A 55,946-nucleotide genomic window follows, 5' to 3' on the forward strand; every position below is an offset into this window, starting at 1 on the left:
TTCTGGAAGATCATCGAAGAATACGCCGTCACCGTCTTCTACACCGCGCCGACTGCCATCCGCGCCTTCATGAAGTGGGGCGACGAATGGCTCAAGAAGCTGATTGAGCAGCCTCCGCCTGCTTGGCACCGTCGGCGAGCCGATCAGTCCAGAAGCCTGGATGTGGTATCCCTGTGAGTCGGCGGCGGCAAATTGCTAATCGTCGATACCTGGTGGCAGACTGAAACCGGCGGCCACATGATCACGCCATCCTGGAGCCATCCCCACGAAGCCCGGCACCGCCACGCTGCCCTTCTTCGGAGTCGATGTCGGCACCCTCGATGACCTCGGCAACGAAGTCGGCGCACGAATGAACGAACAAGCTCATCATCAGAAGCCCTGGCCGTCCATGCTGCGTGTCTGGGGCGACAAGAAGCGCTACCAAGAAACCTACTGGAGCGACTTCAAAGGCTAATACTTCGCTGGCGACGGAGCCCGCCGCGACAAAGACGGCTACATTTTGGATCATCGACCGCATCGACGACGTGCTCAACGTCGCCGGACATCGCCTCGGCACCGCCGAAGTCAGAAAGCGCCCTCGTTTCGCATCCTTCAGTAAACGAAGCCGCCGTTGTCATGCGTCCCGATGAACTGAAAGGCCAGGGTGTCGTCTGCTTCGTCACCGTCCGGGAAGGCATGCTCAGACCAGCCGCGACTTTGCGTTGAAGAGGCTCAAGAAGCGTCCGCAAAGTCATCGGTCCCGTTGCCACGCCCAGACGAAGTCCCTTCGCCGCCGCGCTGCCGAAAACTCGCTCCTAAGCAAAGATCATGCGCCGCCTCCTCCAGCAAATCGCTGCAGGCGAGATCATCAAAGCGACACCACGACTCTCGAAGATATCAACGTCATCGCCGCGCTCTGCCAGCAGCGAGCTTTAAGCGCCTCTCAAACCGGTCTGATCTTCGTGGTCCAGACCGGTTTTTTCTTCCAGCAACCACCAACCGCTGACCGCCCACTCGCCGAGCTGATCCCGGCACCGCGCTGCTCATCCCGCGCAGGGTGATGGCGTGGTCGCCAATGTCGTCCTGAAACAGACCAAAGGCCACGCTGCGGGCTGGATCGTCATCACGGCAGGTTGGGCCTTCGCAATGACGATCGCGGTATATGCCACGAATACCATCAGCGGGGCGCACTTAGATCCTGCCGTAACGATCGGGCTCCGCCAGCATCGGCAAATTCGATTGGGCACTCGTTCCCGCCTATGTCGGCGCTCAAATCGCCGGGGCCTTTGTCGGCGCGGTGCTCGTGTAGCTGAGCTTATCTGCCGCATTGGCGGGTCACCGATGCTCCGGGCGACAAGCTGGCCGTTTTCAGCACTGGCCCGGCGATTCGCCACAGCATCTCGAATCATCTGCGAGATCATCGGCACTGCGGTACTCGTGCTGGTGTGCTGAAGGCGTCGCATCGCCTGCGAATCTGCTTCCAGGCACCGGTTTACGACAAAGGCTTCGCGCCCGCGCTCGTCAGTGTGATCGTGGCTGGGCCATCGGCCTGAGCCTCAGCGGCCCCACCGGCTACGCTATCAATCCCGCTCGCGACTTCGGCCCGCGCCTCGCGCTGCGCGGTTTTGCCCATTCACGGCAAAGGGGCGGCGGCGATTGGGGCTACGTAGTTCCGGTGCTCGGTCCCCATCATCGGCGGTGTGATCGGAGCACAGGTTTATACGGCCTCTGGCCTGCTGCGAAGCTGAAAGTGCTCTAGCAAGACTGCTGCTCCTCACGCGTAAGAGTTTCGACCCGTGAAGGCTCCTCTGCCAAATGCGCGTTTCGCGGCGAAACATCCTGCAAGCAGGCGGCATGGGCATGCTGGGCTTTGGGCTCAATCGACTTCGTGCGCTCAGTTTCTCCGCAAATCGGCCTCGGAAAGGCCAAATCAGTCATTTGATCTTCATTGGTGGTACCGACCCATCGACCTTCAGGACCCGAAACCCGATGCGCCTTCGGAATTCGCGGCGAGTTAGCGATCAAAACCAGCGTCCCCGGCGCACATCCGGAGTGCTGCCGCAGATGGCGAAAGCGCATGCACAGAAGCTCGCGCTCATCCGCAGCGTGCATCACGGTCCGGTAGTCATAATGGCGGCATGCGCACTGGGCCGCCGTCGGCAGGCCGTATCGCGTGGATAGCACGCTCATCACACCGAACCCCACCGACCTTCCCGGCGTCGGCACGCTGTGCGGCTGGTTGGCGCAGCGGGATAGCTTTTTCAAGGCGTGCCGCCCTTGCTCATCACGCCCTTCCCCACTGCGACGGCAAGGGTGTATCTCCACGCCCGGCCAGTTCGGCGGCTGTTTGGGCAATCGCTTTGATCCCTTCGTGCTACGATGACGATCCGAACGCAAAACCTTCCGCGTGCAACATGGCGCTCGACTCCAGCCTCACGCCCGCGTTTTCGGGGAGCGCCTCGCGCTGCTGAATCACGCGAACGCCGCCGCGCGTCCATCACCTCGCCGCAGACGGCTCAAATCGACGCCTTCCAACGAGCAGGCGACCAGCATGCTGCAAACCAGAAAAACCGCCGGGGCCGCTGACCTCTCGAAAGGCCCGAAAAAGTCCGCGAACGCTTACGGTCGCAATAGCTGGGGCCAGTCGCACCTGCTCGCACCTCGATCTAGATCACGAATCCGGCACGCTTTGTCACTGCCACCGTGGGCTTTAATTGATCACTTGGGACTCCCTGCAAGAAGACAACCACAACGGCCTCAAGAGACCGTCTCTTGCCGCTCGGTGGAGCAGACTTACGCCGCTTTGCTCCGATGACCTCGAAGAACGCGGCCTGCTCGAAAGCACGCTCGTCGTCTGGATGGGCGAGTTTGGCCGCACACCAAAGATCAACAACGATGCCGGCCGCGATCACAGGCCCGGCTGCCACAGCGTCCTCCTCGCCGGCGGCGGCGGCGCCCGGCAGCGGGTCATCGGCAGCAACATGCCACTGGGTACTATCCCGATGAACGCCCCATCTCCCCTCCGACATCCACGCCAGCATCTACGCAGCCCTCGGCTACGACTACCGCGAGATCGAATACCGATCACCGATGGCCGCCCCGTGCCACTCACGGACGGCGTGATGATTCCTGAGTTGTTTTGAGGTTTAGTGACGTTTGAGTCATACGCCATCTCCTTCTCGCGTTCTTTTTCATCACCACGCTTCATGCTGAACCGCTCAAAGTCGTCCTCGCGGGCGATTCGACGGTGGCAAGTGTGCCGAATCCGCCGAAGGATCGGCCTGACCTTCCCGAATTAAAGTGGGGGGCAGATGCTGGGAGTTTTGCCTAAAGGCGACGGTGGTGAATCATGCGCGGTCGAGGACGAAATACGAAGAGTTTTCGCGAGATCGGGCTGTGGGATCAGGTGCTGAAGGAGAAGGCGGATTGGGTGCTGGTCCAGTTCGGGCACAATGACCAAAGAGTGACCCGAAACGCGGCACGGATGCGGCGACGAGTTACCGCGGAGAATTTGAAGGCCTTCATCCGCAGTGCGCGAGGGCGAAGGGAAAGCCGGTGCTCGTGACTTCGATGGCGCGGCGGGTGTTTGTGGATGGAAACTGACGACGTCGCTCACGCCGTATGTGGAGGCGGCGAAGGAGGGTGGGCGCGGAAAATGAAGGCGCCGGTCATCGGACCTGCATCCGGGCGGGCTTTGCGCTGTTTCAGCAGGCTCGGGGAGAAGTTCTGTCTGCTCTATGGGCCGGGAGAGAAGGACAAATCGCATTTTCACGCGAGGGCCCGCATGATGGCACGACTCGTGGCCGAGGGCTGGAACGCGGTACTGGAGCTGCGCGAGCATCTTCAACTGATCCCGCCACTGCCTGCGGGGCTGCCTTTTGAGGTGAAGCGTGTCGTCGTATCGAAGGGCTATGATGGAAAGACCTGCTGGGTGCATCCACGCGCCGGCGCGATCCCCGGCAAGACACCAGGTGTGGTGCTGACGATGCAAAAACTCCTCACGGGCAGCGATGTTTTTTCGCACTCCAATGAGACGCGCAGTGATGATCTCGGTGCAGCGTGGAGCCCGATCATGGAGCCCGCGGAGACGACTTGGGACGGCACAATGGGGCGGATGGTGTGGTGGTGGCTGCTTGACTTCACGCCAGTTTCACGCAAAAAGCGGCAAATTGCTCAGTATCGACCGCACAGTGCGCTACAGGGGGGATCACGTCAGCTTTTTGGTGCGGCCACGGAGACGGCGTGGTCTGTCTATGATGCCGAGAAAGCCACCTGGACGCCCTGGACGACGCTGGACATGCCGAAGAGGCAAAATTCATCAATGCAGGCGCTGGTAGCGTGCAGCGCTTTGATTTGGAGAGTGGCGACATCTTGCCGCCGATCTATTTCAGGCGGAGAAGGACAAATACTACCGCACCACCGTCCTGCGTTGCTCCTTTGACGGTGAGACGCTGAAATACTGCGAACACGGCACGGAGCTGGCGCTGGAGAGTGGCCGTGGCGTGTATGAGCCGTCGATCACACGCTGTGCGGGCAAGTTTTACCTCACGCTGCGCAATGATACGGCGGGCTATGTCGCGGTGGTGATGATGGGCTGCATTTTGGCCCCATTCAGCCGTGGAAGTTCGATGACGGTAGTGGTGGGGAACTACAACACGCAGCAGCACTGGGTGACGCATCGCGACCGACTGTACCTCGTCTATAACCGCAAAGGTGCGCACAACGACCACGTCATCCGCCACCGCGCACCGCTTTTCATGGCAGAGGTGGATCAAAAGACGCTCGCGGTGAAACGAGCCACGGAATGCGTCCTCGTCCCGGAGCGCGGTGCGAGGCTGGGGAATTTCGCCATCACTGAGGTGAGTGAAAACGAGACCTGGGTCACGGTGGCAGAGTGGATGCAGACTTACTCGCCCAACATCATTATTCCGACCGATAATGCCTTCGGTGCCGATAACACGGTCTGGGCGGCGCGGATTCTGTGGAAGGAGTGAAGAATCATGATCCCTGTGACTCCTTACTAGCATGAGGGCCGTGAATGTGCCAGATTCGGGGCTCAACAGCCACCCATGATACCAGACGCCGCCTCATCGGCCCGGTCCCGAATCGCTCCGCGCCTCCACAGTAGAGGACATCACCCGCATGATGCCGCTGGGTCGCTACTCCGTGCAGGCACGCGTGGGTATGGGTGGGATGGGCACCGTGTTCCGTGGCACGCAGTTGAGCCTGGGGCGGCCAGTGGCCATCAAGGTGCTGCGAGTGACCGATGGCTATGATTATGCCTTTGAGGACCGCTTTCGCCGTGAGGCGCGGGCGATGGCGCAGGCTCACGCATCCACACATCGTCGCCATTGCTGACTATGGGCACCTGGGGAGCGAGTTTTTATACTTCGTGATGGAGTTCATCGACAGGACGGACTTGGCCGAGATCATGCGGCTTGGTCGGATGACGCCACAACTGGCGCTACAGCTCCTACCGCAGATCGCGCTGGCGCTGGAAGACGCGCACTCCAAGGGCATCGTCCACCGCGACATCAAGCCGGCCAATATCATGCTCACACGGCAGGGTGAGGCGAAGGTGACGGACTTCGGACTCGCGAAAAGCACGCTGGTAGCGCAGTCGATGGTGACAGAGACGCACATGGTGATGGGCACTCCGGAGTATGCTGCGCCGGAGCAATACGAGGCGCATCGTGAGGTGGATCATCGAGCGGACATCTATGCTTTTGGCGTCATGGCGTATCAGATGCTCACAGGCATGCTGCCGCGTGGCTCCTGGATGCCGCCTTCGCAGATCAATGCCCTTTTGGACCCGCGTCTGGATGCCATCGTGGTGCGGGCGATGATGCCGGACCGTGCGCTGCGCTACCAGAGCATCACGGATCTGCGCCGTGATCTGGAAATCACGCTGTCGCAGCCTGCTGCGGCCCCCTGTGCCAGATAACCTCTGCGCCGTCCATGTCTGCCAGCCCCACGACGCGTCCTCGCACGGGTGCGGTCACGCAGATGAGTGGCTCCCGCTGGTGCACGGATTCTGCTTTTGGAGGATGATCTGCTCGTCCGTGATCTGCTGCGCCGCACGCTGGAGTCTGCACGGTTTGAGGTGCATGAGACGGGCGATGGGAAGGACACGCTGCGTCTTTACCAAGACGCGGTGGCCAGAGGTAGGCCCTATGACTTGGTGATCCTCGATTTGACGATCCCTGGTGGCATGTGTGGCCAGGAGACGATGAAGTACCTGCGCCAGATCGACCCACAGCTCCTCGCCATCGTCTCTAGCGGCTACCGCGATGATCCGGTGATGCAGGACTGTGCGGCCTATGGCTTCTCCGCAGCGCTGCCAAAGCCCTATCAGCGTGAAGCACTCATCCAACTGGTGAATAGCGTCCTCGCGGTCGGCAGGCAAAAAGTAGCTGCCTAGCGTGAACTAAGCGGCTCCGGCTGCTTGGGCGTTTTTTTCCGCGTGGAGTCGCTGGGCCTGGCCGACCCAGTCCTCGCGTGTGATACGGTCTTTGAAGGCCAGGCGGGTGGAGAATTCTTTAATGAGTGGCTCGTCCCACGCGGCGATTTGAGCGTAGGTGTAGATGCCGAACTCGTGCAGCCGAGCCTCCAGCACTTTGGCGATGCCTTTCATGGCCGTGAGGTCATCACGCTCAGTGACGGGTGGTGGTGTTTTGAAGACGAGGCCGAGTTTTTCATCGAGTTCTGGCTTTACGGTAGGTGGCGGTGCTGGTGGCACCTCGGGGAAGATGCCTTCGATACCGAGATCTACGGCTCCGAGGCCGCTGCCGCCGACATCTGAGGGCGCAGATGGAGCGGTGGGCTCGCTAGTCGGCTGCTTTTTCGAAGCGGGTGGCGTGGGGGAGATGATCGCGGCGAGTGCTGAGGGTGCGTGTGCGGGCTGTGGCGGCTCTGGAGTGGAGAGGACCTCGGGGATGAGGATGTTTTTCGCCCGCGAAGAAACACGACGCGTAGGGCCCGCATTCTCGGGGCTGGTGGCTGGCAGCACGGGTGGTGGCGCTACCTCTGCTGCTTCGGCTGGCACGGATAGGCTGGGTGGTGTCGGCAAAGTCGGCAGCACCTCTGTGACCATGTGCCCACCGCCCGGACGCACGGACTGCTCACCGAGCTTGCGCTTCAGCGTAGCGATCTCTTCGAGCTGGGCATCTATCTCTGCCGCTTGGAGACGGGACTGCTGCTTGTACCGGCCCCACGTCACATGGCCAAAGGCGAGCCCGATCAAAAAGAACACCGTGCCCATGATCAGCACAAAGGCTGCGCTGTGCATGAGCATGTAGAGCAGCGTGTCTGTGGAGAGAGTCTGGAGATCGAGATTCATGAAGTTGGGGGCGGATTCTCAGTGTCTCTGCTTATTTGATGAGGATCTCGACGCTGCGTGGCGGAGCCGCTGCAGAGTCTGGTGGTACAGGGTCGCAGGCGATGGCCGTGATGTCGCTGGAGGGCACGCCCTCCTCCTCCAGAAAGGAGAGTACGGCCTCTGCACGTGATTTGGCTAATCGCGCCTCTTTTTCTGCATCCGCAGCAGCAGGATCAGGATGCCCAGCGATGACGAGAGCGAGTGCGGGGCCAGCATTGAGCAAAGCGGGAGCCAGCGCCGAGAGGCGAGATTGCTCCGCACGCGGGATGCGAGTGCCAGATTCAAAACCACGGTGCCCTCACGCAGTAGGCCGCGCAGTTGTGCCAGGGTCGCAGCGGGGAGCTGGGTCTGCGTCTTGTAACCGGGGAAATGATACTCGGAAGGTAGCAGCGTGAGGCGCGAGTCCACTACCGCACCACCCGTCACGGGCCGCAAAAGAGCCAGCCACTCACTCTCAAGCCGCCGTGTGGCCACGCCCGTGATGCGCGGGCTCTGCTGATCATGCATCTCAAAGAGACGCGGCGCTGGAGCGGCGAAAAAACTCGCCGCGAAGGCCGCTAGCGGCTCTTTTTTCGCAAAGAGGCCGGACGCACATGTGGGCTGGCTTTGAGCCCACCTGGATCGACGACATGGGCCGCGCCCGCTCCAGAGATGGCCGCGACGAGCGCCTCCTTGATCCCGCCCGCTGGCAGCATGCCACTGAGCACGATCATGTCCTCTGTGGCTTCGATTTTCAGCTCCGCTGGCACATGCAGGGAATCGAGGATCGGCGCGAGAAAGGCATCCGTGGCATCGAGTGGTGGCTGATAATCCTCTGGCCAGCGCACCTCCGGTGCATGGCGTAGCTCCGAGGTGTCGATCTGCAAATCTGGGCGCAAATCTGCCAGCAGCGCAGACAGCGCAGCCACATCCTTCTGCTCCGGTAGCCATCCACTCACGCGCAAAGTCTTCTCACCCAGCTCGTGCCGCACACTGGCAAAAACGTGGATGCGGTCCGCCTGGGGCTTTAGCCGCAGCACGCCGATCTGGCGGATCGCCTCCAGCGCCCGCTCATGAGCGGGAGGATCAGCCGCCTCACCCGCGAGGTCGATGTCTAGGCAATGCAGTGTCACGACTGGATCACGCACACCCGCAGCGAGCAGCCGCGCCTTTGCCTCTGCCACCAGCCCTGGGAGCTCGTGCTTCGCAAAGAGCCATGTATGAACCCCTGCCGCGACAGGCAGAAGGATCAGCATGAGAAAAAAAAGACTCAGACGCATGGCACGGGAACAGGGTCGGAGGTGGTGCTTGACACACCGGGGGCGGAACCGATGATCGGCGGCCCTTTCCGGCGCGGCTTTGATTTAAAAGTACGCGGCGCATTGGGCAACAACTAACTACTTCACCTTCCTTTACCACCCATGTCCGTCGTCATCGCAGGCTCCGTCGCACTCGACAATGTCAAAACTCCGCAGGATGAGCAGAAAAACCTGCTCGGCGGCTCCGCCAGCTACGCAGCACTCGCCGCGAGCATCTTTAGCCGCCCCGTGCACCTCGTCGGCATCATCGGTCATGATTTCCCACAGGCGCACCTCGACATGCTCGCCAGCCATGGCGTGGAGCTCGGCGGGCTGGAGCGCAGCAGTGGAGCCTCCTTCACCTGGACCGGTGAATACCACGAGGACATGAACAACCGCACCACGCACAACGTCGCCGTGAACGTGCTGGAAAACTGGAGCGTGAAACTCCCTGCCGCCGCCCAGCAGGCAAAAATCGCCATCGCTGCGAACATGCATCCAGAAAACCAGATGCAGATGATCGACCAATGCGGAGCGGTCGATTTCATCGCCGCAGACACCATGGACCTCTGGATCAGCATCGCCAATGAGCGCCTGCATGACGTGCTGAAGCGCATCGACCTACTCGTCATCAATGACGGCGAGGCCAAAGAATTTGCAGGCACCACCAATCTCGTCGAAGCCGGTCGTAAGCTCCGCGCCAAAGGCCCGAAATTCGTCATCGTGAAGCGCGGTGAGCATGGCAGCTACCTTTTCGGCGAAAATGCCGAGCACTTCTTCTCCTGCAGCGCCTATCCGCTGCCCAGCGTCTTTGACCCCACGGGCGCCGGCGACAGCTTCCTCGGTGGTCTCTGCGGTTGGCTCTCCGCCCACGGCAAGACGAAGCCCACCTTCGACGACCTACGCCAAGCCGTCGTCCACGGCAGCGTGGTGGCCAGCTACACCTGCGAAGCCTTCAGCACCCACAAACTGCAAACCGTCACCGCACTCGATGTCGCCCAGCGCATCGCGGAGCTGAAGGCCTACACGCAGTTTGCGTGAGATGCATGACTCGTCACGGCACTTCAGAAAAGCAGAACGCCGCCCTGACCGTGAAAAAAAGCAGGGCGGCGTCTGAAATGCCCGGTTAGCGTTCGAGGAGAGCGCCTCCGGGCAAAGTGAAGATCTTTGTCAGGGCTGAAGGTCGCTGACTTCGAGGCGGACGAATTTCTTTGCGGTCACTCCTGGGACAGCGAGTACGCGGAAAGTTACCGATTCCGTGATGCCATCGCCTGTGGGCACAGGGCTGCCGACTAGTTCGATTTGGGTGCCGGTGCGATCCCAGGTGCTGAGGTTATCTGAGACCGCAACTACGTAGCTGATGATGCCTGAGCTGACGATTCTGCGATTGAAGGTGATATGCAGGTATTGCTGGCCATCCAGAGCGTGGGTTTGCAGAGAGCTGACCATGTATTCGCCAGGGGCAGAGTTTTGGACAGGATTGAGATTGAAGGCGAACTCAGCAAAGTTACTCAAAAAGTCGCCATCGGCATCCGCACTGGGCGTTTGGTTGGCTGGGGGCTGATTCTTGAGGTAGTAAGTGGCCCAGTTGCCAAAAGTCGTGACTTCATGCAGCAGTCCGTACTTCCGCAGCCGATCTGCTGCTTCTGCCTGGGTTCCATTGGGAAGGACTCCGTCAAAAGTGGGGTCTGGAAAGGTGCCAGCGACCGCTCGGTCCCCACTGAGGCCTGGTGCCTGCTGGCGGAGCGATTTGTTCGAGCTGACAAATTTAGAAAAGTCCACCGCTTTGCCCGCTACCGTGGTCACGCCGTTAAATGAGGCTGAGACGCTTTGCGCATGCGTCCGGGCCTCTTGCTCTTGGGCGGTGTAGTTGGTTGGCAGGCTGAAAAGGAAGCTTTCGTCTGCCGGGTTCACACGGTTGAGTCGGATGAAGGCGGAGCCGGCTTGATATGCTGTGTTGGCAGCCTGGATGGCGTTTTTGAAAGCGGTGCGTCCATTGGTGCCGGTGCCTTCTAGCAGGTGGATCGTGTCATCGAATAGCTTTTCTGCGTTGAGCGTTTGTGTGTTGTAGGCATCCACGGCATCCGCCACCGAGACTGCGGCGTCAAAGGTCTGCATCAAGCAGATCAGGGCATCGATCATGTGTGTGGTAGCACGCAGCAGGTGGACGTCGCCCGCGTCGATGGTGGCATACTTGACCACACTTTCAGAGTCGGAGAGGCTCGTTACAAAAGAAGATGAGGCTGCTTTGTCGAGGTGTGCACGGATGGTGCTCAGTGCGGGCTTCACCGTGTTGATGAGGTAGTTGATGCCATGCACCGAATTGGTCCCCTGGGCGACGACGCGGTTGCCAAAGGCATCCTTCGGCATGGTGTAGCCCCCGCTGTAGAGATCCGAGTCCACGATGCCGATGCCGCTGAGTGCCGTCGCAAAGGCTGTTCCCTGCTCCAGCATGGCGAAGCCGCTCATCGCTTTGAAGAAATTTGCCTCTGGGTGATTGGCATCTAGTGCCAAGGCGGCCTGGAAGGAGGCATCTGCATCTGCAAGGCTCGCGCTGTCTTGCATTTCCAGACTGGCACGCCCGCGCTGCATGTGATCGGATAGAGTGATGGGCACAGTCGGCAGGGTGCTGAAGCTGAGGGTGACTGCGCCATAGTCGTTCAGCGTTTCACCCCGCACTCTGAAGTAGTACGTCGTTCCACCGACTGCCTGCAAAGTTAATCGAGACCGACCGAGCGCATCCGCATCATGACTTTCACGGAGAAGCGTCAGCATGGTGACATCTGTGCCGGTATAGACTTGCAGCACGGTGTTGGCCGCGCCGGTGAGGGTATCCACGTTCACCAGCGATGTGGCGGGGGCCGTCCACTTCCACCAGATGGTCCGAGGTGCGTTCCACGGGTTGGGGGCTTCCGGCTCCCCGGGTTCCCCCGTGGTGAAGGCATTCAAAATGCTGGCGGAATTGCCACTTGTCGCGTTGCCTAGATCGGTGGCGTTGGCGAAGTTGTCATTGGCCGGCGGGTTGCCTAAATGGATTTGAAAATCCGCCGAAGAGGGTGGGTAGAAGCCGAAGAACATGCCTCCATCGACCGCGATTTGGTAAGTAGTGCCCGCCGTGGCCTCCAGCGTGAGTAGCGTGGGATTGTCAAAGCCCCCGCTTACCACTGGCGTGAGGGTGGCCAGATCGCTGCCGGTGTACATGGCAAAGATCGGCACATAAACCAGATCCCACGGATAAATGGGGGCATGATTCGTCAGGGCAAACTGATACGTCGCAGTCGCTGGTGCTGTCCAAGTCCACCATGCGGACTTCCCTCCAGTCATCCCGGCATGGACAGGTTCATTCGTCTCACGACTCGCATCGATCGTGCTACCATTGACGACAAACTGCGTGCCCGTGAGCGCGGTGCGATTGGCGAAATGGTCATTGGCAGGAGGCGCAGCGAAGCCGTGAATACCTACCCCCAGAGCCGCTAGGAGGGAGAGATGGTGAAGCCAGCAGGTAGTGGTTGTTTGCATACGGGGTTTTGAAAGGGACAATGCTCTACTAGGAGTATATGCAATCCAGGTTCGTTCGTTACAGTTGGGCTGCGCTTTTATTCAGGGTGCTGGCGTTTCTCCTCCCACCTTGCCAGGGCGGCTTGACCCGCCTCGGTATCCCAGTGGCGGGCCATCTCGTAGTTGTCAGGGCCGGTCTTTGTCTGGCAGCCCAGGCTTTCGCGGCATTGCTTGGGCTTGAATCCACTGTCGTGGAGGGTGCAGCGGTCGTTTTCCAGGAATGTACACCGGCCTTTTTTGACCCAGCCTAGGAGCATGGCAAAGTAGTTTAGCTCGGGCGCATTGCCTCCCTCGCAGTGGATGGAGGCGGGGGCGAGCACATACAGGCGTTCGGTGTTGGCGAGCCGGTGGCTCGGCTCCAGCCAGTCCCGCATGAGTCGGGGGGCCTAATCCGGCATCCATGGCCCGCATGGCCTCCGCCGGGGTCATCCAGCCGGGGTTCCGCTGGCACAGGCTCACGCATTCCTGACAGTGGCACACTCGCAGAGGGCGGACCGGCTCCCTTGGTGCCAGCTCCTCCTGTTCCTCCATCTCGCCACGCAGGTTGTTGCGCAGGTCGCGGTAGCGCCTGCGCGCCCCGCTGGGGCGGTGGCGGGTGCCGTGGTCGGTGTAGGTCTTTTTCATAGCTTCAGCTTCTTACCAATTCTCATCCCAGCCGTCTTCACCGTGATAGTTCCGCCAGGCTTTTGGCTGCTCGACTATCGGATCTGCGTTGCCCGGCTTCTCCAATTCCTCTCGCCGTTGACGGCCAATCTCTTGTTCAAGTTCGGAGATCTCCTCGCGGGCGGCGATCCAGGATTCTTTGGAGGGAATGACCCGTGGCCGGAATTCACGCTGGATGGGCGCAGGCGGTTCAGCTTGTGGCGGTGCCTTCTCGGCCAGCACTTGTTTGGCTCGCTGAACGTCCGCTTCCGGAACCTCGACCACGAGCGAGGTCACACTGCCAAACTCCAAGGACCATCCGCCAGAACTGGTAGGATCGGCCACCATCCGCTCACAGTCGCGGGAGGTGTAGCTCTCCTTCCAGACGATCCCTGCCGCCGTCAGCCGTTGCTGAACTCGCCTGGCTTTAGCAAGGTCGAGAGTTTCGTTATCTTCCACATCCTCATCAAAGACCGTCACCCATCGCTGAACCGGTGCCTGAGCATCCAGACGCCTGCGCTACTCTTTCTCCAGGGCGGTGATTTCATGCTGAGCCGTTGCCCAGTTTTCTTTGGAGGGGTGGAGCGTCGGCTGATATTCATCTGAGCAGGGCTTGGGACATCCGTATCCGCGCCGGTCAGATCGGGGGACGGTGCAGGTTTACACCATCACTTATCGCTGCGAGGTTTGCCGGAGCGTGCTTCATGCGGTGCTGGTGAGGCGGGAGGGGATGAGGCTGCATCTGTGCGGGTTTGCGTCGCGTCGGGAGCAGAGGGCGGCACGGTCAGTGTCGAAGGCGTTGGAGCCGATTCTGGTGGATGCGGACAATGCGGTGGCGGAGGGGGATTTGTTCGCGGGTTACTATCACCTGCGGACGATGCTGGAGCACTACATGAAGTGCTGTTTGGGCATCGGGGTCGAGGTGCAGATGCGCGGGGAGGAATTGGTGGCTCAATACAACGCCACGCTGCCCAACAGCTTGAAGGAAACGCTGCCGTCGCTGAAAACCGCGTATGAAAAGCTCAGTCAATCTCTGCACAGCCGAAGTGGAAGCTGTGAAGAATACGCAGCCCATCAGTCGGCGGTCTGCGATCACTTGGCGGGAGTTGAACTATTGATGAAATACCAATGCCCGTAAACTCTTCGAATCATTTAATAAGGCCCAGTGTTTTCAGCCTTTGAATCGCTGTCTTACTGCCCTCTCCGAATCCAAATGCGAAACCCTCAGAGAGTGTGCAAGGAACCTCAATGCCTACATGTCCGAGTGCGTCACTAACCTTACCACATGCTTTTCCTTGCCAGTTTGCCCGATCTTCTAGAACATCAAGGGCCTCATCTATTTCGTCCCCGATCCTCTTGGCAAAATCATCAAGCCCTCCTTGGATGTCAGGGATATCACTGCTACCACCCAGGAATAGTCCGAGATAAATCAAATTGGTTGCGCTATAGCCATGCAGGTAACCGATAAATCGGCCGATAGCAGCGCCAGCCGGGCCGTTCGCAACAGTGTCAACTAGTATGCCGTATTCGAGAGCTGAAGCGCCTGTCGGATCACTGTAATTGATCGGGGCATTGAACACATAGCGATACAGACCGAAATCACCGCTTTTGCCCCGGATGTGGTCTTCTGAATTGAAAACTCCCGTCAAACTATTCAGTAGCCTGCTCCGATAGAAGTAGTTTCCCGAAGGCATGACTTCGCGCGCCGTAAACCCATACCGCTCTGTCGCAAAGATACCTCCACCAACAAGATTGTTTCCGAACGAATCATAGGCAACAGAGTTTGTAAGGCCGCCGCTTGAGGCGGCGAGGCCGCGAATAGAACCCAGTTTGTCGGAAAGATACCACTGCGTTCCAGTTCCGGGTGTCCATTTGGCTAAGTTGCCATCAATGCGGTTAGTGAATAGATACCGGGCAGTGGCTCCGCCCGCAGCGGAGTAGTCCGCCCATGCGTTGTCCTGTTGGTAGGCGATATGGGTGATGGTGCCGTTGACGTTGAGTGTGATGCGGCGGTCCAAAACATCGAAGACGTAGCTCTGTTGATTGAGAACAGCGCCTCCTGCCGAGGCTCTCTTGACGATGGAAGTCACGCGGCCACGGTGGTCATAGGCAAGGTTCGTCACCTTGCCGGTCGCGATCTCAGTCTTGGTGATGAGATTGCCCTCGGCATCATAAGAGAAGTTGAACAAGCCATCGCTTTGCAGGCGATTGGCGGTGCCGGTGGTGTAGGCGGTGTGGAGGTGCGAAGTGGTGCGGTTGCCTGCCTTGTCATACGAGTAGGTTTCGTCGGGGTAGGCGGCATCGGTGTGATTGGCTGAGGTGAGCTGACCGGTGAGGTCATACCCATAGGTGGTGGAGTTTCCCTGGCTGGACTGGCTGGTGACCTGGCCCTCAACATCGTAACCGTAAGTGAAGTTGGTTCCGGCGTTGTAGAGAGCGCCAGCGGCGTTCTTGTGCTGAATCTGCTTCACCCAGCCCTGCGGGGCGATCTGGTCGTAGGTGGTGCGGCTGACCTGATTCGTGAGGGTGCTGTCAGCGAAGCGCTTCAGGCTGGTGATCTGACCGCGGCCATTGCGGTCGATGTCCACACTGGCGGGGCTGATGCCGCCACCGGTCCAGATGAAGTGGTCGCTGCGGCCCCGGACATCGTGGGTGGTCTGCACCTGCATGCCGGCGTTGTCGATCACGGAGGTGAGACGGCCGTCTTTGTCATAGCTGTGGAAGAGGGTGACGGCGGGCAGGCCGGGCGTGCCGGCATTGGAGACCTGGGTGATGCGGCTGCTGCTGTCATACTGCCAGGCGTAGGCGCTGTCTGGATCGGCGATGGTGGCGCGGCGGCCGAGGTCGTCGTAGGTGATGGCGATGGTGCGGAGGATGCTGTCATCCGGGGCGTGCCAGCGCTCGGCGGTGGGCTGGTTGCGCTCGTTGTAGAGGAAGGAGCGCTTGCGGCTGTTGCGATCCACGATGGCGCTGGTGTTGCCTGCCAGATCGTAGCTGACGGTGGTGGAAGCTCCGGCGGCATCGCGGCGGGTGGTCATGCGGCCATCGCGATCAAAGCTGAACTCGGTGCGGTTGCCCACGGGGTCGATGAGGGCGGTGAGGTGGCCGTCGGCGTCGTACTCGTAGTTCAGGATGACGTCGTTGGTGTCGTTGCTGTCGTTGGTGAGCAGCTTGATCTCGCGGGTGAGGCGGTTTTTGTCGTCGTAGATAAATTTGGCGATGCGGCCCAGACGGTCGGTGCGCTTGAGGAGGTTGTTGTTGGCGTCGTACTCGAAGGTGGTGACTTTGCCATCGTGGTCGGTCTCGCTGATCTTGCGGCCATTGGCATCGTAGGCGGAGCGGGTGATGGCCCCGGTCTCATCCGTGACTTTGGTGACCTGGCCGAGGGAGTTGTACTCCAGCAGCTTCGTGCTGCCATCGGCATAGGTGATCGTGGAGGGACTGCCGCAGGGGCAGCCGGCGGTGTAGTCGTAGGTGGTAACGTTTCCCTCGAAGTCGGTGGAGGAAACGAGGCGGCTCTGAAGGTCATAGACGAAGTCGCGGTGGTGCCCGGCGGCGTTGGTGATGCGGGTGAGATTGCCCGCGGCATCGTAGGTGGCGGCTTCGCTGCTCTGGAGCGTGCCTGTGGCATTGCGCCGCTGGAGGGAGGTGATCTTGTTCAGCGCATTGTAGGCGTAGGTGGTCACGGTGCCGAGGGGGTCGGGCTCGGGGAGTTTGTGGCCACGGGCGTCGTAGGTGAAGGTGGTGCGGTTGCCACGCGGGTCGATGATGGCGGTTTCTTTGTCTGGATTGGCGGTGTCCGCATATTCGTAGCGGGTGATGCCGCCCTCGGGCTTGCGTTCTTCCAGGAGATTCCCCCGAGCGTTATAAACAAGGGTGGTGACATTCCCCCGAGCATCGGTGCGGGTGCCGGTGAAGTTCGCGGGGTCGAAGCTCTGCGCGATGCGGTTGCCCTGGGCATCAATGACGGCGACGACGCGGCCATCGGGGCCGTATTCCGTGTGCTGGGCTCGGCGACCGAGGGGATCAATGACATCCTCCAAGTAATGCGCGGGATTGGTGCGGTAGGTGAACTGGGTGACGTTGGTCAGGCGGTCGGTGACACTGATGAGATCGCCTGCGGCATTGTAAGCATAGCGGATGGAGCGCCCGTCTGGATCACGAATCTCGGTGATGCGGCCCTGGGCATCGCGGATGAACTGGATGGAGACGCCGCTGGTGTGGGTGATGCCATCGCGGGTAAAGGTGAGCTGGTTGCTGGCGGGATCGACGGCATTTTTGAGCCCGTCTGTCTGCGTGTAGGTGAAGCGGTACCATCGGGCCGGGTGACGATGAATTCATCCGGGTTCCAGCCGAAGCCGAACATGAAGAGCCGCGCGGTGCCATCGCTGCCGACGGAGAGGAAGCCCTGGTCGCCCTCCGGCACGGAGAGCTTTTCATACACGCCGGGATCAGGCACGAACTTGGCGCGATAGACGGAGCCGAAGAGTGAACCCGCCGCAAACTCCGGCTGGAAGGTGAAGCCGATGCGCCGCCCCTCCGGCGTGGTGACATAAACGCGGGTGCCCTGGCGGTAAGGATTGGCCGTGAAGAGACCGCCCACACCGAGCGTGGTCTCGCGGATGTCGCCATCCTGCACGCCGAGCTTCCAGCCGTATCCGAAATCGCCCACGCGCTTGGCTTCCAGGGTGTCGTAACTGCGGGTGATGGTGATGGGGATGCCTGCGAGGGGGATTTGCAGGTCGGTGAAGTCGAGGCGGAAGTTGCCGAGCTTGGCATCGCCAGAGACATGGTAGATGGCCGGGATGACGTAACCGCGCCCGCTGGTGTTGTAGGCGAGGAGACGGACCACATAGGAGTCATTGCGCAGCATCGTGGTATCCAGCGTGCCGAGCACGGCATCTGTCTGCGCCGTGGTGCCGCTGGCGATGCGAGTCCAAAAGGTGCCGGTGCCGAGGTTCTGCATGTCCACCAGTTCCGCCGGGGCATATTCCAGCGCCCAATCCCGCAAGGTGCCGCCATTCGAGTCCACCGTGCCGCGAATCTGGGTGAGGTAGGTGAGTGTGCTGTCCGTGGCGGGAGAGGTGATGATGACGTTCGGGTAAGGTCCGGTGCCCGTGCCGGTGCCGCCACCGGGGGGATCGGGGTCGGCTGGATCACGCACGACGAGCCTGGAGATTGGTCTGTGTGGTTTGCCCGGCGGTGTCGGTGGCTGTCGCCAGGAGTTCACGGACACCTTTTGTGGTGTAGGTGGTCGTGTAATAGCCCTGGGCGTTCAGGGTGACAGGCGTGCCATCAATAGCGAGGGTGTGCTGGGTGATGCCGATGTCGTCGATGGCGGAGACTTGCAGGGAAACCTGCTGGCCGATGTTGGGCTGATCTGTTGAAGCATTGATCTGAACCGCAGGCGGCAGATCAGCCTCCAGCACGTTGACAATGAAATTCTGGCGGCCTGCATTGCCAGCAGGGTCACGGGCCTCAATGGTGAATTCGTAGCTGCCAGCGGTGTCTGGAATCCAACGGAGCAGGCCCGTTGTGCTGTTGATAAAAGCTCCACTTGGAGTTGGACTGGCTGTTAAGTTGGGAACAATGAAATAGCTTACCGCCAACTTCTCCGGGTCCTCGGCAAGAGCTTGGTAAACGAAGACTGTTTGCCCTAGCAAAATGGAAGTTTGCATCCGAAAATTTGATTCGGATGTCTGACGTTCGGCATAGAACAGATCAAAACGGTATGGGTTGCCCGCAGTAAGTCCAAGCGTGTCTAATGACACTGAGCGCGACAGGCTTTGATGAATACCCCCAAGATCGATCACCAATTTGCCATCAATAAATACCCAAAGATCATCGTCACCAGTGAAGCTGAATACTTCGCCGCCGCGATATTTGAAAAGTCCGCTGTATTGCAGTGTGAAGTGATAATTGTTGCTCCGGCCTTCATTGCCGAATCCAAGGCCGTTGATCGGAAAAAAAGCATTGCTGCTATGTTGGTAAATGCCAGACCCGACAGCCGTTTCGACGAGATTCAGATTCTGATCAAACCGTAAGTTTTTCCCGGCCACATCTCGATACCATTCATTGAATGTTGAGGCGCTGGTGATACCACCGCTGCCAGGGCTTGCCACAAAAGTTGGCATGCTTGACGAATCGAGAGTGCTGGCAACCAATCCTGTCACAAAGCTGCCGCCATTCTCGAAATCAGAATGTGCATCAGAGAAATCTCGAATGGTAACAGGAATTTCCACAGAACCATCCGAAAGCCTGGTGCCGCCTTCTAGTGAATGCCCGGCGGGTGGAATCGATGTAAAATAAGGCGCATAGTTTGAAGCCCCTAAATACTCGAAATCCAACGACTCTGTCGCGACCACTGCTCCCGATGCATTCAACGCCCTCAGTTCAAGCCGATGGGGGCCAACGCTTACTGTGCCGTCGGCCAGGGAATCCATGACTGTCTTGCTGAGGATGGCTTTTTCAGCGGAGACGGTCTGCGCGGTCACGTTGACAAAGGCACGGTCAGCCAGCCTGGCTTCCAAGGTGGCGAACTTGCTGTAGCCGACGATGCCGACGGCGACATCGTAGAGGCTGCTGCGATTGTCAGTCTGGGAGGTGCCTGTGTCGGTGCGGAGGTAGGCGTGCAGGCCAGGGGCCTCAGCGAGGGTGGTGAAGTAGGTGGTGAGGACCTTGTTGCGGTCTGGATCGGTCACCGAATCGTTGAGGTCGAAGTCGAGCTGGTTGCGGAAAGGCGGCTGGCCGGAGGATTTTTGCCAGGTGTCACGCAGGACAGAGGCGTCTTTAAAATCCACGTCACGATCTCCATCTGAGTCACCCGCCAACTGGTGGAAGCCGAAGGTGAAGTCGTCGATGGAAACCCGTTCGGCAGAGTACTTGCCGAACAGGTCTGGGCCGACGAGGCGGTCCGTCTCGAGCCAGGCGATGTAGTTGCCATCCGGCAGGAGCACCTGCGGGTCTTTGTTCAGCATCCAGGTGGCGGAGAAATTGCGCGGATCATGGATGAGCGTGGCCCCGGAGAGGTCATGGAGCTGGCCTGTGGCGAGGTTCCTGGCTTTGAGATGGGAGCTTTGGATCGCTGAACTGACATCTCGATCAAAGGTCATGCCGATGCCCTGGATCATGGAGCGCTGGGACTGGCCTTGATTGATGTAGGCGGCAACAGGATTCGGGGATTCGAGGTAGGCATCATTCAAGCCAAACGAAAAGCCGTGCCAGTTTTCTGGCCCAGTTGATGTCCAGCTAATTTCGGAAAATGTTCCTTCGAATCTGATCAGCCCATGCCCTTCGTGTCCACGAAGCTCAGTGAAGCCTACTTTTTGAAAGCTGCCGTTGCCCCAGTAACCACGTCCAGTGCTCACGAGCACATAGGGCACGGAGAAATTGTAAATTACAGGTATTGCACCGCCCAAGCTGACGATCGCCATGACAGGATCCTTTACTGGACGAGCAAACCGAACTCTCTGTGTTTTGTTAATCCCGCCCTTGAGCGCCATGATGTCAGACGCTGGTGGCGCGTTGCTTACCAATGTGGAAAGATAGGGAGTCGCAGGCACCCAATAATTAGGTTCTCCAAGCGCTCCCGTTTGAGCGAAGAAAATTTCGCCACTGTATTCAACCTCTGTCACGTTGGGAGTGGCTTCAGCAATCACCCCTGACGCTGTACCGAGTGACACATTGGCTGATTTCCAGTCTATCCAACTATAGTCTGCGCCAAGACAGGCTACAGCGAACATGTGAAAGAGTCCGAATAGTGAAACTGTGATTTTTTCTCTCATGGCAACTACTTGGTAATAATGATTCGTGATAATAGGCTTATTCAGCAGGGGCTTAATCCTTCACTCCGCGACCATCCGGTAAAAGCGTGCTCCAGCGGAGACAGGGCGGATGGGGGTTTTCGGCGGGCCGTTGTCGATCCATTGGACGCGGCTGCCGGTGCCTTGGATTTTGGGCAGGACACTGTTCCAGTTCACCAGATCGCTGGAGTACTGGATGGTGTAGTTTTTGCCGGACTCGGTGGCGAATTCGAGCAGCACATCTCCACCGTTCAGCGTGGCACGCGGAGCGAGGGAGGAGGTGGTTCCTTCGACAATGGGCGGTGCGGCAGTAATGCCGACGGCATCCAGCGTGGGATCAGGTGTGCCGACGCGTGGGCTGGCGTAGAACTCCAGGGTGAAAGTCACGCTCTGGCCCGCAGGCACGAGCTGGGTGATGTCCACATAGGGCACGGCATCGACGATGCCGTGGCGGTTCCAGACCTGCCAGTTGCTGGCGAGGTTCCGAATCCAGACCCGGAAGGCCGAGGCGCGGGTGCCGGTGTTGGTAAGGACGTAGTCCCGCAGCAACATGCCTGTCTGGCGATCCGTGCGCAGGTCACCACTGGCAACCACGGTGGCGGTGACGACGCCCGGCTGCACGGTGAGCGTGGCATTCCCGAAAGTGATGAAGGGATCAAGCGTCTGGCCCGCGCCATCGACAAAGAGGTCCTCGGTGTTGCCAAGCGTATTATATGGGGCGAGCTGGAGGGTGTAGCTCCCCTCTGGCAAACCTGTGATGTTGAGCTGCGCAAAGATGCCTGCGATGTGGTTCGGTTTCGCGGTATTAAAGATGTCCACCGTGCCTTTTCCACGGCCTACGCCTGGATCATCATCCCGCTGGATGCCGGTGCCGCGCGGGCCATCGAAGTCGAGCGCGTTCGCCGGCTGCACAAAGACCACGCCTGTGAGCCCAGATGAGCCGACGACCTCGACCACGACACCGTAGCTGAAAAGACCGCTCGCTGGCACGGGAGCGATTGTGATCGGTGCATTGAACGGCGTGCCCGCGATGCTAATGTAGCTCGCCTCCGGGAAATCGACGAGGTAGCTCTGGGCTGAGGCCAGCATGGGCAAAAGCAGGCAGGTGGCGGCGAAGACGGTTCTCATAAGATAGAAGACAGAGGGTGCTTAGAAGCGGTATTGCACGGCGGTGCCGTAGGTAAAGCCATCCAAAATGGCCTTGTAGGAAGAGGGGCCGACGCCGGCAGAGAGAGAGCTCATCCAGTCATGGCGGCCAAAAGCGCTAAGGCTGATCCGCGGGGTGATCGCGTAGGAGGCCTGCCATTGGAGGTAAAAGCCACCCAGCACATCCAGGTCAGAGCTTTCTGCTTCCCATCTGCCAGCAGGTGTCGTCACACCTCCCGGAGAAGCCTGTCAGCTCCTCTTTGAAAGTGGCCCGCCAGTCCACCAGGTTCATCGCAAAGCCAAACGATCCACCAACGGACCAAGGCCCGCGTTGAAACTCCAGGACCGGTCCCAGCGACAAGACGTAGAAGTGAAGTTCGAGCGACTCCTCGATGGAGTTGGTGAAGACACCGGTTTGAGTGCCGATGAGTGTGGAAGTCAGCACACGGCTTGTTGGCACATTGTCAATGACGGGTGCCGGCCCAGGCGGATTGAAAACGCCTGAATACGGTGCTCCCGGCGGCACCACGCCTTGCAGCGCGTAGGTGTCGGTGGCCGTGTCGTTGAACGATTGTGACTGCTGTGCGGCACGGAAGGTGGAGGAAGCGTTGTGTGTCTCCATACTCGGTGCGATGAAGCCTAGGCTAGCCCCCAGGTGCCAGCCTTTACCCACATCGACCATGCCCGTGATGCTCAGTGCCGGAGTCGCCGCGCCCTCCCGATCAGTTTTCCAGGCGGGATCAACAGCGCTGGCGAGTGTCTGGCTGAAGACTGTGCTGGCTCCCGTTCCGTTGAAGACGAGGTTTGTGCCCTGCACCTGACTGTTGTCGTTGTAGCCCCAAAAGGCGGTGGTGCCGGGCAGAAAAGCTCCAGGATTAGTGGTGTTGATGTCCTGGAAGACGAAACCGTTGTCGTAAGTTCGGTCCGCGAAGCCTTTCTCGGGACCAAACAGATTGCTCACTGATGATGCAGGCACCAATTGAGGAAGAGTTGCCGATCCGGAAAAAGATCCGGTGTCAAAACGAATGCCGCCAAGCGTGCGATAAGAAGCCCCGGCTTCAAAACGCCAAGAGACGTCCCAATCAGCCCCCATGCTTTTTTCTAAAGTGAGAAGAACCAAGCAGAGAATGGCAACAAGCTGGCGAGACATAAAAAGTAGGATCTATCTAGCGATGCGACTTTCCAGGGATAACAAGAGGCGCTGACCTCGGAGCTCCACTGGCCGACTTATTGGTCGTCCGTGCGGTAGATGGCGAGGTATATCCATAGGCTGATGGTGGTGGTGCCGGTGGCGACGTGGGAGCCGTCGCTGGGGTCTAGCGGATCGAGCACACTGGAGTGCGTGAGCTCGTAGATGTCGTCGATGCCGTCACCATCCGTGTCCTGCGGGGAGAATTTGCTGTAAGGGACGGCGCGGAAGAAGCCCTTGGTGACGCCGGGTGCGAGGTCGAGTACGGAGTCGATACAGAGGCTCATGTCTGCTGGTGCCCAGTTTGCGAGGTCATGTGAGTGCTCAAGGAGGTAATAGACACCTGGATTGCCCGCGAACCCGACGGTGAGAATGCCATTTTGCACCGGGAGGCCGGAGATGGCGTTCAGGTCGGCGGCGCGGCTACTCGCCGTGCCAAGGTAAAAAGCGGCAAGGAGCCAAAAAGGGAGGATGGAGCGCAGAAAGTACATTCTGCCTGGGTATTCCCGAAAAAGACTGCCCCGGTGACAGTGGCGTGGAAATATTTTTCTGTCAGGGCCTCTTTGGCTTTACCGCTGCCGCTGCTTCAGCAGCCACCGCAGGTTTTCGATCAGGGCAGGGCTGTAGGGGTAAGTTGGATCGAAAAGGGTGCTGGCGGCGGCGGGGTCGTTCCAAGCGCGGAGGTAGGCGTAAAGGTGCTCGATCTCGCCATGTGGATTGGTGGACATCTCGGTGACGAGTTGGTCCACGATCTGGCGGACACGGGTGGTGTGCTCGGGCGTGGCCGGGGGGAAGGCGGTGCTGAGGAAATGATGCTCGAAAAGCAGGCGGTAAAAGCGCAGGACGAGCTCACGCGGTGGATGGAGGCATAAAGTGTAGTCCTGGGCGAATTTTCGGCCTTCTTTGCTTTGCAGCACGGCGTTGAAGGTGCTGATCCAGGCGGGATCGGTGAGGAAGGTGCGGTGAATGGTGATTTGGACTGCGGGACGGTCTTCTTTGCTGAGATGGCGGCTGGCGAAGGTGGTGAGTACGTCGCCCAGTGTTTCACGGTTCCAGCCCTGAGTGAGGCTGTGGAGCAGGAGGCTGTCGATGAGATGTAGCGGGTGCCTCATGGTGACGGTGGCGGCGATAGAGCGGGCCTTTTTCCATGCGTTCTGCGCTCGTTCTTCGGCACCCTGCAGCCGATAGAGCATGCCTTCGAGTAGCCAGAGGCTGGTGTGGAGGCGGTTGTCTAGTTTTTCGGGTGTGACTTCGCGGGCGGCACGGATGGAGGTGACGGCAGCCTGGAGATCCGACTGGCGTGCGGCTCTGCGGGCCTGCTCCATGTGCCAGGGTGCCCGCCCGTCGGTGGAGGTCTGCCATTTTTCGAGGGCAGCGGTCAGTTGGGGATCGTTTTCGGAAGGGCTGAAGCGACACCATTGGTCCAGGCAGTTAGTGATGGCGATGAGGCTTTCTGGGAGCAGGGAGTAGCTGTCTCGGGTGCTGAGACCTTTCTGAAAGAGGGCTCTAGCCTCCGCATCCTGCTGGGCAAAGTGGAGGGCCATGCCGAGGCGGTTGGCGAGATCGAGCGGCGGGGTTTGTAGTTTCTCAAAAGCCCGGTGAATGGTGCTGACCTGTAAGGGGTCGATCCTGGGCTGCACAATACCCAGGCCGATATGCACCAGGAAGTGCGAGAATTCACGGGAATGGGGACCCACCACGGACTGCAAGGTGGCGGGCGGCGGGTGGTTCGGCAGCAGGGCGGCATAGCGGGCGGTGGCCTGCCAATCCCGGGAGAGGAGGCTGTGAAAGGTGAGCTGGAGGAGACTGCGGTCTCGCCAGGTGGAAGGGGGTGAGGGGATGGTTTTCTCCCACTGTACTACGGCGGCACCGCGCTCCCCCTCTAGCCAAAGACACTGGGCGATCTTGCTATTTGCCTCTGGGCCGACATGGGGATCTCCGAGGAGGTTTTCATACAGATGGCGAGCGGCGGCCCACTGGCCCTGCGCGGCGAGTAGGTCCGCCTGCTCCAGTGGACTGACGGCATCCGCATGCCGATTGCGTAAGGTGAGGCGCTGTAGCCCGATGTCCGAGGGCCAGGAGATGCGGGCATGGTTGTTTGGCTGGGAGGAACCGAATGCAAAAGGGGAATCTAGCCGCAGGTGCCACCGGTCATTGAGCGTGGACTCTGCCCATTCACGCTCCACTCGCAGGGTCATGCGGAAGGGATGGTCGAGCAGATGCGCATCGGGAATGAGGATGCCGTGCTGGAATGAATCATTGAGCTTGTAATAAAGGACGTAGCTCTGTGGGTCGGCCGATTGGAGTCCCATGTGGGTCAAGATGATCTTGGGTGCGTGACTCACCTTGTAGAGCAATAGAACGAGGTCGGCGTTTTGATGGGCGAAATCCAAAGCGATGTGGTGGAAGCTTTTCCCCTCTGCGACAAAAATGCAGTCGATCTCCATCGGCACGCTGGCTGCATCGGTGACTATGATAGCGGGGGGGTTGCTTTTAGCCTCAGTATGGGAGGCGTAGAGCAGGCCATCGACCTCGCTGATGTGGGAGCGGTGAAGAAGGCCGTGCATGTCGCTAAAAGGAGGTCGTAGCTCGGCAATCGTCTGCCAGCGGCCGCGGCGGGCGGTGATGAGGCTTTGGAGATGCTCTGCCTGCTCTGGGAGGCGGGAGCTTAGCCACTCGGCGGTGTTGCGCAGCCAGATGAAGTCCGCTTCGAGCAGGTGGGGCTGCTGGAGGCGAGCCTCGATGTCATGCACGACGTCCTGCTGGTGGTGCTGGCGGAGCGTGGTGGCCAGCGTGGCGTCATGCTGGGCTAGAGCGGCGAGGGTGGCCTCTGCATCGCTTAGGCTGCTTTTGCTCCAATGCTCATACTGCATCGCGGTGGTGAGCCGCGTCTCTAGGTCGAAGCGCTGCCTCTGGGCGGCCTGGCGTTGTCCATTCCATAACGCGATGCTGCCGAGAACGAGGCATGCGGCCAGCGCGGCGGTGAGGGCTGGCTTCCGGCGGGCGTGCCGGACGATGCGCGTCGCCAGTGACAGTGGGCGGGCTTTGACCGGCTCTCCGGCCAAGAACCTTTCGAGATCATCGGCGAGCGTGTTGCCATCGGTATAGCGGTCTTGCGGTTGATGGGAGAGGGCTTTGAGGAGGATGCATTCCAGATCACGCGGTACGGCGGGATTCAGCGCGGAGGGCGGAGCGGGGCGGACTTCGTCATTATGGCGCTGGATGATGACGGTGAACTCTCCGGGATGTGGATGCACCTGCGTGAGTAATTCATACAGCGTGGCTCCGAGTGCATAGACATCCGTGGCCGGGGTGATGGGGCCGCGTCTTTTGTCAAACTGCTCCGGTGCCATGTAGGGCGCAGTGCCGAGCGCTTCATTCGTCAAAGTCAGCGTGAGGGTATCCTCCACCTTGGCGATGGAGAAATCGACTACGATAGGCTGCTGGCTCGTGGCATGGACGAGGATGTTCGCGGGCTTTAAGTCCCGGTGGACGATGCCGAGTCCGTGGAACCACCCGGCAGCTCGGGCGATCTGGGCCATGAGACGTACTCGATCCGTGAGGCTGAGCTGATGCGTGGAGCACCATTTTTTCAGATTCAGCCCTGGGATGAACTCCATGACGAGGCAGGCGTGCTCCTCGGTGATTTTGAAGTCGAGGATCGGCACGACATGCTCATGAGCACCGGCTTCGCGCAGTTTGGTCAGTGTCTCGCCTTCGATCTCTAGGCGGGCGAGTGTTTGCTCATCGCCCGTGCGGGCGGGATCGATCATTTTCAGGGCGACGATGCGTCCCGTGGCGATCTCCCTAGCACGCCAGACCTGGCCCATGGCTCCGGTGCCGATCTTTTCCAGTACCTCAAAGCGCAGATCCCAACCAAAAGACTGGAGTAGGGCTGAGTGTGCGGCGGCTGACGACATGCAGGAGAATACGGGCAGATGTAAGCTTAAAACGCTCCGTTCTGTTAGGAAAACTGTCACAATCATCTGCCTTTTCGGGTACGAAAGGGGGAAGATACTCTCCCATGCAGTTTAGCCCACGTCACTTTCCCACCACCTCACATACCCTGCTGGTGAACTTGAAAGACACAGACCCGCGTGTGCGAGAGGTGTCGCTGGCACGCTTTTGCACGATCTACTACCCTGCAATGTATGGTTTTGCACGCTCCTTGGGTCTAAAGGAACCGGATGCGCAGGATCGCGTGCAGGACTTCTTTGCCGAGGTGGTGAAGGACGACATGCTGCGAAAATTTGACTCCAATCGCGGTGCTCATCTCAGCCACTGGCTGATGAAATGCTTCCGCAACATCGACAGCAATCATCGGCGAGCACACAGTGCGGTGAAACGCGGAGGAGGTGGGATTTTTGTCGAGTTCGATCCTGAGCATGCAGAGCATAGCTTTCGGGCGGCCCACATAGCCCATCTAGCTCCAGAGCCTACTTTCGATCTGATGTTAGCGCGTGAAATCTGGCGGGCCGCGCAAAAAGCCCTGCAAAATAAATATGACGGGAAAGGGCATGAGGATCTGGTGGCAGACTTGCTCCCACTAGTGCTCACGGATCGCTGGCCGCCGCGCCCCGCCCCAGCCAGGAGGAGCTAGCGGCTCGTCACCAGACTTCATCCATGCGGCTCAAGGCCTTTTTTAATCGCACCCTGAAGACCCAGGCAAGAAAGCATTTTGATCACGAAGCCGCTCTCGACTGCCCGGGCATCACGGAATCGGACATCCAGCACCTCTGGAACCTCCTATGCAAGTATGGTGAGGAATAACGCCTCACCTCATTTACGAATTAACTCATGAGGGCCACCCCGGGGCGTTGTTCTGATGTTTTTTAGCGGTCCGAATGCTTGTAAATGAGCATTTGGTCTTCCTGGCGAAATTCGAGATAGGGTTTGGCGGCTTCGGCCTCTTCTGGAGTGCTGTTCACGACAAAGCGATTGTTTTTGAATGGCCCACCACCGTTGACTCCAGTGAGCATGAGCTCGACGGCGCGATCCACGGTCTTCACGTCTTCGAGTTCGCTGGCTCCGCTCGCTACCGCGGCGTTGAAAACTGAGCAAAGCGTCTGGGCGCTGCGCCTGCTTTTAGCCACAGCCGCAGCGTCACGACTTTCTTCCATGTCTTTCTGTGTGGGGGCGCTGCGCCGGATGTCGCTGGTTGTTTGGGGAGTGAAGCGGAGGGTTTTGGTGAGCGCATCAAATTTAAGGTAAGGCCTAACAGCCGCAGTCTCCGCTGGTGTGGTCTTGAAGTAGAATCGTCTGCCTGCGAACACGCCAGCTCCCTCCACGCCGGCATTCAGTAGCTGGATCACATCTTCCAAAGTGTTCGCATCCGCGAAGTTCGATGTGCTTCCGGCTGTGGCCGTTTCATAAGTGGCTGCCAAGTCGATGGCCTTGCGCTCAGCCTGAGTGGCAGAGATTTCGGAAGGGGGACTCTGCCGCACTTCACGGCTCACGTTCATCACCGTGGGACGCCTTTCGTTGCCGGACATGGAGGGACGGCTGGTGCCGGAGGAGAAGCTCAGGGTTTTGGTGAACGAGTCATACTTGAGGTAAGGTTTGGCGGCTTCGGATTCACCTGGTTTGGCTCTGGTGTAGATGCGTTTGCCTTCTAATGCTCCGGCTCCGGCCAATCCGTCGGTGGTCAGGCGTTCGACCACCTGATCGAGAGTCTGAAGCTGATCGATATCCTTCGAGCCTGTCGCTACGGCGACGTCAAAGACGGCGACTAGCCTTCTTGCGACCTGCTGGGCTTCGTGGGCTGTGACTGCGACGGTGCTTTGGGGTGCCTGGGCAGTCTGATTGGCCCTGAGTTTAAGATTGTACTCGCTCTGGCTCATGCCGTCTGGAGTGAAGGCTAGGCTATGCTGGATCAAATCCATGGTGAGGTGGCGTCTGGCGGCCGCAGCTTGTTCTGGCGTGGTTTTTGCGACGAAGAGTTTGCCTGCGAATGCTCCGCTACCATTCACCCCTTTATTCAGACGCTGGATGGCTTCTTCCACGGTCTTCACGCTGTCGAGCTCGGTGCTGCCTGTCGCCTTCGCTGAGGCAAAGGCGGCGGATAAACTCCGTGCTGTGCGCAGTGGATCGGTGTCTGAAGCCGCGAATACAATGGGGGACTTGGGGTTCGGCCATGGCGTCGTTTCGGGATTCACCAGCATGGCTAGCTCTTTGAGGCCTTCCATCGGCACGTCGGAGCCTTCCACTTTCACGGACTTGGGCGCATAGCGGAGGGTTTTGGTCTGCGCATCGTATTGGAGATGCTTGCAGGCCTCTGTGGCCAGTTCTGGCGTGGATTTTGAGATGAAGCGTTGGTCCTTGAATGTGCCACTGCCGTTCACCCCTTTATTCAGCCGCTGGATGACCTCTTCGGTCGTTTTCACATCATCGAGCTCGGTGGTGCCAGCGGTCTTGGCAGCTTCAAAGACCGAGGCGGCTTGCTGTGCTGTGCGCCAGGCACTCGCGAGCACGATCTCGGCGTTGATTACGCGGACAAGTTTTTCCAAAGCGGGTGTCTCCATGAGTTCTGCCTTGGTGGTGTATTGCAGTGTCCACTTCATGGTGTGGTACAGTTCGTCATTCAAAACCAGATCGGGATGCTTGTTGGCGTGGTCCACTAGCAGCGCAAAAGCGCCGCTGCTGGTCTGGTTCTGCATGGATTTGCGCATCTCTATTGGCAGGGCGTTGAAAGCCTGTGCGGCCTGACAAACGTGCTCGACTCGTTGCACCGCGATTTTTCGGATGTAATCGCTGCTCCGAGACGGCATGGGCTGAGCGGCTGGAGCGACTTCTCGTGCGATTTCCGCCCTCTGGGCGCTTACAGGATGGGTGGGGGCTCCCAGTTGAATGTCTTGCCCGTTTCGCTTCATCACGGCTTTGCTGGGGCTGGCCGCCATCACTAGATTTTGGAGCGGAAGCTTCTCTGTTACTCCAAAATCCTCCTCTTTGGCTTGGGAGGCCAGCTCACTGGCCAGCTTCAGAAAGGTGTCTTTGTCTGATGCTCCTGCTGGGACCGAGAACGAATCTTGGTTGAAGCGATCTTTGAGTTCCGCCTCTCCGCCTGCCACGAACATGTCCACCGAGATCGTCTTATCATTCAAACTGAAAATGGCAGCCACCCAGATCGGTCCTTGATTCCATATCGCTAGCAAATCACGCCCTCTCGCAGACTTACGGACTACCTTGGGGGTTTGGAACTTTTCAGCCAGCCAGTTCACATACAGCATCGTTGACTTCGACCCGATGCTACAGGCCGTCTCGTAGTCGATCCTCACGACACGGCCATCTTTCGTGGCGATATTCTGGTGTGAAAAGACCCACTCTTCACCGAAATAGTCCGCGCTGAACCACCTGCTTTTGGCTTCAGGCGGCAGGCGGTGGAGCAGGGGATTTCTCTCCCAGGCCTCCTCGATCGTTTCGCCGATTTTCGTCCCGAGGGCACGGGCAGGCAGGAACTTCTGCAAAAAAGCATCATCGACAGACGGATTGGACGGCACGGCGGCACCCCAGACCTGCTCCAGCGGAGCGCTCAGCTTTTCCGGCGGCCGTGGAAAGGCTAGCCAGACGATGCCGCAATCCGCCGGCTCCTTCATGGATGCCGTCCAGGGGCTTTTGCTTCTCACTGCGGCGACCACGATGCCCGTGCTCGTTTGAATCACAGGATCACCCACGCGGATCGCAGTGTAGGACTCCGCTTCCTCCAAGGTGAGCATCGCGCCGTCACCGATGGCATGGCCGGGCATGATCGGCCCACCAGGATGCAGATTGGTCAGCACGGCCTGCTTCGGGCCTTCGGCGGTGAGGATCGTCATCTCATCCTTGTAAAGGATCAGCGGTAGCGGCAGACGCTCACGCACCAGCGGCACGGCCCCTGGTGGCAGCTCCGCTTCCCACACCCACATCATGCTATGTGCGGCATCCGGTGGGCTCCGCAACAGTGGCCCCAGCTTCACCAACTGGCCCTTATACCGGATTTCGCTCGGTCCGCGATCGTGCTGCTTTTCGAAACCCAGCGCCAGAGCCGTCTTATCGCCCAGTTTGATGAAAAAGGCATGGGTTCCCTCCTTGTGAGTGTCATTGTCGTTATGAAAGACGTCGATGTCGTTTCCGATGACATCAGCAAAGGACACATTCGCCGGTATCGGCAGGGCAGAGTGTTGAGACCTTTCGATGTGTAGATCCCGCACCCTCGGGTCCACCGGTGGCCCCTCCGCCCATAGGGATAGAGAACCCACCGCTAGAAATGCGAACAGTCCCCACAGACTGGAGAGGGGACTCTTAAAGCGAGTGGGGGTGACAGGACGGAGCATGTTACATTATAATTACTATAATTTAAATGCGCAACAATTTCGGCCTTTCGGCTTTCGAGCCGCTTTTATGGTTTGTCCTATGCCCCCTAGGTGAGAGGGGAGGTATCACAGTCTTTTACACTGCAATCTTCATGATCATAGCTCCGCAGAAGAGGGCTCTATCCGGATTTCCCTAGCAGGGTAATACTCGGCCCTCATTGCCTCCCGAAATACACTGGCGGGATCAGCGGCTCGTCATCGGCGAGTTTGAGGTGGGGATCGACCTCATCCAGCTCTCCCAGCTCGTAGCGGACGAGGCCGGAGACGTGCCAGAGGTAGTCACGCATGTTTCCCACGGCGCGGTAGCGTCCGTCCGGGCGCAGGGCGGCGTAGCTGTCCCCATGGGCCAGCAGAATGTCCATGCAGTTTTCATTATCAGCGTCCCAGATTCGGACTGTGCCTTCGGCACTATAGGAGAGGAGAAGTAGAGCACCATCGCTCTTCCCTTTCCAAAATGAGATGCTAACTACGGAATCACTATGACCGAGGAGTATCCTATTTTGCCGACAAGAATTTGTATCCCAAATCCTGATGGTGTTATCAGATGATCCGCTGGCCAAAAGGCTACAGTCTGGACTAAAGGCAACGCTCCAAACTGCGGCGGTGTGCCCAATGAGTCGAGCATTCTCGCTCCCAAGTTGTGCATGCCAGATCCTCACAGAATTATCCTCGGAGCCGCTAGCTAACCAACGGCCATCGGAACTGAACGCCACGCAATAAACCGACCCTGAATGTCCCGTGAGGAAATGTTTGCTACGTCCGCTGTGAGCATCCCATAGACCAATTGTAGTATCTCCTGATGCGCTTGCTATCTGAGTTGATTTAGGGCAATATGCGACACCCCAAACGATTCGACGATGGGCTGCCAACACCCCGATTTCTTCACCATTTTCAATACGCCAAATACGAATTGTGCAGTCGTCAGAGCCACTAACAATAACCTTGTCCAAAGGATCAAATGTAACGCACCGGATTCGGCCGCTGTGTCCATTAAGCACGGCCTCAATTTTTAACGAGTCAGCATTTCGAAGGTTTATTGAACCGTCACTCGATCCAGTGACAAGACACCTACCGTTTGTGCTGCAAGCTAAACAGTATATCGCATCTTGATGGCCATCCAGAGTTTGCACAATATCGCCCTTCGCAAGATTCCATATCCGCAATAATCCATCCGCGAAACCGGCAACAATCCGTGCCCCACCTGAAAACCATGAAGCACAAAAAGCTGCGTTCTGGTAAGTCCTTAAAGAATGCGTCTTCGTGAACTGAAAGCAATCCCAAACACCTAGACATCCTTCATCGCCCCCGCTCGCCAATTGATTGTCTGCGCCAAAGCAAAGTGCTCTTATTTGTCCTTTCTCTGGCATTGAACTAACCAACGCTCCATCCGTTGAGTTCCACATGCGGATAGTTTTATCAAATGAGCCTGTTGCGAACAAGGAACTGTTAGGAGCAGAGGAGACACACGAGACTGCATTTGTGTGGCCTTTGAATTTACTGATAAGAGCACCACTTGGCATTCTCCATTGACGAAATGTGTTATCGGAAGATGTACTTACCAGTACTGAGCCATCGTGAGTGAACGCGACGCCAGTTACAGGCTCAGTGTGATCTTTGATCCCTCTTAGATACTGTCCATTAGCGCTGCTCCAAAGACGTATATACTGGTCATTGCTCCCGCTGGCGATCAAAGCGTGTTGTGGGCTGAATGCAACGCTTGTCACAGCTTTTAAGTGACGCTTCAAAATGTGTAAACAAGAGCCGTTCTGTATATCCCAAATTCTAACAGTCTTATCCTTCGAACCGCTAACAAGCTGCCCCCCGCCCGGGCTGACAGCCAAACAGGTAATGGCTGCATCGTGACCCACCAATAACTTAAATTTCTGTTTGTAGAGATCCCATATTCTTATCGTCTTGTCATCTCCACCGCTCGCTAGAAAATGGCCGTCCAAGCAAAATGCCAGCCCCCTTACCCAGCCTTGGTGTCCCTGGAGAACCCTGAGAATTCGGAAACTACTAGCATCCCAAATTACAATGCTGCCATTCTCGTGGCCAGCCGCGATGAGTCCGAAGCGAGTATTCCAAGCCACACTATGTATCCGAGATACGGCAGATGCGAATGACAGAGTGTGCACTGTTGATAAGCGCACTTGCCCAACTCCGACCATGCTCGGCGAATCAGTTTGATCTAAGACCGCACCCGCCAACCGAGCTAGGTGCCACTGGCTCCCCGTCAGCACCGCACCCCGCAAATCCGCCCCGATGAGTGTGGCGCGGGTGAAATCGGCTTCAGTGAGGTCGGCGCCACGCAGGTCGGCATGGGACAAATTCGCGCCAGTGAGGTCGGCGCGAGTGAGATCGGCCATTTGCAAATTCGCACGGAAGAGATCGCTGTGTCGTAGGTCCGCCTCCAGTAAGTGAGCCGCGTAGAGATTCGCCGCACTCAGATTGGCTTCGTAGAGTTTCACACGCTCCATTCTGGCGTGTTGGAAGTCCTCGCCAAGCAAGACACGTCCGCTCAGATCGGCTCCTGCAAGGTTCTTGACCGCATGAGACTGAATGACTGTGCCATAGCGATCTTTCAGACGCTTCAAGAGGAGTGTTCCGTTTGATTTCGCATATTGCCGGATATCCGCGCTAGTGTTGCTGGAAGTAAGTTGTGCTGCCCATTGGCCCGCATGTGCCTGCCCGGCGAGGTCGATGAAGAAGTCCGCCATGAGAGAGGGCATTTCTCCCTCATCCAGCTTTTTGGTGTCGCCATGCTCCAGCAGCTCCCGCGCGGCCTGATCTGCCACGAGCCATTCCAGGACGGACTGGTGGATGAAGGTGAAACGGCCGTCTGCGTCCCGCATGAGCAGGGTGCCGGAGCCGAGCTGGTGCGTGGCGTGCATTTCCTGGCCGACCTTGTCCGGCGCGAATTTTTCCAAGATGCGTTGAGTGTGATCCCCCAGCTCGCTAAGCGAGATGAAGCGGTCCGTGGTGCGCCAGAGAGCCTGAGCCAGGTGTTGCACGGCATCCAGCATCTGCGGCACAGTGAAAAGCTCGGCGGAGCCGGGCTGGTTCATGCGCCGGTGCTCGAAAGGCAGCCACTGGCCCTCCACTACGAGGCGGTACACGTCTCCCGCCGAAACGGTGCCGCTGCCGGGCTTCCGGGCCTGTTCCAGGGTCTCCCGCGGCACCTCGGTGATGAAGGCCAGCATGCGCGGAATGCGAGAGAGGTCGATGAGGTCCTCCACATCCCGCAGCAGGCGCATCCAGTCTTCCGCCTCCGATGGGAACCGCTTCTGGAGGAAGGCCTCGATCTGCGGCGACTCGAAGGGGAGCAAGTGGCAGTAGTGCAGGCCCTGGACGCCGGCCTGAAGGGCCTCGGCCAGCTTGTTCCGCACCTGCTTGTCACTCTCGAAGTGGCTGGTGCGGCTGGTAACGACGATGTGCGGTGCCTCCCCCTGTGCGGCGGCGATGATTTCATTCAAATGATCTGCCGCTCGCATGTAGCCGACACGCAGCGCCAGTTCGTCAAAGCCGTCGAAAAGCAGAGTCACAGCGCCCTCGCGGACCATGTGGTTGAGCTTCTTCGGGTCGCTGGGCTGTTTATGATCCGCAAACTGCGCCCCGAGCATGGCGGCGACGGTTTTGGCCTTTTCCATGCCGCGCAGCTCGACCAGGATCGGTCGCATGCAGGGCACGGCGGCCAAGCGGCGAGCCAGTTCCAGCATGAGGAAGGTTTTTCCCGTGCCCGGCTCTCCCAAGATCAGTGCAAAGGCCGGTCCTGGCTGCTGCATCCACCCTGCCACCTCCGCGAGTGCGTCGGCGGTGGTGTCTTTGATGGGGCCGGCCTCAAAATTCATCCGCTGGTCCACATACCAGTCCGGGCGGTAGGCGGCACGCTTCTGAATCTCCTCCACCCGCGCCGTCTGGCCTTGGATGAAGTCCGTTAGGTCCAGCAGCCCGCGATACTGAGCGATACGCTGCAAGCGGATGCCCAGCCTGTCCGCATGCGCCTGAACCGCCGTCGGAATCTCCGCACCATCGCCGAAAATGCAGTCGGCCATGAGCCGCGGCTCACTGGCGCGGTACTGACGGACAATATAAGCGTGGAAGGCATCCAGCTCCTCCGTGGTCGGGCATTGCAGGCAGGTCGCCAGCGGGCGGCAGGTGTGAATGCCGCTCTCTGTGGTGAAGCTGACGCTGAGACAGCGCATGTCCTCATGCTGCCAGTGCAGCGGCTCGACGCGTGCTCGTTCGTGACGTAGCTCGGTGAGGCGGACGATGTTTTCGCGGAAGAGGTCCGCTGCGCTGATCTCGCTCGAAAACTCTCTGCTGATGATTCGGGCGAATTCTCGGGAGCTGACATGGTGAGTTGACTCGATGCCTTCAAAGCCGCCATCATCGACCGATGGGTTGAATATCGCATGAGCGGAGCCGAAGTCCGCCCGATCGGTGATGATCCACTCGCTGCCGTCTAAGGAAAGGCTGTTGTCGCCGATCCACTTGGGTGGCGTGGCCGCGCCATTGTAGCTGCGGCAGTGGCGGGTGATGCTGTCCTGCCGCAAGGTGATGATCTGGTATTGGTTCGGCACATCCGTGGGGATGGCGTCCGCACCACGAGTGACGAGTGAGGCGCTACCTGTCGAAAAAACGGGCACGTCGGGCTTTATGAGGGCGTCTTTCGCCTGATGAGTATGCCCGTGAAGCACCAGATCGAGATGTGGGGCCAGAATGCTCTGCATGAAGTCCTCATCTCGCAGGTTTTCATTATCACTGCGGCAGCCACGGCTGATATTGTGATGGACTGCTGCGATGCGAATCCAACCCGCAAACTCAGGCGCGGAGAGACGGCCTTCGAACCAACGGAGTTGTGGCTCACCGCAGAAGCCGTGGTGTCCTGGATCAGCGAGGGCCTCCACTGCCGCATCATGCCCCTCATCTATGGTCGAATTCAATCCTGCCACCACGAGTGTCAGCTCATGGATCGGAAACAGCGTCCAAGGCTCCGCTGGCGTGAAGGTGATGCCTGAGCTGTCGGCATAAAAAGCATCGAAAGCAGCCTTGAACTGCTTCCACTTGGGGAACCAAGGAAAAACCGGGATTTCACCTTCTGCTTCACACTCGATGAAGTAGCTCTCACACTGCTTGCGGTTGATGTCGTGATTGCCGGGAATGACGATGACCCGGTCCCGACTTAAACCCAGGTGCTCGGCCACTTTGCCGAGGAAGTCGAAGGCCTGGGTGAACTCCTTCGCCAGCCCCCACTCCGCCAGATCGCCCGTGCAGATGATCAAATCCGGCTTGGCTATGGGAGCCTTGATCTTCGCCGTGGTTTTGCCCATCAAGTGATCTAGGTCGAGGATGAGCCGCTGGCTGAGGGTGTCGTATTCGTTGGGCGGCGTGCCTGGATGCGCCTGCGAATAGCGATGATACTTCCCAAACTGCATGTCAGAGATGTGGAGGATCGTGATGGCGTCGACGGGCATGGGGTTCTTTTAGCCGTAATGGGAGGGATTTGGCAATCGGGATGAATTCCTGATTTCGGATTGATGCGCTTCGCTTCCCTTCGGGCAGCCTGCGGCTGTCTGTCTCGCTTCGCTTGGCTCCTGAATCCTGAGTCCAGTGAGTATTTGCGGCTGAATCGCTGGCGTGATAGTCTTTCAACATGAGCTTAACCTTGAATCCACCAGAGAAAAAGCGGCCTGTATTGCACCAGCGCATCGATGAATTGCCCGATGAGGATCTCGATCTCGTGGAGCGTATGCTGGCGCGATTGGAAATGGACCGGCTGTGGCGACAGGTGCAGGATGGCTTCACCCAAGACTGGGCTGCTGGCAGATACGAGCGACTGGATGAGATCATCCAAGAGGTGCGGACTGAACTACGACAGCGTGCCGCATGACTGCCGTGGTCGATACCAACGTGGTGCTACAGGCACTCAACCAACGGCACCCTTTTGCAGTCATTTTGCATGCATGGTATGCTGGGCGCTTCATCTGGGCGTTCTCGACGGATATCCTGATGGAATATCAAGAAGTGGTCATCCGCCAGTCTGGTACGGCTCGCTGGCAGGTTTTGGAGCGCCTACTCGATCTGGCTTCCGTCCACCGTGGCAACACTCGACTTGTCTCTCCCAGTTTTTTCTTCCGCACCATCTCCGCTGACCGCGACGACGATAAATTCGCCGACTGCGCCATCGCGGCGGAGGCGGACTGCATCATCACGGCTGACCATCATTTTGACGTGCTCATCGGTTCGGGCTACAAACCGCAGCCGTTGACGCCGGAAGAATTCATCCGCCAAATCAGGAATCAAAAATCAGAAATCTAAAATTCTCATGTGGACCCCCATCAAAACCTTCACGGACATTAAGCTGGAAAAAACCAGCGACGGCATCGCCAAGATCACGATCAATCGGCCGGAGGTGCGGAATGCTTTTCGCCCGCTGACGGTGCGGGAGTTGCTGGAGGCTTTTGACATCGTGCATGAGGATCGGGACGTGGGTGTCATTATCCTCTGTGGAGAGGGGCCGCTGGCGTTTTGCAGCGGCGGGGATCAGAAGGTGCGTGGGGAAGCTGGCTACGTGGGTGATGATGGCGTGCCGCGGCTGAACATCCTGGATGTGCAGCGGAAGATCCGTACGCTGCCGAAGCCAGTGGTGGCGATGGTCGCGGGCTACGCCATCGGCGGTGGACATGTGCTGCATGTGGTGTGCGATCTGTCCATCGCGGCGGATAACGCGAAATTTGGCCAAACAGGGCCGAAAGTGGGCAGTTTTGATGGCGGACTCGGCAGCAGCTATCTCGCCCGCATTGTGGGCCAAAAGAAGGCCCGCGAAATCTGGTACCTCTGCCGCCAATACGATGCGCAGCAGGCGCTGGACATGGGCCTGGTCAATAAAGTCGTCCCGCTGGCCGAACTTGAGTCCGAAACGCTGCAATGGTGCCGCGAGATGCTCCAGCACAGCCCCATGGCGCTGCGCTGCCTGAAAGCCTGCCTGAATGCCGATTGCGATGGTCAGATGGGGCTGCTCGATCTGGCCGGGAATGCCACGCTGCTTTACTACATGAGCGAAGAGGCCCAGGAGGGAAAAAAGGCCTTCGTGGAGAAGCGGAAGCCGGATTTCTCGAAATTTCCGAGGTATCCTTGAGGTGGCTACCTGGGCAAAGAGGATCATTAAGTGACACTTTGAGTAATATACTCAATGAGTAACATGCAGGCTGATTCGCGGCCTGAATCATTGACAAGTGACGTATTGGGTATATTATCACGAATGCCAGTTATTTATCCAAATCCCACGCTGCCGCCGGTTTTGCCGCCTTTTGTGAACCGGCAGGAGGAGCTGGGCATCCTGGATGCCTTCACGGAGCGGCGTGGCTCGCAGTTCATCGTCGTCTATGGGCGGCGGCGTATCGGGAAAACGGCGTTGCTCATGCACTGGCTGGGCGGCAGGCCGGAGCGGCGATTGCGCGGCTTTTACTGGGTGGCGCACCGCAGCACGCCGGAGATTTTGCTGCGTGGCTTTTCGGAGGCGCTGGCCGCCTGCACGGGCGTGGCGGGAAAGCTGAGTTTTGCGAGCTGGGAGGAGGCGCTGGGGCAGATGTTCGCCCTGGCGAGGGAGGAGCCGCTGGTGGCGTGCATCGACGAGTTTCCGTATCTTTTGGAGAGCGTGCCCGGTCTGGCCTCGCTGGTGCAAAAAGTGTGGGACCAGCAAAAAGCCGGCTCGCAGCTCCGCCTGGTGCTCAGCGGCTCGCAGTATCACATGATGCACGAGCAGTTCTTCACGCCGCGCCAGCCGCTGTATGGCCGTGCCACGGCCTCGCTGCTGCTGCAGGAGGTGGCGGCGGCGCATCTGCCGCTGTTTTTGCCAAACTACAGCCCGGTGCAGATCGTGGAGACCTTCAGCGTGCTCGGCGGTGTGCCGAAGTACCTCGAAATGTGGGACGACAGCGTGCCGGTGCAGGAAAACATCCGCGAGCTGCTGCTCTCTCCCTCCACGCTGTTCCGGCATGAGGCGCTGTTTTTGATCCAGGATGAAATCAGCGAGCCACGCACCTACCTGGCCATCCTGGAGGCCATCGGCGGCGGTCTGCGCACGCCGGTGATGATCAGCAAATTCACCGGGCTAGCGATCACGCATGTGGGCAAGTATCTGCACACGCTGCTCGCTCTGCGCCTAGTGCGCCGCGTGCAGTCGGCGGAGGCACCACGGGCCGGACAGACACGCCTGAGCCGCTACGAGATCTGCGATCCGTTTTTGCGCTTCCACTTTGAGTTCATCCACCCGCACACCGGGCTGGTGGAGCGGAACATGATCACGGAGCACATGGCGCTCATCACGCCGCGTCTGGAGTCCTACGTGGGAAAAACGGGCTACGAAGAGCTGGCCCGCCGCCATGTGGAAAAGCAGACCGCGCAGGCGCAGATGCCGTTCCAGCCGGACACCATTGGTCGTGCGTGGACGCCGCGCTGTGAGGTGGATGTCTTTGCGCTGAACCGCCATGACGAGGCGGCGCTCTTCGGCGAATGCCGCTGGACCACGCGGAAGATGGATGTGCCGGTGCTGACGGAGTTGCGGGCCAAAGCGGACGACTTTCCGCGCCTGAAAAAGTGGAAGAAGCACTTCATCCTCTTCTGCCGTGCGGGTTTCACCGCAGAGCTCACGCGACAGGCGGAAAAAGACGGCGTGACACTCGTCGAAGGGCCGCTACTGAGTTGGTAAGCTCGTCTTTTTTATTCCATGACTCGTCACCGCATTTCTCCGAACGGCCCTGAATTCTCCCGCCTCATCTATGGCACCTGGCGCATCCTCGATGATGCAGATGCCGCCAACAAGACGCCGCAGGCACTGCTGAGCCGATTCAAAGCCTGTGCGGACATGGGTATCACCACGCTGGACACGGCGGAGATTTACGGCCTGTACCATGTCGAGGAGGCGATCGGCGGCGCATTGAAGCTCGACGGCGCTTTCCGCGACCAGATCGAGATCGTCACGAAGTGCGGCATCTACGTGCCCTGCGATTTTCACCCCGAGCGCAAAACGGCGCACTACAACCTCACCGCCGCACGCATCGTGAAGAGCTGTGAGAAATCCCTGCGCCTCATGGGCATCGACCATATCGACCTGCTGCTCGTGCATCGCCCGGATTGGCTCACCAGTGCGGATGAGACTGCCGCGGGCCTGAATCAACTGCTCAAAGCCGGTAAAATCCGCTCCGCAGGTGTCTCGAACTACAATGTGCATCAATTCGAGCTGCTGAACGCACGCATGGACCAGCCGCTGGTGACGAATCAGGTCGAATTCAGCCTCCTGCACATGGACCCCATCTACGACGGCGTTTTTGATCAATGTCAGCGCCAGCGCATCCTGCCCATGGCTTGGTCCCCGCTGGCCAAAGGCGATCTCATGAAGCACGAAGGCCTCCTGGCCAAAGCTGCCGAGCTCAGCGCCAAGTATGGCGGTGCCACGCTCGATCAGCTCGCCTACGCCTGGATCATGGCGCATCCGTCATGCCCGCTGCCGATCATCGGCACGAACAAGCTGGAGCGCATCCAGGCCTGCGTGAAATCCGCCGGAATCCAACTCGAGCGTGAAGACTGGTACTCCCTCTGGGTCGCGGCGAAGGGGCACGGGGTGCCGTGAATAGAGAGTGCTCGTTACCAGTTCATGCACCAACACGGAATCTCCGCGAACGGTTCCGCCGCCGCATTGAATTTTAACCGCGCCATCACTCTCGGTCTCAGCGCCATGTGGCGTTTCTGATTACGGCGCTATCTGGGGTTGGTTTTTCTCCGCTGTCGCTTGAGCGCGGATGAGGTGGAAGGCGTATTTCTGGAAGACGTTTTTCACAGGGAGAGGGCCCCAGTAGCGGGAATCAGAGCTGTTGCCGGAATTGTCGCCCATGACGAAGAGGTGCTCTTCAGGAACCTGGACGGTCTTTCCATTTTGAAGCAGCGCCATCGGTAGGTAGTGGATGTCAGCGCTGTCAAAATAGTCGGTCACGGGTTTGCCATTGATGTGGAGGGCGTCGCCACGGAATTCGAGCGTGTCACCAGGTAGGCCGACGACTCGCTTGATGTAAATCATAGGCTGCGTCTGAGTCTGAGGCATGAAGGCAGAGGCAATGCCAGCGGTGGTGAAAACAACAACGTCGCCCCTATGTGGTAAACCTCCGCAGATGGAAAAGGCCTCTGCGACGACACGATCGCCTTTCTGGATGAATGGGGCCATGCCATTCTGTGGCACATGGTAGATGCCGATCATGCCGGATAATCGCAGCGTGATGACACCCACGATGGCGGCTCCGCTGATGGCGCAAAAGCCCATGGCGACGATGAACAACCAGCGTTTCACCCTTCCCAGCTCCTTCCGTCCCAGGCGATGACGCGGTCGAGGAGGCTCACGATGGCGTCGGTGAAGGTTTGGAAGAGGATCTCGCCTTTTTCGGCGGTGGCGAGGCGTGGATCGCCGACGTGGCCGGGCTCGCTGCGGTCGGGCATGGTCCAGCCGCGTGTGGCGGGCTCGAAGGGGTTGCCAAAGGGCACTTCATGAGTCTTTGCGGGATCGCTGACGAGCTCTGGGCGCAGTCGCAGGACCATGCTGGTTTCCCATTCGCATGCGTGGCCCATGACACGCTGCTGGATGCTGGGATCACGCAGCCAGGGCTCTGCACCGAGATGCCAGTAGGTGGCGAAGAGGAGAAGCAGGTCCTTCCGCTGGCGGTGGCGCTGGCGTGTCTCGAAGACGGATTGTTTTCCAGGCACATCGTTGCCACCGTGGCCATTGATGAAGATGAGGCGGCGAAGGCCGTGGGCGATGAGGTTTTCTAGCAGGCCATTGAGCAGATCAAGATAGACGCGTGGCTCGGCGGAGAGAGTGCCGGGGAAGTCCATGTGGTGGTGGGAATTCCCCAGCCACATGAGCGGGGCGATGAGCACACGCGGGCCCATGCGCTGCTCCACGCGACGCATGAGCTCCTGGGTGAGCATGCTGTCGGTAAAGACCGGCATGTGCCGCCCATGCTGCTCCAAGGCGGCGAGTGGGAGGAGCACGGGGGTGTCGCGATCGAGGGCGTCGATCTCGTTCCACTTACAATCGGCGAGCTGCATGGCGCGGTGGAGAGTTTCGGTAGCTGTTACTTCAGCTCAGTGATGACAAAGGAGTGATCGACTGGGCGTAGCATGCGGCGCACGTTGGCGTCCTGCTTGGCGTGCTCGGAGGCGAGCTTTTGCTTCAGTTTTTCCAGCGCGGCGGCCAATTTTGGCTCTGCGGCGGCTTCTGCGGCGATGATACGCATGTGGGTGACGAGGCTCTTGATGAGCAGGGTCTCAAAGGCCTGTTTTTGGCCGATGGCGGCGACGAGGTCGGCGAAGGGGCGATCGAAGGGTGTTTTCTCAAATGCGGCGGTGAGGTTCACACCGGCTTCGAGCTGTTCGCGGGTGAATTCCTTGGTTTCGGTGCCCCAGGCGACTTTGGCCTTCGCGGCGGTCATGTGAGTGACTTTGAGCGTGAGGCGGTTCAGCTCTTCATTGAAGGCGGTGAAGGGGAGGATGCTGCGGGTGCCGTTGGCATCCTTTTTGTCGCCATCGAAGCAGAAGGGCCACTTGGTGCTGGCGAGTGTGACGGCGCCGCCAGTGCCTTTTTTGACTTCGTGACCAGCGGTGGTGGTGGTGGGGCCTTGCAGGTCGATGGTGATGGTGCCGATCTCGCCATCAAGGCCGAGGGCCTTCAAAAAGGCCTGCGCCATGAGGAGCCTGGCCGGAGGCCGCAGGGTGGAATCCATCTCCTCCAAAGGGGCCGTAGCCTTTGCCGAGGGCGGCTTTGGATTTCACCAGTGCTGCGATCATGGTGTCGTGCACATTGGCAAAGGGCTGCTGGTTCTCGGTGGCGAGTTTTTCGGCGATGCTGCGCAGTTGGGCGAGGTTTTCATTGTACACGCCGCCCTGGATGGTGGGGCGATTGAAGTAATCTGGATCGACGGCACCGGGGGAGCCGACGGCGATGTTTTGGACGCCGACCTTTTTCAGGCCTGCGATGACGGCACGCATGTTTTTTCATATTCGGCACCGATCTCGGGCACGTAGGCTTTGTAGCTGCCGTCGTTCATGCCGTAGCAAGTGGTGGCGACGTTGGGCTTAAAGACGGCGAGATCGTTCTCCAGCCGCGCGGCGAATCCGCCGGCCCGCTCGCCGCCCCAGCCGAACTGAAAGACGTGGATGTCACTGCGCCCGGAGCAGGCGAGGAGATAGGCCTCAATGAATTTGGAGTAGAGCTTCTGCTCCGTGATGCTGTCGCCGATGATGGCGACGCGTGCTTTTGGAGGGAGGGCGGTGGCAGCGCGGAGGGTAGCTGCGGTGACGACGAGGAGGCTGAGGAGCGTGAGGATGCGCATGGCGGGGCTTTTATCGCTGAATCTGGCGCAATCTGGCAAGATTTGTTTCGCCGCGAGTGCGCTGCCGTCATGTGTCACGCTGCTTTAGGCGTCGGAGCATCTCGCGGATGTCCCCCGCGCCTTTGATGGAGACGTAGAGAGTGACGGTGCTATACCAGAGTAGGCAGGCGAGTGTGAGGATGAACCAAAAAGTGGTCATAAGGCTTTGGCGGAGGGTTTGAGCAATGAACCGGCGATCATGCCGAGAGCTGCCGCGATGAAGGCGGCGATGCCCGCGGCATCTTTGCCGATGCTGGCGGCGAAGGCTGCTGTGGAGGGCATTTTCTCCAGTGTGAGATGTGCCACAGGCACGGCTGCACCGAGTAGGATGCCGCAGATGGCCCCCCAGTCATTCGCCCGCCGCCAGTAGCAGCAGGCGATGAGCAAGACGGACATGCTGCTGAGGTAAATGGAGCCTGTGAGCAGCAGGTACGACCAGACATTCCCCTCAATGTGATAAAACAGGCCAAAGATGAGCAGATAGAGGCCGATGAGGGCGACGATGCAGCGATTCCACCGAATGGCGCGGTCATCTGGCCATGGGCCACGGCGAAAGGGAGCGAGGATGTCATGGTAAATGACGCTGCCCCAACTGAGCATGTAGCTGGAGTTCGTGCTCATGTCCGCTGCGAGCATGGCGGCGATGAGTAGCCCCATGAGTCCTACGGGCAAAAAGGTGCTGAGAAAGCGCGGCATGGCTAGCAGGGAGGCATCAGCCATTTTTTCCTGTGCTCCTGCGGGTAGCGCTGCGGTCTCCTCGGTGCTGAGGGCGGCCAGTGGTGCTCCGACGGCGGAGGACTGGATTTTTTCTGCTACAGCGGCGGGGATGGCCGAGCGGTCTGCTGGAGAGAGCTCCTGGAGCGGTGCCCAGCCCGCTGCTGCGAGAGCGGCGATGCCCCAGATACCCGGCAGCAGAAAGCGGCATACGAAAAAGAAGCTGGTGCGGGTGTAGATGCGCTGACTGGTCTCACTATCCCGCGCAGAGAGGATGCGCACGATCACAGCCTGCCAAGTGAGTGCAGCAGCGGCATTGGCGATGAATTGATTCGCGAGAAAGGTCCAGCCCAGAGCTGGATTGGCCAGAGGACTGAAGCCGCCTGCTCCGTGGTGCCGCCGCACGGTGTCCACCAGGGTATTCCAGCCGATGTTTTTCAAAATGAGCGCACTCACGATGAGTAGCCCGGCGCTCATGACGATGAATTGCAGATAATCAGTGACTAGCACACTGAGCATGCCGCCGAGCACGGTGTAGATCACCACCATGAGCAGCAGCGCTGCCATGATGAGCGTGAGATGCACCAGATCGAAGCCCGCCACGGTACAGAGGAATTTCCCGCCGATCTGGAGGAACACGCCCATGTTTAGTAGCCCGCCTAGCACGATGACGATGCCGCTGAGCCAGCGCACCTTGCGGCCAAAGCGGCTCTCAAACATCTCTGGCAGTGTCATAGCTCCTGCTTGGCGCAGGGGCTTGATGCAGAATCCGCTCCAGCCGATGAGCAACATCGCCAATGCAGAGCACAGACCCGGCACCGCACCGCTGAAGCCCCTGTGTGTAGCCTGCCTGCGCCGGTACATGCAGGTGATGATGCCGAATTCTGTCGCGGCGAGTGAGGCGATCCCCAGGTGCAGATTCATCTCACGTCCGGCGACGAGGTAGTCCTCCAGTTTCCCGACGTAGCGCCGCATGGCGATGCCTGCGGCCATCGTGATGAGTAGGTACAGCCCCACGATGCTGCCGTCATAAAGCCAGTGAAAGTGCGTCATGGTAAAAAGAAGGAAAACAGGCCCCAAGGGCTGCTTTATGCCGCCAAGGCCGAAAAAGGACAAGATTTCCAGAATGGCGCAGCATTGGGCATTTTCGGCCTGCTGGAGTTCCGGGCTCATTTTGGGCTTAAAAAGCCATTGAAACAGCAGAGTCGGCCTCTACTGTCCACGCCCTCTCCAATCCTACCCCCTTCCTTTATGGCTGACGCAGCGAACAAATACTCCCAGAACGTGTCCGGCGCTTACTATGTGGACGATCAGTGCATCGACTGCGACCTCTGCCGTGAAACTGCTCCCGCGAACTTCAAACGCGATGACGACGGCGGTCACTCCTACCTTTTTAAGCAGCCTGAAAACGACGATGAAACGAAACTCTGCGAGGAAGCCCTCACTGGCTGCCCTGTCGAGGCCATCGGTCGTGACGGCGAAGGCTGATCCGAGGCTGTTTTTTGATCGCTCCCTCTGAGTGTGTGCCTCATCAAGGCATGCGCGGCTGAGTTTACTTGGTCTGACTGAGCACCAGCCAGCGTGGCTCGATCACCTCTTTGATCAGCAAGCATTGATCTGACTGTGCATTTTCTGGGTAGGCGACACGCATCGTGTAGCCATATAGTGCGCTACCAGCGGCGGTGCCAGCGAGCTGCGCAGAGAGCCAGCGCCCTAGCTCCGACTCGCGCTCGGCGAAGCCGTAGAGTGTGTCCACACCGTTCGGGCCGATCATTTTGACGCAGAGGTAGCGATTGCTGTCTGTGAACTCGTAGTTGTAGTACTCAAAGAGTCGCACAAAGGCGCGGATCATCACAGGCTCGATCGGGCGGCTTCGCTTCAGCTCGGCGAAGCTCTGTTCGCAGCGGCCGATGACGCTTTCCCAGTCAATAAGGAAGCTGCCTTTGTCTCCACGGCGCATGGCGATTTCGAGCAAGCCTGTGGTGCGCGTGCTCTTGTAGCTGAAGTAGAGAATCTCGTGTCCTTCAATGAGCAGGCGCTTTTTATCCAATAGCTCCCCGTGATCTGGGTCTAGCTCGTGATCGATTTCGTAATACTGGCGCATGTAGGGCTCTATCCGCCCGGCTTCGAAGACCAGTGGCAGGCGATCCTTCACATCCTTGGCTACCCAAAACTTCTCTAGCGCCTGCTCGGCCTCTTTAAAGTCAGGTGCGTCCATCTGCGGTGTCAGTTCTTTGGCGAGGGTAGCCTGTGGTACGCTGGATTTAGTCTCTGAATTGGCGACGTGTGGCGTCGTCTCGTTCAGACCTACGGGAGAAGTCTGCTCCATGTCATCGCTGAGGATGCCCGCATCAGCATCAAGGCCAAGTTTTTCCATCGCCCGAATTTTCGCTTCTTGTTGCTGTGCTCGCTCCAGGATCATCGTGCGGCGTTTGACCTCGTTGCCAAACCACTGCCAGCCAGCGACCAGACAGAGGATCAAACACACGCAGAGTGTCGCAGCCACGCCGATGAAGGCACGGTGGGGAGCTACAGAGCCGGTGGTCATGATGTTGAGGCGGAATTGATTCTGGGAATCGCAGGGAAGAGGGACGAGAACATGGCTTGGAATCTGCTCATTCTCAAGCAATTAGACTCTTTCATGCTTCGAGTGCGTGATGTGTTTTTACCCCCAGAAGCAAAACGGCCCGCGTTCGTGATAAACGCGGGCCGTGCTGGCAGAGAACTGATTCGGCTTATTTGTCGAAGAAGGACTGCTCTTCGGTATCCGCGACTTTGAGGTAACGGTAGTACACCTCGAGCTGGAGAGTGCAGAGGCACTGGCGGTAGATGTCATCTGCGGCGTCACCGGCTGCGTAGTTCGGGCGGCCACGCTTGAAGGAGCCGTCTGGCTGCGCTGCGGAGAGGATCTGGGGAAGGAATTGCTGATTATAGAACTTCCACTCTTCACCACCGACTTGGAAGAAGGCTTGGGTGTAGTAGTACCAGCAGTAGAGGTTGCAGTTCTTATTCCAATCGAGGGGCTCTGCGGCGAGGAAACTCATGGAGGAACTTGACAGCCTTCTTGGTGGAGGAGGATTTGTTCTTAGCCATGGTTTCGGTTGGCAGGATGCCGACGCCTGTGAGGGACCACTGATTGTAGTGGGCGTCGCGGTTGGCACCGCCGAAGCCGCCGTCTTTGGTTTGCATGCCTTCCATGTATTCCAGCATCTTTTGATACAGCCTTCGAGGCCGTCGATCTTGAGTTTGGTGTTTTTGGCGGCTTTGATGGCCTGGAACTGCCAGCCTACGACGGAGAGGTCATTCGCGCCTTTGTTATAGACGATTTTCTTTGCCACGTAGCCCCAGCCGCCTTTGGCGGACTGGTTTTCGATGATGATTTTGACGCCTTTTCAAAGGCCTCACGCATGCCGGGGAGGGGCTTGGCTCCGAGACGGGCCAGGGTGCCATCTCGCCGAGTGCGTAGGTGGCGATGCCGTGCTCATAGGTGCCTGCGCCGCCTTGCCCGCCGCCCTGCCAGCCTTCAGTGATGAGGCCGTGGGGATTCTTTTTGCTGAGCTCGATGAGGTAGTTGATGCCTTTGAGGACGGTGTCGCCGTAGAAGGGGCTTTCGGGAGTCTCGCAGCGACCGAGGAAGCAGAGGAGGGAGAGGCCGGTCATCGCGGCTTTGTTTCCACGGCCCCAGGAGCCATCGGCGTTCTGTTTGTTTTTGAGCCATTCGAGGGAGGCACTCACGACAGCTTCGCACTCAGGATTGCCGCCGGTTTGGCGGAGTTTTTCGAGACGCTCGGCTGGTGCGCAGCGGCTGCGCATGGAGGGAGGGAGTGCGGAGAAGCCGGAGGCTCCGCCGATGCCCATTCCTTTGCCGAAGCCACCGCCCATACCGCCGCCGCCGAAGCCGCCGCTGCTCATGGCACCGCCACCGACGGAGCTCATGGCATCCGGGATGTCGAGAGAGTCAGGTGGGGCCTCTGGGAGGGAAATCTCGGCATTCACGCTAGTGGTGACGATTTTCTTCATCGGCGTGGTTTTGCTGATGGAGGAGCGTTTTTTCTGCTGGACCTTGTGCTGGAGGTCCTGGCTGGCCTGCTGGCCCTGCTGGGTGCCGCCACCGGGGAGGAAATCGACCTGTTTTTCGACCATTTGATGGGCGACGACGATCAGGCCCATGGCGATAAGGATACCGGCATGGACAAGGATGGAGAAGCCGAGGGAGCCCGCTCGATTTTTTCCAAAGTGCGCATGAAGGCACTCTGCGGCTTGGATTCGAAGTGGTGGACGGCCTCTGGATGGAAAAGCTCCTCGGCAGGGATGGCGTGGACTTCCTCATGACCATGGGCGGAGTCATCGGCGATAGCGACGGCTGCGACGACGGGTGCTGGAGCCTGCACTGCGGTTGCGACTGGGGCAGCGGGTGCCTTTGGCGCGGGTGCGGCGGGTGCTGCAGGTGCCTTTGGCGTGGGTGCGGAGGGTGATTTCGGGTCGGGCCGCAGGTTTGCCAGTAGGGGCGGATGCTGGGGCGGCAGGGGCAGGCGTCGCAGGAGCGGCTGATGGCGCGGGAGGCGGCATGACGGCCGGCATCGGCATGGTGCTCGGAGGTGGCATCATGCCAGGGTGCATCGGATAGCCCTGGGGATAACCGGGCATCTGCGGGGGTAGCCGTAGCCTGGTGGCATACCAAGGGCATCTGCGGCGGATAGCCCTGGGGGTGGCATGGGAGAAGCCCTGCGGCGGCATGGGGATAGCCCTGGGGGGTAGCCCTGCTGTGGCATGGGATAGCCTTGGGGATAACCCTGGGGGTAGCCTTGCATTTGCGGTGGGTAGCCCTGCGGCGGCATGTATCCCGGTGGCATCATGGGCTGGGTCGCTCCAGGATGCTGCGGATAGCCGGGAGGTACTGCTCCTGGCTGCTGCGGTGGCTGCTGATTGGGGTCCGGATTACTCATAAAAGGATAGTCGTGCTGATGCGGGTTGCAGGGGAAACACTCGCGGGTTGGGCGTTTCTTGGGGTAAAAGAGAAACTTTTTTCAGTCCGGTGTTCAGGAATAATTAGAATCCAGCGTCGCTGCCGACGGTGAAGGTGACATTTGCGACCTTGGCGATGGCGAGGGAGTTCAGCACGTCGATGACGCGCTCGTATTTGGCCTGCTCCTCAGCCTCGATGGTGACGATGACTTTGGCGTTGCGGTTGTCAGCCTCCTGTTTCAGGCGCTTGAGCGTCGCGGTCATGTTGGGAGCTTGTCGGCTCGGGCGGGACGGGGCGGGCAGGGGAGGATTGTCGAATTCCTCTTCGTTCATGAGGACGATGCCGGATTCCTCGATGTTGATGATGATTTCATCAGGCATCTCCGTGGGGCATCGGCGCTGGCGGGGCTATGCCTGGGAGCTGGCTTTGGGCTCCATTTCTTTCTTCTGGGAGCCAGCCATGACCATGAAGAAGAGCATGATGACGAAGACGACGTCGATCATGGGGGCGATCTGAAGCCGAGAGCACCACTATCGTGCTCGATCTGGCGGTGTTTTCCGGGGGCGGACATGGATTTTTACTGGTTGAGGGCTGAAAAGGAAATGTCGTCGATGCCGGCCTGGGCGACCATGGCCATGACGCGTTGGATTTCGACGGCGGGGAGGGCTTTATCACCGCGGATGATGACGCGGTAGGTGGGGACTTTTTCTTTGTAGCCGCGCAGGATGTCAGATAGGGAGTCGAGCTCTGCAAAGGGCTTGTCCTGATACATGATGACCGACTGCTGGCGTTTGTTATCCCAGCGGACGTTGACGATGGCCTCGTTCGTCATGTCCTTCTCCTTCTTTTTAGCCGCACCAGCGATGGGCGGAGTGATCTCCTTGTCGATCTTGGCCACCTGAGAGGAGGTGATCGACATGAAGAAGATGAGTAGTACGAGGAGAACGTCAATCATCGGAGCGATTTGAAACTCCGGTTCGCCTGATTCCATGCTGCCGCCGCCGCCGCCCATATTGGTATAAAAGTTAGTGGTTTAAAAAGTGAGAGATAAATGGGGAGCGGTGGTTCTGAGGCCACCGCCCCCGCTCGTTGAATACTAAAAGATCAAACTCAGGCTGCCGCAGGTGTCGCGGGTGTTCACCACCACCTGCGACCCAGTTTGGCACAGCGGCGTAGAATTCTTCCTCGCCGACGTGGGCACCTTTCAGGTGATCATAAGGCATTTTGCGGAAGAGGGCGGAGACGACTTCTTGGAGCACGCCCATGCCGCCCTGGAGGCGGTTACGCAGGAAGTAGAACACGAGGAAGGCAGGAACGGCGATGACCAGACCCGTGGCAGTAGCGACGAGCACCTCACCGATGTGGCCAAGAGAGCACCCACGTCGGAGGCACCAGATTTGCCCAACTCGGCGAACGCGCCTTTCATACCAGCCACCGCCGATCAGACCGATCATGGGGAGTGCAGACCCCGATAACGGAGAGGTAGTTGATGCGGGTCTGGATGGTGGCGTTGACTTTATTGATCTCGCTGAACATCGCGGCGTCCACGGCATCGTGGCCGTCACCGGCGAAGCTGAGGCAGACGCGAGAGACGTCACTAAAGGGGGAGGCATTGCTCTTGGCGAACTGGTAGGCTCCGACGTAGTCACCACCACGGAAGAGGTCCTGCATTTGGGCGACTTGGGCTGGAGGAGCCACTTTCTTGGCACCGGTGCGGCCCCAGAGATCCACAGTGAGCCAGACCATGACGATCGAGCAGATGAGCAGCGGTATACGACCCAACCACCCTGGACGAAGAGCGTGATGAGGAGTCTCCTTCTGGATGTGCCTCAGCGGCGGCTGCCCGGCAGCCTCCTGGGCGGAGGCGAGACCGGTCATGGCTGTGAGGGCCAGAAGTGGGAGGTAGCGGACGAGGCTGTGACGGTGGGGGCTGGTCATGGTATTAGCAGGGTGGAGGTGCATCATGGGGTATTGGTTGGAAAATGTGGAGCTATTTTTTCGCTTCGGTGCTGGATTTCGCGGCATCTGCGGCTGGGGCGGGGCCGCGGCGGGCTTTGCGGCGTCTGGGGGGGCTTTGTTCAGCGGCAGGTTTTGCGCCTTCAGCAGGCTTTTCGCCCTCTTTGGCATCGCCTTCTTTCTTGGCGGGTTTCTTGATCTTCCATTTTTCATGCCAGCGATGGAGGCTTTCTCCTTGGTGGCACGCTCGGCGATCTGGGAGCCGGGGTAGCTTTCGATCAGGCGGCTGAAAAGGATGCTGGCGTCTTCGTAGCGCTTCATTTTGACCAGCATGGTGGCGGCCTGGAGCTCTGCCTCCGGCACACGCTGCACCTGGGAGCCGTAAAAGACGGGATGCGCAGGTAGGCGAGCAGGGCTTTTCCCACTCTTTCTTCTTCACATGCACATCGGCGATGATGTTCCAGATGGAGGCTCCGATGGCGCTGTCATCGGTCCTCTTTGAGATGCCTCTGCCTCGCTGACGATGGTGATGTAGTCGCTGGTGGTCTGGCGGTCGATATCGAGCTGGATGATGCGCAGACGCATCTTGGGCATCGGTGAGTCTTCAGCAAGCGTGCAGAGGGCATGAGCTTGATCCACATCATCGAATTTTCCGCCGCTGTTGAGGGCCTCGATGTAGGCGAAAAGATGTCCACATACAGTTTCCTTCGACTTCCTGGAAGTGCTCCAAAGAAGGGCCTTGCCCCTTCGCCAGCACGGCGATGGCCTCTTCTTCGACTTTGCCTTTGGCGAGGAGATCGGACGGATCGGTCAATTCTGCCGGGTATGGCCACCCAGGGATTCGATATTGGCCCGCATGATTTCGGAGGTGGCTGTGGCCTCGCCGATCTCGGTGGTGCGGGTGATTTTCCCCCTCGAGTGACGGAGAACTCATTGGCGAAGACTTTACTGCCATCCTTCAGCACGATGGCCTGCGCAGAGGCAGAGCCTGCCGCGAGGAGGCTGAGGACGGAGACTGTGAAAATGGCGAGGAGGCGCTCATCGGTCAAAAAAGGGGCAAAAAAAAGTGGCTTTAGGGTCGTTGAGGCGGTTTAGAGCGTGGAGAGGAGTTTATCGATCTCTTTCATTTCGGGCAGTTCCTGGAAGTCTTTGCGGTTTTTGGCCTCCTGGAGGGTATTTCGGGCCTCCTCCTTCTTGTTGAAGGCGATGAAGGACTTTGCGGAGCCGACGTAGGCGAGGAGCATTTTGCGTTCCAGCGCTGATGGGCCAAAAGACACGCTGATAGGGTGGCGATGGCGGCCTCGTGCTTATTCGTCCAGCTTCGATGTCGCCGAGCATGCGCAGGGCATTGGCAGTGCGGCTCACCGCGCCATTCCTTTGTCTGGGCGATCTGTTCGTAGAGCTTCTCCGCATCGTCATACTTTTTTGAGCTTAAAGGTTGGCCTTCCGCGAAGTTGCCCTGCGTGGCCTGGAGGATGTAAGCACTGCCTTGGTATCGCTGGCGGCTTTGAAGAGTTCCAGCGCCTTGTCGTTGTGGCCTTTTTCGTATTCGATTTCTGCGAGGCAGACAGGAACCATCAGAGTATTCGGTGTCTTTGAAGAGGGTCACAGGCGGACGTGTAGCAGGCCGTAGCCCTTGTCGAAGTCGCCCTCGGCGTATTGTCACCCACGGTAGCCAGTAGTATCGGGCTGAGGTCGATGGGGTTGGCCACTTCGACGAGGATGTTGAAAAACTTACTCTCCTCGTCCGCGAGCTTCTTTTCGCCAGCTGCCGGTCTTGGCAAAGAGGATAGCGGCATCTGCGAGGTGCCGTTGTTGTTCTTTTGGCGGGGCGAGGAGGTCTTCGAGCTTCTTTCCACTTCCTCGAAGGGCTGCTCATACTCGCGCACGCGGGGCCGGCTGCCGCTGCGGGGCTGGCGCGGGCTCGGCGGCTTCGCGGGGCGGGCATCGGTGGCAGCGGCGGCTGCTGCCGGGGCGGGCACGGCGGCGCTTCAGGCGACGACTTCCACGAGCCTGCCGGATGAGGCCTCGACCTGCTGATTGGCAGGGTTGGAGATGTTGTTCGCTGCATGCTCGAGAGCAGTTTTCGGCCCCTGGGCTTCCTGGTCCTTGATGTGCGAGCGGTTGATCCACAGGATCGCCTTGAGGATTGGCCCTCGTTATTCTTCGTGGGTGTTGTAGTATTTTTGCCACATGTCCGGCGAGTTTCTTCCACTCATTTGATCCGAACAAGTGCAGAGGCCGGTCACTTGGTCCAGGGCGTAATTGGCACGTCATCGGTCTTGGCCTTGTCCTAGCGAGTCCCGAACTGCTCCATCGCCTTCTCCCAGTCATTCTTCTGGTTGTAGATGTCACCCATCAGCGCATGCAATTCCGGCCCGATGTTTTGATCATTCGGGTGCTCTGAGCGAGTTTGATCAGGCCTCCAGCGCATTGTCTTTTTGCCTTCCTGAAGGTGATGATGTCAAGCGATACTGCATCGCAGATGTAGAGTTTTGGGGTTGGCCTCCCGATGTAGTTTTCGAGGGCCTTCATGACGTTCTTGTACATCGTTCTGGTAGAAGTAGCTCAGAGCGATGCGGTATAGAGCCTCATCTTTATAGAGCGCTGTCTTTATTCTCTGCGATGAGGACTCCAGCAGGGGCGCGGTCCCTGAGTCAAAGCGCTGCAATCCGAAGAGCACGATGCCATTCGAGGAAGCGCAGACGCTCTTTGTCTGCTTTCGGGAAGTTCGCTTTGTTGAAGGCGGTATTCGCTTCTTCGAGCTTGGCCATTCTGGTAGGCGAGCCTGCGCATATCTCGGAGAGATAGCAAATCTGATCGCTATCAGGGAAGGTGTCGATGAACTTACGCACAGCTCACGGGCCTCTTTGATGCGCTTGAGGTTCGCATTGACCATGATGAGGCCAGACATGGCATTTATCACGCTGGGGGAATTCTTGTAGTCATCCACGATGGTGTTGAAGGCCAGGATGGATCGCCAGAGGCGGCTCGGGTCACCGGGCTGGCTCCTCAGCAGGAGGCTGGCCCATCTCAAAGTAGCTACTGGCCCAGGCGGTAGTAGAGGGAGGCATCGCAATCCGAGCGCTTCTCGATCTCGGCGAGGATGTCTTGTTGGCCCTGGAGCTTGGTCTCCAATTCCACCTTCTGATCACCTGCTTTGGTGACTTTTAGACGAGCTTCAGATTTTCGCGAACCTGTTCCTTCTGAATGCGGCTGATCTCACTCTTGCGGCGAACGAGTGGTAGGCGGCCAGCGCTTCCCTGAATGCCTTTCTCCATCATCTCATCCCCGAGCTGGAGGTAGATGTTGTTCATCTGGGCGATATTGTTTGCCGCCGGAGGCAAAGTTGCGCACCTTGTCCATCAGGGCGCTGGCCTCTTTCGAGCTTCCCGGTGCTCACATAGAGCTGGGAGGCCATCACGGCAGCCTGATCTGACTCAGGGCTACGACACCATCCGCCACCACTGCGCTGAGGATCGCAGCGCCTCGTCCAGCTTGTTCTCCGTCTCCTGTAATAATCAGCGATGACCAGACCTGCCCCGCCTTTTTCTCGGGGACTTGCTGACGACTTCTTTCAGCGTCTCCACGCCTTTATCGCCCTGCTTGCTCTTGATGCGGCTGCGGCCCAGGGCCAGGCACGTCGATGATGCTCACCCTCGGGGAACTCCTTTAGATAAGTCTCCAGGAGCCTCGGATCGCCTTTCGCGTAGTCATTGAGATTGAAGTAGCAGGCACCTGCGCGTAGAGGATGCCCTCAAAGGGCTTGTTGTTCAGATTCTTTCTTCCTCCCCATTAGGGCGCATTTTGGAGAGCGCCCGATACTTGGCTCCAGTCGAAGAGTTTCACCGCTTCGTTCATCAATTAGCTGTCGGTCTCATCCGCTTTGTTCAGTGCCGCCAGGGAGCGTGGCGGGGGCACCACAGTGCCGCTGGTGGTGCTCCAGGCGCGGGCCGGTGGCGAGTAGGGGCTGGCCGACGGCACTTGCTGAGGCTCGTGACGGCGAGAACGCGAGGGTGAGGCGTGGTCTTCATACGTGGAATTGAGGGAGATTAATAGGGGGAAGGGAACTTTAACCGACTGCTAATGAGCGCGGGAACGCCCTTGTTCTACAACTGGGAATCGGGAGGCCGAGACAGCAGTGAGGTCTTTTGTCACTTAAAAATGCTGAAGGATCGAAGAAGGGCTGCTTCAATATGCTCATCTAGGGCAATTTAAGAGGCCGGACCCGCTCGGCACACGTTACAAATTTCCTCCCATCCGCCATCACGCGTGGAATTCCAGTGCGCATCATCCACTATTTTTGGCAAACCCGGCATTGGTGAAGGCTGCCCCCCCCAGGAGCCTGCGCCCACTGGTGCTGCCTCGATCCGCCACCTTCTTGTGGCGTAGGCGTTATCCAAATAAAATCGGCCGAAGGCGACCGGGAGTTCGGCGTCCTGGGATCCACCAGCAGCCGGGTAAAGTTCTCCACACTGAAAGGCGTGAATCCCCACTGCACTGACCAGGCGATCCATTCACCCTTGCCGGAAGGATGAAAAGCAGCAGCAGTTCCTCATTCGGATACAGCAC

General features: G+C 58.9%; 51 protein-coding genes and 4 pseudogenes. 17 read left to right on the forward strand and 38 right to left on the reverse strand.

Annotated features, from left to right (window positions below; translation table 11 throughout):
• From IPK32_23060 to IPK32_23095, 8 genes and pseudogenes are all read left to right on the forward strand, one after another.
• Positions 1-1,040: pseudogene (locus IPK32_23060) on the forward strand (AMP-binding protein).
• 4 nt (positions 1,041-1,044) lie between these two features.
• Positions 1,045-1,431 (forward strand): aquaporin, encoded by a 387-nt coding sequence (locus tag IPK32_23065; protein MBK8094766.1) that lies wholly within the window; start codon positions 1,045-1,047, stop codon positions 1,429-1,431.
• Between the two features lie 1,262 nt (positions 1,432-2,693).
• Complete coding sequence (locus tag IPK32_23070) at positions 2,694-3,122, forward strand: DUF1501 domain-containing protein (protein MBK8094767.1); 429 nt, start codon at positions 2,694-2,696, stop codon at positions 3,120-3,122.
• Positions 3,123-3,763: 641 nt separating this feature from the next.
• Complete coding sequence (locus IPK32_23075; protein ID MBK8094768.1) at positions 3,764-4,420, forward strand: hypothetical protein; 657 nt, start codon at positions 3,764-3,766, stop codon at positions 4,418-4,420.
• Positions 4,421-4,481: 61 nt separating this feature from the next.
• Entirely contained in the window at positions 4,482-4,973 is a 492-nt protein-coding gene (locus IPK32_23080) for a hypothetical protein (protein ID MBK8094769.1), read from the forward strand.
• Between the two features lie 148 nt (positions 4,974-5,121).
• Positions 5,122-5,337, forward strand: coding sequence for a hypothetical protein (locus IPK32_23085; GenBank protein ID MBK8094770.1), 216 nt, complete (start codon positions 5,122-5,124; stop codon positions 5,335-5,337).
• On the forward strand, positions 5,282-5,923 hold the full coding sequence (locus IPK32_23090) for a serine/threonine protein kinase (protein MBK8094771.1): 642 nt from the start codon (positions 5,282-5,284) through the stop codon (positions 5,921-5,923). Before IPK32_23085 ends, IPK32_23090 begins: the two co-directional genes overlap by 56 nt.
• Positions 5,924-5,989: 66 nt before the next feature.
• The gene (locus IPK32_23095) at positions 5,990-6,400 is read left to right on the forward strand and encodes a response regulator (protein MBK8094772.1); all 411 of its coding nucleotides are present in this window, start codon (positions 5,990-5,992) and stop codon (positions 6,398-6,400) included.
• A gap of 6 nt (positions 6,401-6,406) precedes the next feature.
• Here IPK32_23095 and IPK32_23100 read toward each other — a convergent pair whose 3' ends face one another.
• The 3 genes from IPK32_23100 to IPK32_23110 form a co-directional block, all read right to left on the reverse strand.
• The gene (locus IPK32_23100) at positions 6,407-7,318 is read right to left on the reverse strand and encodes a hypothetical protein (GenBank protein MBK8094773.1); all 912 of its coding nucleotides are present in this window, start codon (positions 7,316-7,318) and stop codon (positions 6,407-6,409) included.
• A 31-nt stretch (positions 7,319-7,349) separates the two neighbouring features.
• On the reverse strand, positions 7,350-7,625 hold the full coding sequence (locus IPK32_23105; protein MBK8094774.1) for an OmpA family protein: 276 nt from the start codon (positions 7,623-7,625) through the stop codon (positions 7,350-7,352).
• A gap of 289 nt (positions 7,626-7,914) precedes the next feature.
• Complete coding sequence (locus IPK32_23110) at positions 7,915-8,592, reverse strand: hypothetical protein (GenBank protein ID MBK8094775.1); 678 nt, start codon at positions 8,590-8,592, stop codon at positions 7,915-7,917.
• A 165-nt stretch (positions 8,593-8,757) separates the two neighbouring features.
• On the opposite strand from IPK32_23110, the gene IPK32_23115 reads away from it, so the two are divergent.
• Entirely contained in the window at positions 8,758-9,675 is a 918-nt protein-coding gene (locus IPK32_23115; protein MBK8094776.1) for a carbohydrate kinase, read from the forward strand.
• A 129-nt stretch (positions 9,676-9,804) separates the two neighbouring features.
• Here the strand turns inward: IPK32_23115 and IPK32_23120 are convergent, their stop codons facing one another.
• The 3 genes from IPK32_23120 to IPK32_23130 all read right to left on the reverse strand — a co-directional run bounded on the left by IPK32_23120 (position 9,805) and on the right by IPK32_23130 (position 13,314).
• The gene (locus IPK32_23120) at positions 9,805-12,153 is read right to left on the reverse strand and encodes a hypothetical protein (protein MBK8094777.1); all 2,349 of its coding nucleotides are present in this window, start codon (positions 12,151-12,153) and stop codon (positions 9,805-9,807) included.
• A gap of 77 nt (positions 12,154-12,230) precedes the next feature.
• Positions 12,231-12,566 (reverse strand): hypothetical protein, encoded by a 336-nt coding sequence (locus IPK32_23125; GenBank protein MBK8094778.1) that lies wholly within the window; start codon positions 12,564-12,566, stop codon positions 12,231-12,233.
• A 262-nt stretch (positions 12,567-12,828) separates the two neighbouring features.
• Positions 12,829-13,314, reverse strand: a complete 486-nt coding sequence (locus IPK32_23130; GenBank protein MBK8094779.1) for a hypothetical protein — start codon at positions 13,312-13,314, stop codon at positions 12,829-12,831.
• 172 nt (positions 13,315-13,486) lie between these two features.
• Between IPK32_23130 and IPK32_23135 the strand changes: the two genes are divergently transcribed.
• A complete protein-coding gene (locus IPK32_23135; GenBank protein MBK8094780.1) occupies positions 13,487-13,972 on the forward strand; it encodes a hypothetical protein in 486 nt (161 codons plus the stop codon).
• A 10-nt stretch (positions 13,973-13,982) separates the two neighbouring features.
• On the opposite strand, the gene IPK32_23140 is transcribed toward IPK32_23135, so the two are convergent.
• The 8 genes and pseudogenes from IPK32_23140 to IPK32_23175 all read right to left on the reverse strand — a co-directional run bounded on the left by IPK32_23140 (position 13,983) and on the right by IPK32_23175 (position 26,891).
• Complete coding sequence (locus IPK32_23140; GenBank protein ID MBK8094781.1) at positions 13,983-16,877, reverse strand: RHS repeat protein; 2,895 nt, start codon at positions 16,875-16,877, stop codon at positions 13,983-13,985.
• 24 nt (positions 16,878-16,901) lie between these two features.
• Positions 16,902-17,171, reverse strand: a pseudogene (locus IPK32_23145) (hypothetical protein).
• A gap of 819 nt (positions 17,172-17,990) precedes the next feature.
• Positions 17,991-20,618, reverse strand: a complete 2,628-nt coding sequence (locus IPK32_23150) for a fibro-slime domain-containing protein (protein ID MBK8094782.1) — start codon at positions 20,616-20,618, stop codon at positions 17,991-17,993.
• Positions 20,619-20,678: 60 nt separating this feature from the next.
• The gene (locus IPK32_23155; protein ID MBK8094783.1) at positions 20,679-21,764 is read right to left on the reverse strand and encodes a hypothetical protein; all 1,086 of its coding nucleotides are present in this window, start codon (positions 21,762-21,764) and stop codon (positions 20,679-20,681) included.
• A 21-nt stretch (positions 21,765-21,785) separates the two neighbouring features.
• Positions 21,786-22,013, reverse strand: a complete 228-nt coding sequence (locus IPK32_23160; protein ID MBK8094784.1) for a hypothetical protein — start codon at positions 22,011-22,013, stop codon at positions 21,786-21,788.
• Positions 21,973-22,758 (reverse strand): hypothetical protein, encoded by a 786-nt coding sequence (locus IPK32_23165; protein MBK8094785.1) that lies wholly within the window; start codon positions 22,756-22,758, stop codon positions 21,973-21,975. Before IPK32_23165 ends, IPK32_23160 begins: the two co-directional genes overlap by 41 nt.
• 251 nt (positions 22,759-23,009) lie before the next feature.
• Complete coding sequence (locus tag IPK32_23170; protein ID MBK8094786.1) at positions 23,010-23,462, reverse strand: hypothetical protein; 453 nt, start codon at positions 23,460-23,462, stop codon at positions 23,010-23,012.
• A 78-nt stretch (positions 23,463-23,540) separates the two neighbouring features.
• Positions 23,541-26,891: a serine/threonine protein kinase gene (locus IPK32_23175; protein MBK8094787.1), complete on the reverse strand. Its 3,351-nt coding sequence runs from the start codon at positions 26,889-26,891 to the stop codon at positions 23,541-23,543.
• 104 nt (positions 26,892-26,995) lie between these two features.
• Between IPK32_23175 and IPK32_23180 the strand changes: the two genes are divergently transcribed.
• Complete coding sequence (locus tag IPK32_23180) at positions 26,996-27,571, forward strand: hypothetical protein (protein ID MBK8094788.1); 576 nt, start codon at positions 26,996-26,998, stop codon at positions 27,569-27,571.
• Positions 27,572-27,803: 232 nt separating this feature from the next.
• On the opposite strand, the gene IPK32_23185 is transcribed toward IPK32_23180, so the two are convergent.
• Both IPK32_23185 and IPK32_23190 read right to left on the reverse strand, forming a co-directional pair.
• A complete protein-coding gene (locus IPK32_23185; protein MBK8094789.1) occupies positions 27,804-31,100 on the reverse strand; it encodes a hypothetical protein in 3,297 nt (1,098 codons plus the stop codon).
• Positions 31,101-31,474: 374 nt separating this feature from the next.
• Positions 31,475-36,793: a pentapeptide repeat-containing protein gene (locus tag IPK32_23190; GenBank protein ID MBK8094790.1), complete on the reverse strand. Its 5,319-nt coding sequence runs from the start codon at positions 36,791-36,793 to the stop codon at positions 31,475-31,477.
• A 179-nt stretch (positions 36,794-36,972) separates the two neighbouring features.
• On the opposite strand from IPK32_23190, the gene IPK32_23195 reads away from it, so the two are divergent.
• The 5 genes from IPK32_23195 to IPK32_23215 all read left to right on the forward strand — a co-directional run bounded on the left by IPK32_23195 (position 36,973) and on the right by IPK32_23215 (position 40,950).
• A complete protein-coding gene (locus IPK32_23195; protein MBK8094791.1) occupies positions 36,973-37,209 on the forward strand; it encodes a hypothetical protein in 237 nt (78 codons plus the stop codon).
• Positions 37,206-37,637: a putative toxin-antitoxin system toxin component, PIN family gene (locus tag IPK32_23200; protein MBK8094792.1), complete on the forward strand. Its 432-nt coding sequence runs from the start codon at positions 37,206-37,208 to the stop codon at positions 37,635-37,637. Before IPK32_23195 ends, IPK32_23200 begins: the two co-directional genes overlap by 4 nt.
• Positions 37,638-37,644: 7 nt before the next feature.
• On the forward strand, positions 37,645-38,457 hold the full coding sequence (menB, locus tag IPK32_23205) for a 1,4-dihydroxy-2-naphthoyl-CoA synthase (GenBank protein ID MBK8094793.1): 813 nt from the start codon (positions 37,645-37,647) through the stop codon (positions 38,455-38,457).
• Positions 38,458-38,580: 123 nt separating this feature from the next.
• Positions 38,581-40,029, forward strand: coding sequence for an ATP-binding protein (locus IPK32_23210; protein MBK8094794.1), 1,449 nt, complete (start codon positions 38,581-38,583; stop codon positions 40,027-40,029).
• A gap of 18 nt (positions 40,030-40,047) precedes the next feature.
• Positions 40,048-40,950, forward strand: a complete 903-nt coding sequence (locus IPK32_23215) for an aldo/keto reductase (protein MBK8094795.1) — start codon at positions 40,048-40,050, stop codon at positions 40,948-40,950.
• Between the two features lie 120 nt (positions 40,951-41,070).
• Here the strand turns inward: IPK32_23215 and lepB are convergent, their stop codons facing one another.
• The 7 genes and pseudogenes from lepB to IPK32_23250 all read right to left on the reverse strand — a co-directional run bounded on the left by lepB (position 41,071) and on the right by IPK32_23250 (position 45,505).
• Complete coding sequence (gene lepB, locus IPK32_23220; GenBank protein ID MBK8094796.1) at positions 41,071-41,661, reverse strand: signal peptidase I; 591 nt, start codon at positions 41,659-41,661, stop codon at positions 41,071-41,073.
• The gene (locus IPK32_23225) at positions 41,658-42,416 is read right to left on the reverse strand and encodes a creatininase family protein (protein ID MBK8094797.1); all 759 of its coding nucleotides are present in this window, start codon (positions 42,414-42,416) and stop codon (positions 41,658-41,660) included. The genes lepB and IPK32_23225 overlap by 4 nt, the downstream gene beginning before the upstream one ends.
• 26 nt (positions 42,417-42,442) lie before the next feature.
• The gene (locus IPK32_23230; protein MBK8094798.1) at positions 42,443-43,054 is read right to left on the reverse strand and encodes a hypothetical protein; all 612 of its coding nucleotides are present in this window, start codon (positions 43,052-43,054) and stop codon (positions 42,443-42,445) included.
• Complete coding sequence (locus IPK32_23235; protein MBK8094799.1) at positions 43,020-43,355, reverse strand: hypothetical protein; 336 nt, start codon at positions 43,353-43,355, stop codon at positions 43,020-43,022. Before IPK32_23235 ends, IPK32_23230 begins: the two co-directional genes overlap by 35 nt.
• Positions 43,331-43,699 carry a hypothetical protein gene (locus IPK32_23240; protein ID MBK8094800.1) on the reverse strand — a complete coding sequence of 123 codons (369 nt, stop codon included), beginning with the start codon at positions 43,697-43,699 and terminating at the stop codon, positions 43,331-43,333. The genes IPK32_23235 and IPK32_23240 overlap by 25 nt, the downstream gene beginning before the upstream one ends.
• Positions 43,700-43,894: 195 nt before the next feature.
• Positions 43,895-44,458, reverse strand: coding sequence for a hypothetical protein (locus IPK32_23245; GenBank protein ID MBK8094801.1), 564 nt, complete (start codon positions 44,456-44,458; stop codon positions 43,895-43,897).
• 159 nt (positions 44,459-44,617) lie between these two features.
• A pseudogene (locus tag IPK32_23250) lies at positions 44,618-45,505 on the reverse strand (sodium:solute symporter family protein).
• Between the two features lie 198 nt (positions 45,506-45,703).
• Here IPK32_23250 and IPK32_23255 point away from each other — a divergent pair.
• Positions 45,704-45,940 (forward strand): ferredoxin, encoded by a 237-nt coding sequence (locus tag IPK32_23255; GenBank protein MBK8094802.1) that lies wholly within the window; start codon positions 45,704-45,706, stop codon positions 45,938-45,940.
• 64 nt (positions 45,941-46,004) lie between these two features.
• Here IPK32_23255 and IPK32_23260 read toward each other — a convergent pair whose 3' ends face one another.
• The 15 genes and pseudogenes from IPK32_23260 to IPK32_23330 form a co-directional block, all read right to left on the reverse strand.
• A complete protein-coding gene (locus IPK32_23260) occupies positions 46,005-47,000 on the reverse strand; it encodes a hypothetical protein (protein MBK8094803.1) in 996 nt (331 codons plus the stop codon).
• Between the two features lie 187 nt (positions 47,001-47,187).
• A complete protein-coding gene (locus tag IPK32_23265; protein ID MBK8094804.1) occupies positions 47,188-47,496 on the reverse strand; it encodes a hypothetical protein in 309 nt (102 codons plus the stop codon).
• On the reverse strand, positions 47,459-47,641 hold the full coding sequence (locus tag IPK32_23270; GenBank protein MBK8094805.1) for a hypothetical protein: 183 nt from the start codon (positions 47,639-47,641) through the stop codon (positions 47,459-47,461). Before IPK32_23270 ends, IPK32_23265 begins: the two co-directional genes overlap by 38 nt.
• A gap of 126 nt (positions 47,642-47,767) precedes the next feature.
• A complete protein-coding gene (locus IPK32_23275; protein ID MBK8094806.1) occupies positions 47,768-48,622 on the reverse strand; it encodes a hypothetical protein in 855 nt (284 codons plus the stop codon).
• A 174-nt stretch (positions 48,623-48,796) separates the two neighbouring features.
• Positions 48,797-49,060, reverse strand: a complete 264-nt coding sequence (locus IPK32_23280) for a hypothetical protein (protein ID MBK8094807.1) — start codon at positions 49,058-49,060, stop codon at positions 48,797-48,799.
• Positions 49,061-49,501: 441 nt separating this feature from the next.
• Positions 49,502-49,989 (reverse strand): annotated as a pseudogene (locus tag IPK32_23285) (biopolymer transporter ExbD).
• Positions 49,990-49,995: 6 nt separating this feature from the next.
• On the reverse strand, positions 49,996-50,373 hold the full coding sequence (locus tag IPK32_23290) for a biopolymer transporter ExbD (protein ID MBK8094808.1): 378 nt from the start codon (positions 50,371-50,373) through the stop codon (positions 49,996-49,998).
• Positions 50,374-50,443: 70 nt separating this feature from the next.
• A complete protein-coding gene (locus tag IPK32_23295) occupies positions 50,444-50,770 on the reverse strand; it encodes a hypothetical protein (GenBank protein MBK8094809.1) in 327 nt (108 codons plus the stop codon).
• 70 nt (positions 50,771-50,840) lie between these two features.
• Positions 50,841-51,746, reverse strand: a complete 906-nt coding sequence (locus tag IPK32_23300; protein ID MBK8094810.1) for a hypothetical protein — start codon at positions 51,744-51,746, stop codon at positions 50,841-50,843.
• Positions 51,747-51,809: 63 nt separating this feature from the next.
• Positions 51,810-52,013, reverse strand: coding sequence for a hypothetical protein (locus IPK32_23305; protein MBK8094811.1), 204 nt, complete (start codon positions 52,011-52,013; stop codon positions 51,810-51,812).
• A 452-nt stretch (positions 52,014-52,465) separates the two neighbouring features.
• Positions 52,466-52,618, reverse strand: a complete 153-nt coding sequence (locus IPK32_23310) for a hypothetical protein (GenBank protein MBK8094812.1) — start codon at positions 52,616-52,618, stop codon at positions 52,466-52,468.
• A 187-nt stretch (positions 52,619-52,805) separates the two neighbouring features.
• Positions 52,806-52,952, reverse strand: coding sequence for a hypothetical protein (locus IPK32_23315; protein MBK8094813.1), 147 nt, complete (start codon positions 52,950-52,952; stop codon positions 52,806-52,808).
• Positions 52,952-53,356, reverse strand: coding sequence for a hypothetical protein (locus IPK32_23320; protein MBK8094814.1), 405 nt, complete (start codon positions 53,354-53,356; stop codon positions 52,952-52,954). The genes IPK32_23315 and IPK32_23320 overlap by 1 nt, the downstream gene beginning before the upstream one ends.
• A 675-nt stretch (positions 53,357-54,031) precedes the next feature.
• Positions 54,032-54,229: a hypothetical protein gene (locus IPK32_23325; protein MBK8094815.1), complete on the reverse strand. Its 198-nt coding sequence runs from the start codon at positions 54,227-54,229 to the stop codon at positions 54,032-54,034.
• A 315-nt stretch (positions 54,230-54,544) separates the two neighbouring features.
• Positions 54,545-54,691 (reverse strand): hypothetical protein, encoded by a 147-nt coding sequence (locus IPK32_23330; GenBank protein ID MBK8094816.1) that lies wholly within the window; start codon positions 54,689-54,691, stop codon positions 54,545-54,547.
• Between the last annotated feature and the right edge of the window lie 1,255 nt (positions 54,692-55,946).

Source organism: Verrucomicrobiaceae bacterium, from assembly GCA_016713035.1.
GTDB lineage: Bacteria > Verrucomicrobiota > Verrucomicrobiia > Verrucomicrobiales > Verrucomicrobiaceae > Prosthecobacter.

Coding starts and splice junctions, on each gene's coding strand:
- IPK32_23075 (MBK8094768.1), top strand. CDS start 3,764: ATGATGGCACGACTCGTGGCCGAGGGCTGGAACGCGGTACTGGAGCTG.
- IPK32_23115 (MBK8094776.1), top strand. CDS start 8,758: ATGTCCGTCGTCATCGCAGGCTCCGTCGCACTCGACAATGTCAAAACT.
- IPK32_23120 (MBK8094777.1), bottom strand. CDS start 12,153: ATGCAAACAACCACTACCTGCTGGCTTCACCATCTCTCCCTCCTAGCG.
- IPK32_23245 (MBK8094801.1), bottom strand. CDS start 44,458: ATGGCTGATGCCTCCCTGCTAGCCATGCCGCGCTTTCTCAGCACCTTT.
- IPK32_23180 (MBK8094788.1), top strand. CDS start 26,996: ATGCAGTTTAGCCCACGTCACTTTCCCACCACCTCACATACCCTGCTG.
- IPK32_23260 (MBK8094803.1), bottom strand. CDS start 47,000: ATGACCACCGGCTCTGTAGCTCCCCACCGTGCCTTCATCGGCGTGGCT.
- IPK32_23110 (MBK8094775.1), bottom strand. CDS start 8,592: ATGCTGATCCTTCTGCCTGTCGCGGCAGGGGTTCATACATGGCTCTTT.
- IPK32_23315 (MBK8094813.1), bottom strand. CDS start 52,952: ATGGTTCCTGTCTGCCTCGCAGAAATCGAATACGAAAAAGGCCACAAC.
- IPK32_23210 (MBK8094794.1), top strand. CDS start 38,581: ATGCCAGTTATTTATCCAAATCCCACGCTGCCGCCGGTTTTGCCGCCT.
- menB (MBK8094793.1), top strand. CDS start 37,645: ATGTGGACCCCCATCAAAACCTTCACGGACATTAAGCTGGAAAAAACC.
- IPK32_23235 (MBK8094799.1), bottom strand. CDS start 43,355: ATGCGTGCCGTCATCGCAGGCCTGAAAAAGGTCGGCGTCCAAAACATC.
- IPK32_23290 (MBK8094808.1), bottom strand. CDS start 50,373: ATGATTGACGTTCTCCTCGTACTACTCATCTTCTTCATGTCGATCACC.
- IPK32_23085 (MBK8094770.1), top strand. CDS start 5,122: ATGATGCCGCTGGGTCGCTACTCCGTGCAGGCACGCGTGGGTATGGGT.
- IPK32_23270 (MBK8094805.1), bottom strand. CDS start 47,641: ATGCAAACCAAAGACGGCGGCTTCGGCGGTGCCAACCGCGACGCCCAC.
- IPK32_23150 (MBK8094782.1), bottom strand. CDS start 20,618: ATGAGAGAAAAAATCACAGTTTCACTATTCGGACTCTTTCACATGTTC.
- IPK32_23170 (MBK8094786.1), bottom strand. CDS start 23,462: ATGTACTTTCTGCGCTCCATCCTCCCTTTTTGGCTCCTTGCCGCTTTT.
- IPK32_23275 (MBK8094806.1), bottom strand. CDS start 48,622: ATGGGCCTGATCGTCGTCGCCCATCAAATGGTCGAAAAACAGGTCGAT.
- IPK32_23195 (MBK8094791.1), top strand. CDS start 36,973: ATGAGCTTAACCTTGAATCCACCAGAGAAAAAGCGGCCTGTATTGCAC.
- IPK32_23280 (MBK8094807.1), bottom strand. CDS start 49,060: ATGATGCCACCTCCGAGCACCATGCCGATGCCGGCCGTCATGCCGCCT.
- IPK32_23190 (MBK8094790.1), bottom strand. CDS start 36,793: ATGCCCGTCGACGCCATCACGATCCTCCACATCTCTGACATGCAGTTT.
- IPK32_23265 (MBK8094804.1), bottom strand. CDS start 47,496: ATGAGTTTCCTCGCCGCAGAGCCCCTCGATTGGAATAAGAACTGCAAC.
- IPK32_23225 (MBK8094797.1), bottom strand. CDS start 42,416: ATGCAGCTCGCCGATTGTAAGTGGAACGAGATCGACGCCCTCGATCGC.
- IPK32_23125 (MBK8094778.1), bottom strand. CDS start 12,566: ATGCGGGACTGGCTGGAGCCGAGCCACCGGCTCGCCAACACCGAACGC.
- IPK32_23200 (MBK8094792.1), top strand. CDS start 37,206: ATGACTGCCGTGGTCGATACCAACGTGGTGCTACAGGCACTCAACCAA.
- IPK32_23230 (MBK8094798.1), bottom strand. CDS start 43,054: ATGGCGCAGGCCTTTTTGAAGGCCCTCGGCCTTGATGGCGAGATCGGC.
- IPK32_23175 (MBK8094787.1), bottom strand. CDS start 26,891: ATGTCGTCAGCCGCCGCACACTCAGCCCTACTCCAGTCTTTTGGTTGG.
- IPK32_23310 (MBK8094812.1), bottom strand. CDS start 52,618: ATGCTCCTCGCCTACGTCGGCTCCGCAAAGTCCTTCATCGCCTTCAAC.
- IPK32_23100 (MBK8094773.1), bottom strand. CDS start 7,318: ATGAATCTCGATCTCCAGACTCTCTCCACAGACACGCTGCTCTACATG.
- IPK32_23255 (MBK8094802.1), top strand. CDS start 45,704: ATGGCTGACGCAGCGAACAAATACTCCCAGAACGTGTCCGGCGCTTAC.
- IPK32_23155 (MBK8094783.1), bottom strand. CDS start 21,764: ATGAGAACCGTCTTCGCCGCCACCTGCCTGCTTTTGCCCATGCTGGCC.
- IPK32_23330 (MBK8094816.1), bottom strand. CDS start 54,691: ATGAACAACATCTACCTCCAGCTCGGGGATGAGATGATGGAGAAAGGC.
- IPK32_23215 (MBK8094795.1), top strand. CDS start 40,048: ATGACTCGTCACCGCATTTCTCCGAACGGCCCTGAATTCTCCCGCCTC.
- IPK32_23240 (MBK8094800.1), bottom strand. CDS start 43,699: ATGCGCATCCTCACGCTCCTCAGCCTCCTCGTCGTCACCGCAGCTACC.